This is a genomic window from Micromonospora echinospora, from assembly GCF_900091495.1.
Lineage (GTDB): Bacteria > Actinomycetota > Actinomycetes > Mycobacteriales > Micromonosporaceae > Micromonospora > Micromonospora echinospora.
The window spans coordinates 2,451,163-2,508,833 of record NZ_LT607413.1 but is presented as its reverse complement, the minus strand read 5'-3'; the positions used below and the strand labels follow the sequence as shown (position 1 = coordinate 2,508,833).

General features: G+C 71.6%; 50 protein-coding genes and 1 pseudogene (2 of these 51 only partly in view). 26 read left to right on the top strand and 25 right to left on the bottom strand.

Going from position 1 to position 57,671, the window contains the following annotated elements:
* The 3 genes in view from queC to queD are tightly spaced (each overlapping or abutting the next) and all read left to right on the top strand, a layout consistent with a single transcriptional unit that may run on beyond the window.
* On the top strand, positions 1–127 hold the 3' end of the coding sequence (gene queC, locus GA0070618_RS11450; protein ID WP_088981619.1) for a 7-cyano-7-deazaguanine synthase QueC. Its footprint begins 575 nt before the window's first position; the window shows 127 of its 702 coding nt (coding positions 576–702); its start codon lies beyond the left edge, outside the window; the stop codon is at positions 125–127.
* Complete coding sequence (gene queE / locus GA0070618_RS11445; protein ID WP_088981618.1) at positions 124–771, top strand: 7-carboxy-7-deazaguanine synthase; 648 nt, start codon at positions 124–126, stop codon at positions 769–771. The genes queC and queE overlap by 4 nt, the downstream gene beginning before the upstream one ends.
* Entirely contained in the window at positions 771–1,124 is a 354-nt protein-coding gene (gene queD / locus GA0070618_RS11440; protein ID WP_088981617.1) for a 6-carboxytetrahydropterin synthase QueD, read from the top strand. The genes queE and queD overlap by 1 nt, the downstream gene beginning before the upstream one ends.
* A gap of 78 nt (positions 1,125–1,202) precedes the next feature.
* On the opposite strand, the gene GA0070618_RS11435 is transcribed toward queD, so the two are convergent.
* The 3 genes from GA0070618_RS11435 to rsmI form a co-directional block, all read right to left on the bottom strand.
* Positions 1,203–4,619, bottom strand: coding sequence for an MFS transporter (locus tag GA0070618_RS11435; RefSeq protein WP_088981616.1), 3,417 nt, complete (start codon positions 4,617–4,619; stop codon positions 1,203–1,205).
* Complete coding sequence (locus GA0070618_RS11430; protein ID WP_197701749.1) at positions 4,616–6,553, bottom strand: hypothetical protein; 1,938 nt, start codon at positions 6,551–6,553, stop codon at positions 4,616–4,618. The genes GA0070618_RS11435 and GA0070618_RS11430 overlap by 4 nt, the downstream gene beginning before the upstream one ends.
* Positions 6,554–7,079: 526 nt before the next feature.
* On the bottom strand, positions 7,080–8,018 hold the full coding sequence (rsmI, locus tag GA0070618_RS11425) for a 16S rRNA (cytidine(1402)-2'-O)-methyltransferase (RefSeq protein ID WP_088981615.1): 939 nt from the start codon (positions 8,016–8,018) through the stop codon (positions 7,080–7,082).
* 351 nt (positions 8,019–8,369) lie between these two features.
* Between rsmI and GA0070618_RS11420 the strand changes: the two genes are divergently transcribed.
* A complete protein-coding gene (locus GA0070618_RS11420; RefSeq protein WP_088981614.1) occupies positions 8,370–9,131 on the top strand; it encodes a PIG-L deacetylase family protein in 762 nt (253 codons plus the stop codon).
* Positions 9,128–10,093: a methyltransferase gene (locus tag GA0070618_RS11415; protein ID WP_088981613.1), complete on the top strand. Its 966-nt coding sequence runs from the start codon at positions 9,128–9,130 to the stop codon at positions 10,091–10,093. Before GA0070618_RS11420 ends, GA0070618_RS11415 begins: the two co-directional genes overlap by 4 nt.
* Before the next feature lie 203 nt (positions 10,094–10,296).
* On the opposite strand, the gene GA0070618_RS11410 is transcribed toward GA0070618_RS11415, so the two are convergent.
* The 3 genes from GA0070618_RS11410 to GA0070618_RS11400 form a co-directional block, all read right to left on the bottom strand.
* Positions 10,297–10,830 (bottom strand): PepSY domain-containing protein, encoded by a 534-nt coding sequence (locus tag GA0070618_RS11410; RefSeq protein WP_088981612.1) that lies wholly within the window; start codon positions 10,828–10,830, stop codon positions 10,297–10,299.
* A 115-nt stretch (positions 10,831–10,945) separates the two neighbouring features.
* Positions 10,946–12,262, bottom strand: a complete 1,317-nt coding sequence (locus GA0070618_RS11405) for a sensor histidine kinase (RefSeq protein WP_088981611.1) — start codon at positions 12,260–12,262, stop codon at positions 10,946–10,948.
* Positions 12,259–12,954 carry a response regulator transcription factor gene (locus tag GA0070618_RS11400; RefSeq protein ID WP_088981610.1) on the bottom strand — a complete coding sequence of 232 codons (696 nt, stop codon included), beginning with the start codon at positions 12,952–12,954 and terminating at the stop codon, positions 12,259–12,261. The genes GA0070618_RS11405 and GA0070618_RS11400 overlap by 4 nt, the downstream gene beginning before the upstream one ends.
* Before the next feature lie 102 nt (positions 12,955–13,056).
* Here GA0070618_RS11400 and GA0070618_RS11395 point away from each other — a divergent pair, with 102 nt between their 5' ends.
* The gene (locus GA0070618_RS11395; protein ID WP_088981609.1) at positions 13,057–13,542 is read left to right on the top strand and encodes a septum formation initiator; all 486 of its coding nucleotides are present in this window, start codon (positions 13,057–13,059) and stop codon (positions 13,540–13,542) included.
* A gap of 85 nt (positions 13,543–13,627) precedes the next feature.
* Here GA0070618_RS11395 and GA0070618_RS35510 read toward each other — a convergent pair.
* Positions 13,628–13,714: pseudogene (locus GA0070618_RS35510) on the bottom strand (non-reducing end alpha-L-arabinofuranosidase family hydrolase); the annotation flags it as partial.
* Between the two features lie 127 nt (positions 13,715–13,841).
* Between GA0070618_RS35510 and GA0070618_RS11385 the strand changes: the two are divergent.
* Positions 13,842–14,879, top strand: coding sequence for a hypothetical protein (locus tag GA0070618_RS11385; protein WP_143740445.1), 1,038 nt, complete (start codon positions 13,842–13,844; stop codon positions 14,877–14,879).
* 166 nt (positions 14,880–15,045) lie between these two features.
* Here GA0070618_RS11385 and GA0070618_RS11380 read toward each other — a convergent pair whose 3' ends face one another.
* The 3 genes from GA0070618_RS11380 to GA0070618_RS11370 are packed head-to-tail and all read right to left on the bottom strand — an operon-like array spanning position 15,046 to position 17,430.
* The gene (locus tag GA0070618_RS11380; protein ID WP_088981606.1) at positions 15,046–15,510 is read right to left on the bottom strand and encodes a hypothetical protein; all 465 of its coding nucleotides are present in this window, start codon (positions 15,508–15,510) and stop codon (positions 15,046–15,048) included.
* Positions 15,485–16,141: an RNA polymerase sigma factor gene (locus GA0070618_RS11375; protein WP_088981605.1), complete on the bottom strand. Its 657-nt coding sequence runs from the start codon at positions 16,139–16,141 to the stop codon at positions 15,485–15,487. The genes GA0070618_RS11380 and GA0070618_RS11375 overlap by 26 nt, the downstream gene beginning before the upstream one ends.
* Positions 16,138–17,430, bottom strand: coding sequence for a S8/S53 family peptidase (locus GA0070618_RS11370; protein WP_231931704.1), 1,293 nt, complete (start codon positions 17,428–17,430; stop codon positions 16,138–16,140). Before GA0070618_RS11370 ends, GA0070618_RS11375 begins: the two co-directional genes overlap by 4 nt.
* A gap of 190 nt (positions 17,431–17,620) precedes the next feature.
* On the opposite strand from GA0070618_RS11370, the gene GA0070618_RS35170 reads away from it, so the two are divergent.
* Positions 17,621–20,227 (top strand): CHAT domain-containing protein, encoded by a 2,607-nt coding sequence (locus GA0070618_RS35170; RefSeq protein WP_088981604.1) that lies wholly within the window; start codon positions 17,621–17,623, stop codon positions 20,225–20,227.
* Between the two features lie 88 nt (positions 20,228–20,315).
* Here the strand turns inward: GA0070618_RS35170 and GA0070618_RS11360 are convergent, their stop codons facing one another.
* A complete protein-coding gene (locus GA0070618_RS11360; protein ID WP_088981603.1) occupies positions 20,316–20,819 on the bottom strand; it encodes a hypothetical protein in 504 nt (167 codons plus the stop codon).
* 333 nt (positions 20,820–21,152) lie between these two features.
* On the opposite strand from GA0070618_RS11360, the gene GA0070618_RS11355 reads away from it, so the two are divergent.
* Together GA0070618_RS11355 and GA0070618_RS11350 are read left to right on the top strand one after the other, a co-directional pair.
* Complete coding sequence (locus tag GA0070618_RS11355) at positions 21,153–22,271, top strand: DUF4185 domain-containing protein (protein ID WP_088981602.1); 1,119 nt, start codon at positions 21,153–21,155, stop codon at positions 22,269–22,271.
* A gap of 184 nt (positions 22,272–22,455) precedes the next feature.
* Positions 22,456–22,809: a glycosyltransferase gene (locus tag GA0070618_RS11350; RefSeq protein ID WP_088981601.1), complete on the top strand. Its 354-nt coding sequence runs from the start codon at positions 22,456–22,458 to the stop codon at positions 22,807–22,809.
* A gap of 165 nt (positions 22,810–22,974) precedes the next feature.
* Here GA0070618_RS11350 and GA0070618_RS11345 read toward each other — a convergent pair whose 3' ends face one another.
* Positions 22,975–23,253, bottom strand: a complete 279-nt coding sequence (locus GA0070618_RS11345; RefSeq protein ID WP_157748941.1) for a hypothetical protein — start codon at positions 23,251–23,253, stop codon at positions 22,975–22,977.
* A 310-nt stretch (positions 23,254–23,563) separates the two neighbouring features.
* Between GA0070618_RS11345 and GA0070618_RS11340 the strand changes: the two genes are divergently transcribed.
* The 5 genes from GA0070618_RS11340 to GA0070618_RS11320 are packed head-to-tail and all read left to right on the top strand — an operon-like array spanning position 23,564 to position 30,869.
* Positions 23,564–25,960: a lantibiotic dehydratase gene (locus tag GA0070618_RS11340; protein ID WP_143740444.1), complete on the top strand. Its 2,397-nt coding sequence runs from the start codon at positions 23,564–23,566 to the stop codon at positions 25,958–25,960.
* Positions 25,957–28,296 (top strand): lantibiotic dehydratase, encoded by a 2,340-nt coding sequence (locus GA0070618_RS11335; RefSeq protein ID WP_088981598.1) that lies wholly within the window; start codon positions 25,957–25,959, stop codon positions 28,294–28,296. Before GA0070618_RS11340 ends, GA0070618_RS11335 begins: the two co-directional genes overlap by 4 nt.
* Before the next feature lie 20 nt (positions 28,297–28,316).
* On the top strand, positions 28,317–29,273 hold the full coding sequence (locus GA0070618_RS11330; RefSeq protein WP_197701747.1) for an ABC transporter ATP-binding protein: 957 nt from the start codon (positions 28,317–28,319) through the stop codon (positions 29,271–29,273).
* Positions 29,270–30,097 (top strand): ABC transporter permease, encoded by an 828-nt coding sequence (locus tag GA0070618_RS11325; protein WP_088981597.1) that lies wholly within the window; start codon positions 29,270–29,272, stop codon positions 30,095–30,097. The genes GA0070618_RS11330 and GA0070618_RS11325 overlap by 4 nt, the downstream gene beginning before the upstream one ends.
* Complete coding sequence (locus tag GA0070618_RS11320) at positions 30,084–30,869, top strand: ABC transporter permease (protein WP_088981596.1); 786 nt, start codon at positions 30,084–30,086, stop codon at positions 30,867–30,869. Before GA0070618_RS11325 ends, GA0070618_RS11320 begins: the two co-directional genes overlap by 14 nt.
* Before the next feature lie 30 nt (positions 30,870–30,899).
* Here GA0070618_RS11320 and GA0070618_RS11315 read toward each other — a convergent pair whose 3' ends face one another.
* Entirely contained in the window at positions 30,900–32,207 is a 1,308-nt protein-coding gene (locus GA0070618_RS11315; RefSeq protein WP_157748940.1) for a condensation domain-containing protein, read from the bottom strand.
* A gap of 339 nt (positions 32,208–32,546) precedes the next feature.
* Entirely contained in the window at positions 32,547–32,777 is a 231-nt protein-coding gene (locus tag GA0070618_RS11310) for a phosphopantetheine-binding protein (RefSeq protein ID WP_088981594.1), read from the bottom strand.
* 258 nt (positions 32,778–33,035) lie between these two features.
* Between GA0070618_RS11310 and GA0070618_RS11305 the strand changes: the two genes are divergently transcribed.
* Together GA0070618_RS11305 and GA0070618_RS11300 are read left to right on the top strand one after the other, a co-directional pair.
* Positions 33,036–33,893 (top strand): phytanoyl-CoA dioxygenase family protein, encoded by an 858-nt coding sequence (locus tag GA0070618_RS11305; RefSeq protein ID WP_157748939.1) that lies wholly within the window; start codon positions 33,036–33,038, stop codon positions 33,891–33,893.
* 67 nt (positions 33,894–33,960) lie between these two features.
* A complete protein-coding gene (locus tag GA0070618_RS11300; RefSeq protein ID WP_157748938.1) occupies positions 33,961–34,950 on the top strand; it encodes an NAD-dependent epimerase/dehydratase family protein in 990 nt (329 codons plus the stop codon).
* 51 nt (positions 34,951–35,001) lie between these two features.
* Here GA0070618_RS11300 and GA0070618_RS11295 read toward each other — a convergent pair whose 3' ends face one another.
* The 3 genes from GA0070618_RS11295 to GA0070618_RS11285 all read right to left on the bottom strand — a co-directional run bounded on the left by GA0070618_RS11295 (position 35,002) and on the right by GA0070618_RS11285 (position 38,352).
* A complete protein-coding gene (locus GA0070618_RS11295; RefSeq protein ID WP_157748937.1) occupies positions 35,002–35,835 on the bottom strand; it encodes an SAM-dependent methyltransferase in 834 nt (277 codons plus the stop codon).
* Between the two features lie 59 nt (positions 35,836–35,894).
* Positions 35,895–37,112, bottom strand: a complete 1,218-nt coding sequence (locus GA0070618_RS11290; protein ID WP_088981590.1) for a cytochrome P450 — start codon at positions 37,110–37,112, stop codon at positions 35,895–35,897.
* A 328-nt stretch (positions 37,113–37,440) separates the two neighbouring features.
* On the bottom strand, positions 37,441–38,352 hold the full coding sequence (locus GA0070618_RS11285) for a sulfotransferase domain-containing protein (RefSeq protein ID WP_231931703.1): 912 nt from the start codon (positions 38,350–38,352) through the stop codon (positions 37,441–37,443).
* Positions 38,353–39,326: 974 nt separating this feature from the next.
* Here GA0070618_RS11285 and GA0070618_RS11280 point away from each other — a divergent pair.
* Positions 39,327–41,174, top strand: coding sequence for a hypothetical protein (locus tag GA0070618_RS11280; protein ID WP_088981588.1), 1,848 nt, complete (start codon positions 39,327–39,329; stop codon positions 41,172–41,174).
* Positions 41,175–41,314: 140 nt separating this feature from the next.
* On the opposite strand, the gene GA0070618_RS11275 is transcribed toward GA0070618_RS11280, so the two are convergent.
* Complete coding sequence (locus GA0070618_RS11275; protein WP_088981587.1) at positions 41,315–42,052, bottom strand: SDR family oxidoreductase; 738 nt, start codon at positions 42,050–42,052, stop codon at positions 41,315–41,317.
* Between the two features lie 366 nt (positions 42,053–42,418).
* Between GA0070618_RS11275 and abc-f the strand changes: the two genes are divergently transcribed.
* Positions 42,419–44,056, top strand: a complete 1,638-nt coding sequence (gene abc-f, locus GA0070618_RS11270) for a ribosomal protection-like ABC-F family protein (RefSeq protein ID WP_088981586.1) — start codon at positions 42,419–42,421, stop codon at positions 44,054–44,056.
* 84 nt (positions 44,057–44,140) lie between these two features.
* On the opposite strand, the gene GA0070618_RS11265 is transcribed toward abc-f, so the two are convergent.
* From GA0070618_RS11265 to GA0070618_RS11250, 4 genes are all read right to left on the bottom strand, one after another.
* Positions 44,141–45,175, bottom strand: coding sequence for a hemolysin family protein (locus tag GA0070618_RS11265; RefSeq protein ID WP_088981585.1), 1,035 nt, complete (start codon positions 45,173–45,175; stop codon positions 44,141–44,143).
* Positions 45,172–46,515, bottom strand: a complete 1,344-nt coding sequence (locus GA0070618_RS11260; protein ID WP_088981584.1) for a hemolysin family protein — start codon at positions 46,513–46,515, stop codon at positions 45,172–45,174. The genes GA0070618_RS11265 and GA0070618_RS11260 overlap by 4 nt, the downstream gene beginning before the upstream one ends.
* Before the next feature lie 186 nt (positions 46,516–46,701).
* Positions 46,702–46,902 carry a hypothetical protein gene (locus GA0070618_RS11255; protein ID WP_231931702.1) on the bottom strand — a complete coding sequence of 67 codons (201 nt, stop codon included), beginning with the start codon at positions 46,900–46,902 and terminating at the stop codon, positions 46,702–46,704.
* A gap of 29 nt (positions 46,903–46,931) precedes the next feature.
* A complete protein-coding gene (locus tag GA0070618_RS11250; RefSeq protein WP_088981583.1) occupies positions 46,932–48,239 on the bottom strand; it encodes a hemolysin family protein in 1,308 nt (435 codons plus the stop codon).
* A 126-nt stretch (positions 48,240–48,365) separates the two neighbouring features.
* On the opposite strand from GA0070618_RS11250, the gene GA0070618_RS11245 reads away from it, so the two are divergent.
* Positions 48,366–49,406: a sodium:calcium antiporter gene (locus GA0070618_RS11245; RefSeq protein WP_088981582.1), complete on the top strand. Its 1,041-nt coding sequence runs from the start codon at positions 48,366–48,368 to the stop codon at positions 49,404–49,406.
* 77 nt (positions 49,407–49,483) lie between these two features.
* Here the strand turns inward: GA0070618_RS11245 and GA0070618_RS11240 are convergent, their stop codons facing one another.
* The gene (locus GA0070618_RS11240) at positions 49,484–50,428 is read right to left on the bottom strand and encodes an SDR family oxidoreductase (RefSeq protein ID WP_088981581.1); all 945 of its coding nucleotides are present in this window, start codon (positions 50,426–50,428) and stop codon (positions 49,484–49,486) included.
* 234 nt (positions 50,429–50,662) lie between these two features.
* On the opposite strand from GA0070618_RS11240, the gene GA0070618_RS11235 reads away from it, so the two are divergent.
* Positions 50,663–51,502, top strand: a complete 840-nt coding sequence (locus GA0070618_RS11235; RefSeq protein WP_088981580.1) for a helix-turn-helix transcriptional regulator — start codon at positions 50,663–50,665, stop codon at positions 51,500–51,502.
* 10 nt (positions 51,503–51,512) lie between these two features.
* Here GA0070618_RS11235 and GA0070618_RS35505 read toward each other — a convergent pair whose 3' ends face one another.
* Positions 51,513–51,659: an Atu4866 domain-containing protein gene (locus GA0070618_RS35505; RefSeq protein ID WP_231931701.1), complete on the bottom strand. Its 147-nt coding sequence runs from the start codon at positions 51,657–51,659 to the stop codon at positions 51,513–51,515.
* Between the two features lie 331 nt (positions 51,660–51,990).
* Between GA0070618_RS35505 and GA0070618_RS11225 the strand changes: the two genes are divergently transcribed.
* Genes GA0070618_RS11225 through GA0070618_RS11210 form a run of 4 tightly spaced genes read left to right on the top strand, consistent with a single transcriptional unit; the run spans position 51,991 to position 55,406 of the window.
* Entirely contained in the window at positions 51,991–52,782 is a 792-nt protein-coding gene (locus GA0070618_RS11225) for a class I SAM-dependent methyltransferase (RefSeq protein ID WP_088981579.1), read from the top strand.
* A gap of 55 nt (positions 52,783–52,837) precedes the next feature.
* A complete protein-coding gene (locus tag GA0070618_RS11220) occupies positions 52,838–53,839 on the top strand; it encodes a hypothetical protein (RefSeq protein ID WP_088981578.1) in 1,002 nt (333 codons plus the stop codon).
* Positions 53,836–54,489, top strand: coding sequence for a hypothetical protein (locus GA0070618_RS11215; protein ID WP_088981577.1), 654 nt, complete (start codon positions 53,836–53,838; stop codon positions 54,487–54,489). The genes GA0070618_RS11220 and GA0070618_RS11215 overlap by 4 nt, the downstream gene beginning before the upstream one ends.
* A gap of 14 nt (positions 54,490–54,503) precedes the next feature.
* Positions 54,504–55,406: an inositol monophosphatase family protein gene (locus tag GA0070618_RS11210; protein WP_088981576.1), complete on the top strand. Its 903-nt coding sequence runs from the start codon at positions 54,504–54,506 to the stop codon at positions 55,404–55,406.
* 24 nt (positions 55,407–55,430) lie between these two features.
* Here the strand turns inward: GA0070618_RS11210 and GA0070618_RS11205 are convergent, their stop codons facing one another.
* Positions 55,431–56,663: an ArsB/NhaD family transporter gene (locus GA0070618_RS11205; protein WP_088981575.1), complete on the bottom strand. Its 1,233-nt coding sequence runs from the start codon at positions 56,661–56,663 to the stop codon at positions 55,431–55,433.
* A 105-nt stretch (positions 56,664–56,768) separates the two neighbouring features.
* Between GA0070618_RS11205 and GA0070618_RS11200 the strand changes: the two genes are divergently transcribed.
* Positions 56,769–57,671, top strand: the 5' end (the start) of a protein-coding gene (locus tag GA0070618_RS11200) for a WD40 domain-containing protein (RefSeq protein WP_088981574.1). 4,887 nt of this gene lie beyond the right edge of the window; only the first 903 of its 5,790 coding nucleotides appear in the window; the start codon lies at positions 56,769–56,771; the stop codon falls past the right edge of the window.

The window sequence follows — 57,671 nt, the reverse complement described above, 5'->3', positions numbered from 1 at the left end:
CTGGACGCACAGCTGCTACGACCCGGTCGACGGCCGCGCCTGCGGCAGCTGCGACTCCTGCCTGCTGCGGGGACGGGGTTTCGCCGAACTCGGGCTGACCGACCCCGCCCTGTCCGCCACCGGATGACCGACGTGTACCGCATCAAGGAGATCTTCTACACCCTCCAGGGCGAGGGCACGCACGCCGGCCGGCCCGCCGTCTTCTGCCGCTTCACCAGTTGCAACCTGTGGACCGGGCGGGAGGAGGAGCGGCACCGGGCGATCTGCCGGTTCTGCGACACCGACTTCGTCGGCACCGACGGCCCCGGTGGGGGCCGCTTCGGGACCGCCGCCGAGCTGGCCGCCGCCGTCGCCGCCGCCTGGCAGGGGCAGGCCCACCCACGCAGTCGCCCGTACGTGGTGTGCACCGGCGGCGAGCCGCTGCTGCAACTCGACGAGGCGGCCGTGTCCGCCCTGCACGACGCGGGCTTCGAGGTCGCGGTGGAGACCAACGGCACCCGGCCGGCGCCCCCCGGCATCGACTGGACCTGCGTCAGCCCCAAGGCCGGCGCGGAGGTGGTGCTCACCCGGGGCGACGACCTCAAGCTCGTCTACCCGCAGCCGGGGGCGGAGCCGGCCCGTTTCGAGCACCTCGACTTCACCCACTTCATGCTCCAGCCGATGGACGGCCCGGACCGGGTCGCCAACACCGAGGCCGCCGTGCGGTACTGCCTGGAGCACCCGCAGTGGCGACTGAGCCTGCAGACCCACAAGTACATTGGAATCGCCTGATGGAGATCTTCCGGGAGTTCACCTTCGAGGCCGCCCACCGGCTGCCGAACGTGCCCGAGGGGCACAAGTGCGCCCGGCTGCACGGTCACTCGTACCGGGTGGCCGTGCACGTCAGCGGCGACGTCGACCCGCAGGCCGGCTGGGTGATGGACTTCGGGGACCTCAAGCGGGCGTTCGAGCCGGTGCGGGACCAACTCGACCACCACTACCTCAACGAGGTGCCGGGGCTGGAGAACCCGACCAGCGAGACGCTCGCCCGCTGGATCTGGGACCGGTTGGCCGACCGGCTGCCGCTCTCGGCGGTGTCGGTGCGGGAGACCTGCACCTCCGGCTGCGTGTACCGGGGGGACTGACCCACCGGGCGGTGTTCCGTCCCGCTACGTACGCCGAAGGGCCGGACCACCGTGGTGGCCCGGCCCTCCTGACGGGTGTCACATCCGGGATTCGCTGACCCGGTCCCCCTCGCCGGCCATCGGGGTCTCCCCCTCGGCCGTCGCCATCGGGGCGTCCTGACCCGTCATCGGGGTTGTGGACGCGTCCGCCATCATCATCGGTTCATCCATCTGCTCCGTGCGCAGCTCGGGCGGCAGCGAGTGCAGCGGATGCAGGCCGAGGAGCTGCAGGCGGCCCGGGAACACGTTCAGCCGACCGAAGTCGTCCAACCGGTTGCTGGTCTTGACGATGGACCGGCGGTGCTGCCGGGTCTCCTCCAGGATCTTCTCCCGGGCAACCGGGTCGAGCTGCTCCCCGGTCTGCGGATCGGTGCCCGCCTTGACGTGCCCCGGTTGGGCGAAGTCCGGCTCGCTGACACGCAACCAGGCGGCGGTGTCCTCCCGGATGCTGTCGGCGAGCTGGCGCACGGCCGTCTCGTGGGGGGTCCCCTCGTCCCGGTCCTGCCAGTAGCGGTAGACCCGGGCGGCGTGCCCGATAATGCCGGTCGTGGAGCCCCGGCTGAGCAGGAAACTGCCGTTGCCGAAGGAGTCGCCGGCGACCACGCAGTTCGCCGCGACCAGCGCGTCCCGCCCGATCCGTTCCACGTTGCTGACCAGCTTCGGGGTGGCGAGGCTGAGGGTACGGACGAGTTCCCGGCGCGGGATCTCGGTGAGCAGCGACACCTGGTCGAGGAAGTAGTCCCGGATCAGGTACCGGTGCGCGCCGAAGTACTCGACGGAGTCCCGCCGGGTGCCCGCCGGCACCATGCCGGCCTGGATCGGGTCGAAGGTCCGGTAGTCCGGCACCTCCAGGATCGTCCAGCCGGTCTCACTGAACCCGTCGTGTCCGAGCGTCATCTGCCGGACCCAGTACTCGTTGCCCTGCTTGTCGAACGCGGAGGCGATGCGCTGGCGGGAGTTCGCCGCGACGTTGACGGCGATCAGTCCGACGATGTAGTCGGCCTGCGCCAGGAGCGGACCACGACCGTCCTGGTGGTCGATCATGACGCGGTCCTGGGTGAACCCGAGCCGCTTGGCGTCGGTGCTCTCCACCCCCTCGGCAACCATGATCAGTCCGGGCGTGCCCAGGTCGACCAGTTCGGTGCCCCGGGCCCGGATCCGCCGGTAGGTGCCCTTCTCGTCGATCTCCCGGATCGCCTCGATCCGGACCCGCAGCCGGCCGTCCGCGCCCCGGACGAGGCCGTACTCCTGCGGCGCTTCCCGACGCGTCCAGCGCTGCCAGCCGGTCGGCCGGCTCGGCTCGGCCACCCGGTGGTACGTGAAGAGCCGACAGCGTGGTTCCCGACCGGCGTCGAGGTCCATCCGCTCCATCTCCTCCAGGTACCGGCGGAGCAGGATCAGCAGATCCTCCGCGTTGACCTGGAAGGCGGGGGCCTCGGCGAAGACGTCCTCCATGCTGCGGCCGACGGTCTCCGGCCCGTGCTCCATGGACGGCGCCTGCGGGTGCGTCACGGTGACCGCCCGGTGCGGCTTGCCGTCCACCCATCGGTCGTCGACGAACTCCGCCGTCCGGACGAGCCCACCGACGCACGAGTCGGCCCACCCGTAGAGGATCTCGTCGGTCCGGGCCTCGGCGCCGTCCTCGGCGTCGGTCCGGTAGAAGACCTCGTGCAGGATGAACGGCTTGCCGTCGATCCGGCGGGGGATGCCCTCCTCGCCGTACCGCTCCACCATCATCCGGTCGATGACCGCCAGGTGGTGGTAGATGTCGGCACTGATCTTCCACTGCATCAGCGTGAGGTACGGGTCGCCCCGCAACTCGACGCCGACCGCGCGCCGGCCCATGGCGATCGACCAGAGCATCGCCATCATGTTGGTGCCACCGAGGCCCACCGCGAGGAAGTCCGGATCGGCCGCGCCGGTCGGGTCGACCTGCCGGTTCGGCGACGTCGAGGACGTCTCGTCCAGCGAGTCGGGCGCGGTCTTGGGCACCTCGCTCTCCACCGCGAAGGCGGCGAGCAGCATGGCGGCCACCATCGTGCCGAAGCCGACCAGGAACGCCATCTGGAAGCCGTCGGTCAGGGCCGCCGCCGTCGTCTCGCCCCGGGAGAGGGCGGACTCGGTGACGTTGGCCGCCACCGGGGCCAGCACCGCCAGGCCGATCGCCGAGCCGAGCTGCTGGGTGGTGTTCAGCAGGCCGGACCGGATGCCGCTGTCCTTCAGCGTGGCCTCGGCCAGGGCGATCCGCAGCACCGGAGGTGTCGCGAGCCCGGAACCGGTGCCGATCAGCAGCACGGCCGGCAGCACGTCGATCCAGTAGTTGCCGTCGGCCGGGATCCGGGCGAGCAGCAGCAGTCCGACGGCCATCAGCCCCATCGCGGGGAGGAGCAGCGTCTTGGCGTCCCGCTTGCGGGCCAGCCGGGGGGCGACCTTCAGCGAGCCGACCCCGATCGCGACCGCGGCCGGCACGAACGCGAAGCCCAGCTCCATCACGGTGAAGCCGAGGACGTTCTGCAGGTAGAGCGCGCAGAGGAAGAACATCGCGGTCGGACCGGCGACCATCAGCGCCAGGACGATGTTCGACCAGGCGACGTTCCGCGCGCGGAGCACCTCGCCCGGCACCAGCGGGTTACGGGCCCGCCGCTGCCAGAGGACGAAGCCGGCCATCAGCAGCAGCGCCAGACCGCCGAACAGCGCCGTCCGGGCCCCACCGGCGTCGGCCTGCACGATGGCGTAGACCGTCAGCATCAGCGAACCGACCAGGGCAAGCGCCCCGATCCAGTCGATGCCCGCACCGGCCGAGGCGTCCCGGACGTTGTCCAGCAGCCGGACGGCCGCCACGATGGTGACCAGCCCGATCGGGACGTTGACGAAGAAGATCCAGTGCCAGCTGAGCGACGCGGTCAGCGCCGCGCCGGCGAGCTGGCCGAGCGCGGCTCCCGACGCCGCCACGAAGGCGTAGAAGCCGAGCGCCCGGGCCTGCTCGCGGGGCTTCGGGAACATGGTGACGATCATGCTGAGCACGACCGCGGTGGTGAACGCGCCACCCACACCCTGCACGAACCGGGCCCCGACCAGCACCGCCTGGTCGGTGGCCAGGCCACAGACGACCGAGGCGGCCGTGAACAGACCGAGCCCGCTGAGGAAGACGCGCTTGGTGCCGATCAGGTCGCCGAGCCGGCCGGCGAAGAGCAGCAGCCCGCCGAACGGGATGAGGTAGGCGTTCACCACCCAGGCCAGGTCGGCCTGGGAGAACCCCAGGCCTTCCTGGATGGACGGTAGGGCGACGTACACGGCGGAGCCGTCGACGACGGAGATCAGGACGCCCACGCAGAGCACGATCAGCGCGAGCTGACGCTCCCGCAGGCTGCGCAACGGCTGCGCGGTGTCGCGCAGGACGACCGTCTCTCCCCCGCCGCCGTACGAGTCACCCCGGGGTTGGTTGAGCTTGGTCACGACGCCGAACCGGCCCCGGCAGCGACGGTCTCCCGCATGTCGTCACCCATTCCGGACATGTCGTCGGGCATCATCTGCCGTTCGGCCGGGTGGGTCGTCATGAGCGGCGGCAGTTCGCTGCTGTGCAGCCGGCCACTACGCACCGAGAGTCGCCGCCAGTCCGACGGGTCGAGCGGCACGAGCGAGTGCCGGTGCCGCCGGGTCGCGTCGATCGTGTTCGCCCGCTCGCCGGAGGAACGTCCGGTCTGCTTCTCGATCTCCTTGATCCGCTCCTCACCGAAGTTGATCGGCACGGCCTGGCTGAACTCCTGCGCGCTGACCTGGAGCCAGCCGAGGGTGTCCACCTTGATCTGGTCGGCCAGCTCGCGGATCGCCTGCTGCTGGCTGACCCCCGCGTCGCGGGCCTGCCAGTAGCGGAGCACCCGGGAACTGTGGCCCACCATGCCGGTGATCGCGCCACCGCTGGTCATGAAGTGGCCGTTGCCGAAGGAGTCCCCGGCCACCACGCCGTTCGCGGCGACCAGCGCGTCCGCGCCGATCCGCTCGATCAGGCTGAACAGCTTCGGGCCGTACGGGGCCTGGACCTTCTCCAGATCGGAGACGGGGATCTCGGTGATCAGCGAGACCTGCTCCAGGTAGAACTCGCGCAGCAGCTGCTGGTACGCGTTCAGGTACTCCTTGGACCGCTTCGGCGTGCCCGGCGGGACCAGCCCGGCCAGGATCGGGTCGAAGGTCTTGAAGTCCGGCACCTGGACCAGGATCCACCCCACCTCGGGGTCGTCCTCGTGGCCCACCGCGATCTGGCGGACCCAGTACTCGTTGCCCTCGCGGTCGAACTCGGAGGCGATCCGGCGACGGAGCCGGGCGCCGACGTGCAGTTCGAGGTAGCCCGCGAGGTAGTCGGCCTGGGCCACGACCGCTCCACGGCCGTCGTGGTGGTCGACCGCGACGTCCTCCTGGCGGAAGCCGAGCCGGTCCGCGTCGCTGCTGTCGAAGCCCTGCGCGATCATGAACAGCTCGGGGACGCCCAGGTCGATCAGCGGGGTCCCGGGCTTGCGGATCCGGCGGTACCGGCCCCGGTAGTCGAGTTCCTGGACCTCCTCGATGATGAGGCGCTTGCGCCCGTCCGGGAGGCTGACGAAGCCGTCCTCCTGCCGCATCCACTTGAGGAAGCCGTCACCGTCTCCCTCGTCGCCGACGGCGACCCGGTGCGACAGGAAGAGCCGGACCCGCGGCGTCACGCCGGCGGCGATGTCCATCTCCTCGATCAGCTCGAGGTAGCGGCGCAGCATGATCAGCACCTCGGAGGCGCCGGCCTGGAACGTGGACGGACCGTCGAGGACGGTGACCATGTCCCGGCCGACCTTCTCGGGGTCGTGCTCGGCCGGCGGCTTGGCCGGCTGGAGGACGGTGAGCACCCGCTTCGGCGTGCCGTCCGTCCACCGGTCGTCGATGAACTCGGTGTGGTGGATCAGGCCCGATACGTGCGACTCCTCACCACCGGAGATGATCTCGTCGGCGTACACGTCGCCCGGCTCGGTGACCGCGCTGTAGAAGGTCTCGCGGAGCTTGAAGAGCCGGCCGTCACCCTTGCGGGGGATGCCCTCCTCGCCGTACCGCTCGAGCATGAGCTGGTCGATCAGACCGAGGTGGTGCCAGAAGTCCTCACGGATGTTCCAGTGGACACCGAGCGAGGGGTCACCACGCAGTTCGACGCCGACGCAGCGGCGACCGTTGGCCACCGACCACAGCATCGCCATCATGCTGGTCCCGCCCAGCCCGAGTGCGACGAAGTCGGGATTGTGGATACCCGTCCAGTCGATCTCGGTCTTCGTCCCACGCGATGCCCGGGACCGCTCCGTCGGGTCGAGCGCGCTCGGCGCGCTCCCACGCGACATGCGCTCGACCAGGGAAGCTAATCGCAGATTCTTCATGACCTTTCCTCGACTCTTGAGGTTACGGACAAATACCAAGCAGTCGACCGCCGAATGCGGCGAGAATGGCCGCCATTCGACTAGTTCAATGCTAATTAAACTGTCAAGCGGGTTGCCGCTTGATCAGCCCCAGATCGGGTGCATTCACGGAGGCCTGAACCAACAGTCGCGGATCTACGCGCGTCCTGGCGCGCTGGGCGCGATTGGTGTGGCCGACCCCGGCCGCGTGCACGTCAACAGCCAGCTCGCTCGCCGCTGGCCGGTCGCATCGCTGCCGGTCTATCGCATCGCCACCTAACATCCGAGGCAACACCGGCCTCCGACTTTAACAGCGGGATCGTAGACCGTCCACATGGGCGGCCATGGCCGACCGGTCGGTCCGGAATTGGCGATCTGCCCGGCCGGGATACGCGGACGCGTCGGACACTTCCCCTATTCCCGACGCCTCCGACATTTTCCCAGTTCTATAATGACGGATGGTGACGGCACACAATCGATACGTTACCGCAGTCCCGCCCGGGAGTCGCTATCCGCTCTTCCGGTCACCGGCACGGCCAGCCCCGGCAGACCGCTCCGCAGCGCCCGCGTCCCACTGCTGCACCGCCAGGCGCACCTGCTCGTAGACCCAGTTCCGGGGCAGCCCGGTCACCTCCCGGACCACCTCGCGGACGAGCCGGGAGTCGGCGCCGTGGCGCACCAGCGTCTCGGTGAGCCGGTGGGCCAGCGCGTGCTCCTCGTCCGCGGGCTGGTCACCGGCACCGGCGACGACCACGGTGAACTGCCCCCGGACCACCTCTTCCGCGTCGAGACGGGCGACGAGTTCGGAGAGTGGACCACGGAGGAACTCCTCGTCGTCCTTGGTCAGGTTGCGGGCCAGTGCCGCCGGACGGTCGCCGAGCACCGCGCGGACGTCCTCGAGCATCGCGACGATCCGGTGCGGCGCCTCGAAGAAGACCAGGGTGGCCACGCTCGACCGGAGCGAGGTCAGGGCGGTCCGCCGCGCCGCCTCCTTCCGAGGCAGGAACCCGACATAGTGGAACTGGTGGTTCGGCAGCCCGGAACCGATCAGCGCGGTCACCGAGGCGGTCGCGCCGGGCAGCGGGCGGACCGGCACATCGGCCTCGATGGCCGCCACGACCAGCCGGTAGCCCGGGTCGTTGACCAGCGGCGTACCCGCGTCGGAGACGAGAGCGACGTCCGTGCCCTCCCGGAGCAGCCCGAGCAGCTGCTGGCTGCGCGACTCCTCGTTGTGGTCGTGGTAACTCAGCAGGCGGGTGTCGATCTCCAGGGACTGGAGCAGGCGGCGGGTGTGCCGGGTGTCCTCCGAGGCGACGACACCGACCCGGCCGAGGACCTCGATCGCCCGCAGGGTGATGTCGCCGGGGTGGCCGATCGGGGTGGGCACCAGGTAGAGGGTGCCGACGTCGGCAGCACCCGACCGTCGCGTTCCGTCCGCCTCTGCCACCTGTCACCCTCCGTGCCGTCGGCGCCAACTGTATCGCCAGTCACCGGCCGCCAGCCGCCGGCCTACGGACCATGCGGGGTTTTCCGGGCCCACCGGTCATTTTCCCGGCCCGGGACCGGGCCACGGCGGGTAATCGGAACCGGACGGTACGGACGCGGAATCAGCGGGCCACCCAACCTCGCCATTCCGGCTACACATTGTCACCAATGGAATACTTGACACCCTATCGACGCATACTTAAGATCGAACTCCGTCGGGACCTCCCGATACCTCTTGGCGAATACCGTCCACGACAATTATCCGAAACAGATCCCGTCTTGCTTCCGCCACAATCGCTCGAAAGGGCGTCGAATGCCTGACCAGGATCACTCGACGATAACGGACATCGTCGTTTCGCCACATTTCGACGACGGCGCCCTCTCGCTCGCGTCGGTGCTGCGCGCGGGGCAATCGGTGCTCCTGGTGACCGTCTGCGGTGGAACGCCGACCGAAGGTGACGACGAGTGGGACCGCCTGTGCGGTTTCGAGTCCGGCCCGGCCGCCGCCGTGGGACGCGCGGCGGAGGACCGCGCCGCCGCCGCCCTCGCCGGCAACCGGGTGACCCACCTCCCCGTGCCGGACTCGCCGTACCGGGCCGACTTCCCGTCCGAGACGGTGGTGGCGGCGCTGGCTCCCCTGTTCCGGCCCGGCGTACGGGTCTGGGCCCCGGTCGGCATCGGCGACCACCCGGACCACGTCGGCACCCGGGACGCGGTGCTGACCGCGGCGGCCGGGACCGGCTGCCAGCTGACCTTCTACGCCGACTGTCCGTACGCCTTCGGCTCCGGATGGGATGCCACCGACCGGGAGCGGCCCCCCGCCGACCGGTGGGAACCGCAGCTCGCCGCCCTGGCCCACCTCGTGGACGTGACCAGCCCCCGGATCAGCCGACTGGACGACTCCACGATGCGGTTGAAGATCGCTATGCTTCGCTGTCACGCCTCGCAACTGGCCGGTCTCTCCGTGGACCACCCCCACTTCATGGCCTGGGAGGGGCCGTTGCGCCAGGAGGTCTTCTGGCCGGCGTCCGTCCCGATCCCCAGCCTGGAACCGACTCTCGGGAGTAGCGCATGATCGTCGGAGGCTCGACCATCCAGCCGGAGCGCGTCGACGCGGCGGCACTTCGACAGCTCGGCGACGCCATGCGGAAGGTGGTCGGCTCGGCCGACCCCACCCCGCTCGCCGACCTGCTTTCCGGCACGCCGGTCGACCCGGACGAGCTGACCCGGGAGGTCGGCGTGGACGGCCGGCAGGCGCTGCTCGACAGCGGCATGGCCGTCGACGACGGGACGACCTTCTCCTCGCCGCTGCGTGGCCACCAACTGCACGGCGTCGTGGTGCTCAGCGACCCGGACGTCGAGGAGGAGGTGCAGCACCGTTGGTACGTCGACCCGCTCTGGGAGGCGGACCTGCTGATCCGGCTGATGCTCCGGCGCGGCGGCGCGCGCGCCCTGGACATGGGGTGCGGCTCCGGGGTGCTCTCGCTGGTGCTCGCCGACCGGTACGAGTCGGTCCTCGGGGTGGACGTCAACCCGCGTGCGGTGGCGCTGTCCCGCCTCAACGCCGCCCTCAACGGCCTGACGAACGTCACTTTCCGTGAGGGCGACATGTTCGAACCGGCCGAGGGCCGGTTCTCCCGGATCGTCTTCAACTCGCCGACGAACGAGGAGGGCAACGAGTTCGTCGACCTGCTCGAGGCCGGCGAGCCGATCCTGGAGACGTTCTTCCGCAACGTGCCCCGCAAGCTGGAGTCCGGTGGCATCGTCGAGGTCAACCTCGCCATGAACGACTACCCCGGTGACCCCTTCCGGGAGCGGCTCGCCGACTGGCTCGGGCTGACCGAGAACGGGCTGCGGGTGCAGATCTTCACCTCGCAGCGACGGGCGACCGAGAGCGGGGGCGAGTGGAAGCGGGGCTGGCTGGTGGTCGCCCCCGGCCCGGTGGGGCTCACCGAGGTCGAGTGGCCGTACCACGACCGGTACGAGGAGGACCCGGACGCCCTGCTCGACGGGACCGACCGGCTTCTGCGGGGCTGACCCCTCGGCCCTGCCACAGGTTGGCCCGGTCGGTAGGGGCCCGAAGGACATGCGTATCGGCCCCGCTCCCGTCGAGGGAGGCGGGGCCGATGCGGCTCACCAGGAAGGCGGCGGAGGTCCGGCGACGGGGCACGCCGTCGGAGCCGGGCCGGTCGGCCCGGTCAGTCGGGCCTGGTCAGTCGGGCCTGGTCAGTCGGGCCTGGTCAGTCGTCGTCCCGGTCGTCGTCGTCATCGTCGTCCCGGTCGTCGCGGTCGTCATCGTCGTCGCGGTCGTCGTCATCGTCGTCGTCGACCGGCTCCTTCTCGGCCTTGACCACGCTGCCGTCAGCCCGGTCCACGTCGACCTCGTGCTCGGTCGAGCCGTTGACGATCTCCACGCTCCACACGTCGCGGCCGTGCTCCTTCTCGGCCTCCACCTCGACGACCCGGCCGCCGCCGGCCTTGGCCAACGCGATCTCCTCGGCGCGCTTCCGGTCCACCTTGTCACCGGTTGCTGGGGACGTGGTGCCGGACGGCGAGCTGGGGACGCTGGTCGCCGACGGAGCCGTGGGGGTGACGGTGCCACCGTCCGGGGTGGTCGTCGGGGTGGCCGGCGACGTCGGGGCGGTGGTCGCGGCGGCCAGGGTGGTCCGACCGGCCCGTTGCTCCCCGGCGGCGGCGGTACCGATCGCCACTCCGGTCAGTGCCAGCACCGCCGCACCACCGACGGATGCCATGATCAGGGGCTTGCGCTTCATCTCGACGCACCTTTCCTCGGGTTCTGCCTACGAGGATCGGCCGGAACGGGATAGCGGCGCGCTGTATCGGGGCTAAGGCCCGGTTAAGACCTGTTCCGGCTCACCCGACCGGTGCTCAGGAGCCGGTCGGGGCCGCCGGTGCGGCGAGCCGGAGCAGCACCTCGGCACCGCCGTGCGGGCCGGTCCGCAGTTCCAGCCGTCCGCCACCGGCCTCCGCCGCCCGGCGGGCGATGTCCAGCCCCAGACCGGTCGACCCGGCCGTGCTGGCGCCCCGGCGGACCGTGTCCGGCGGCATACCCGGGCCCTCGTCGGCGACGCTGAGCAGCACCTCCCCACGCGACCCGGCGACCGCTGCGCGCGCCGCCGGAACACCGGCGAGCCGCACGGTGAACGGGGTGCCGTCCGGGGTGTGCGCGAACACGTTGCCGAGCAGCGCGTCGACCGCCGCCGCCAGGTCGTCGGCGGACACCGCGACCGGCAACGGTCCGGACGCCAGTTCCCGGTGGACCGTCCGTCCGGTGTCCTCGGCCAGCACCGACCAGAACTCCACCCGGTCGGCGACCACCGCCGCCGCGTCGCACCCCGTCGGACCGGTCACCGGCCGCTGCCTGCGGGCCTGGCGGATCAGGCCGGTCACGGCCCGTTCCAGACCGTCCACGGCAGCGGTGATCCGGACCGCGTCCTGCGGGTCGCCCAGCGACTCGGCTTCCAGCCGCAATGCGGTCAGCGGGGTACGCAGCCGGTGCGACAGGTCGGCCACCTGCTCGCGTTCCTGGGACAGCAGTTCCTGGATCCGGCCGGCCAGATGGTTGAGCGCGCCGGCCACCTCGCGCAGTTCGGTCGGACCGGCGGGGGTCACCCGGGCGTCCAACTCGGCGTTGGCGAGCCGGTGCGACACCGCGGACAACTCACTGATCGGCCGGACCAGGGTGCGGGCCAGCCGGTCCGCCACCACCAGCCCGATCACCACCAGGAGCACGCCGAGCAGGGCGAGCACCAGCCAGGCGCGGCCCACCCCGGCGGTCAGCTCCGCGCCCGGCACCACAGTGCGGATCACGCCGGTGCCGTCCGGTCGGCCCTGCACCGCGATCACCACCTCGCGTCCCTCCGCCGACTCGGCGGTGAGGCTCTGGCCGCGCGCCGCCAGCTCCACCGCCGGGGTACGCGGCGCCGAGGTGCCGAGCACGGTGCCGTCGGGCAGGAAGACGCTGACGGGCCGGTCGGAGTCGGCGGCGAGCTGCTCGACGGTCAGCCGGATCGTCGCCGGGTCGGCGGTGCCCACCACCGGGACCAGGCTCTGCGCGTCAGCGGTGGCCCGCACGGTGGCCCGGTCCTCGGCGACGGTACGGACCAGCAGCGCGAGCGGCACCAGGAAGGCGACCAGGGTGAGCACGCTGACCGCGGCGGCCAGCAGGGCCAGTCGCGCCCTCACCCGACCTCCTCCGGCGCGGCCAGGCGTACCCCCACCCCTCGGACGGTGTGCAGGTAGCGGGGCTGCTGGGCGTTCTCACCCAGCTTCCGGCGCAGCCACGACAGGTGCACGTCGACGGTCTTGTCCGCGCCGCCGTACGGGATCTGCCACACCTCGGTCAACAGCTCGCGCTTGGTGACCACCTCGCCGGGACGGGCGGCCAGGTGGTGCAGCAGGTCGAACTCGCGTGGGGTCAGTTCGACCGGCGCACCGTCCAGGGTCACCTGGCGGGAGCGCGGGTCGACCCGCAGTCCGCCCACGACCAACGCCGAATCGTCGGCCCCGGCGACCGAGGCGGCACGCCGCAGCACCGCCCGGACCCGCGCGTCGAGCTGGGCGGCGGTGAACGGCTTCACCACGTAGTCGTCCGCTCCCGCGTCGAGGACCCGGACGATCTCGGTCTCGTCGTCCCGCGCGGTCGCCACGATCACCGGCACCGGGCTGACCGCACGCAGCATCCGTAGCAACTCCCGACCGTCGAGATCGGGCAGGCCGAGATCGAGTACGACCAGGTCCGGCCGGTTGTCGAGGGCGTCCCGCAGCCCGTCCATCGCGGTCGAGGCGGCCGCCACGGCGTGGCCCCGGTCCCGCAGTGCCCGGACCAGCGGGGTCCGGATGGTCAGATCGTCCTCGATGAGCAGCAGGCGGGGCACACCAGGCAGGCTAGCCGCCCGGAACGGCACCGGCCCGCTCGTTAACCCTCCCTTATCGTCGTCCGGTGCTCGCCCCAACCCGCGATCGGGGATAGTCGGGGCATGCGCCGTCCGTTCCTCGCCGTCGCCGGGTGGTTGGTCACCGCCGTGCTGGTCACCCTGGTCGGGGTGGCCGCGATCCGCCTGGTCGGGGAGAGCATCGCCGGCACCCCGGGCGGGGTCCGCAGCCAGGAGGAGGTCCGGCGGGCGCTGTCCGCCCCGGAGCCGACCACGCCCGGACCGGTCCCCTCGGTCTCGCCGCCGGGCTCCGAACCGCCGCCGTCGACCGGCCCGTCCGCCCCGCCGCCCACCACCCCCACGGCGGTACGGCGGGTGTTCGCGACCACCGGCGGCAGTGCGGTGGCCGAGTGCGGCCCGGACGGGGCACGGCTGGTCTCCTGGGCACCTGCGCAGAACTACCGGGTCGGCGAGGAGGACCGGGGGCCCGACGACGATGTCGAGGTCAGCTTCGTCGGGCCGTCCGGCGAACACGAACTGAAAATACGCTGCGTCAACGGCGAGCCGGTCGTCGAGAACGACGACGACTAGCGGGGCCTCTCGGATCGGCGTGCCGTGGGGTGGCCCTCGCTGTCCACCCTGGCACGGTCCAGCGCTGCTACGTCAGCAGACCCGGCCGGTAGACCTGGACCGCCTCGAACAGGTTGTTCGTCGTGTCGCTCACGAAGGTCGTGTAAGACGAGCCGACGTTGCCCGGGAAGTCGAAATTTCGCCATCTGACAACACGCCCGGACTCGGTAGGTATTTTTCTTCGTCGATCCGGCTCGGTAAGGGTGTCCGCCCGGACCGGCCCCCGCCGGCCCCGGCACCCCACCACCGGGAGGAAACCCGTGACCACACGTCTGACGCCACGCGTCCGTCGATCCGTCCTCACCCTGGTCACCGGAGCCGCGACGGCGTTGCTGCTCTCGGTCACCTCGGCCACGGCGGCGCCGCTCGACCAGCCGGACGACAGCGGCATCCTCGCCGAACCCGTCGACGTCTACATGAAGGACCACCCGTCGGACTCGGGGATGCAGCCGCACAGCTTCGGCCCGCTCCACGAGAGCCCGGACATCAAGGTTTGCCCCACCGCCGAGGAATGCGCGACGAGTCAGAACCCGATCGTCGGCCAGCGGAACTACATCTTCGTCACGCTCCGCAACCCCGGTCCGTACGGCACCGGCGCGACGGAGACGGGCCGGATCGAGGTCTACCGGAGCACCCCGGGCGGCAGCGCGGCCTGGCGGAGCGACTGGACCCAGATCGGCTGGATGCAGGTGCCTGTCTCCGCGGGCTCGACCACGGTCACCATTCCGTGGGACAACGTGCCCGGCCCCGGGCATTTCTGCCTCGCCACCCGCTGGGTCTCCCCCAACGACCCGATGACCTTCGAGGCTCCGGAGATCAGCGTCTCTGCCCTGCACAACAACAACATCGCCTGGCGTAACGTCGACTCGGTGGAGCTGGTCGCCGGTGGGCAGGCCCAGATCCGGCCGTACAGCATCCGTAACGCGCTGACCTGGGCGAACCGCAATAGCCTGGTGTTCAGCCAGGTCGGAGCGCCGCTGAACACCGCCGGTGGACGGCTCGTCGCCGACCTCGGGCCGACGCTGTACCAGCGCTGGCTCCAGGGAGGCAAGGCCGGCAAGGGCATCCGTGACGTGGGCCGCAACCAGATCGAGATCGTCGAGCCGGGGCAGGCCAGCCTGGACAACCTGATGCTCAACGCGAACGAGAAGCTGGCCCTGTCGCTCAGCTTCACCGCCACCACGGTGACGAAGGAGCCGATCGCGGTGCGGGTGACCCAGTTCGGTCCGAACAGCCTCGGTGCCGAACGGGCCGACCTGGGTGGGGTCCGCTACGACGTGAAGGTGGCCGCCCGGTAAGCCGCAGGGGCGAGGGGGCGGAACGGAGGTCGCGGCCGGGACCCGCGACCTCCGTTCCGGCGTGTCGGGACGGGACTGCTCCGCCTGCTCCGCGCGCGGCGGCGCCTCGGTGGGTCTCCCTGCGCTGATCCGATCCGGGTCAGCGGTGCGGCTGGGCCCGAAGGGATCAGCGCAGGGAGACCCAGGAGGTCCGGACGGCGTACCCGGTGGTGCTGGCGCGGAACTGCACCGGGCCGGACGGTGGCACCCCCATCGAGAAGAAGCCGACCGCGTCCACCGGCGCGTCCTCGTACTGACCGGTCGCGGTCCGGGCGCTGACCCGGCCGGGGCGGGCCGGGGAGAGCTGCCCGACGATGCCCGTGGCGGTCACCTCCAGCTCGACGACCACCGTCCCGCTGCGGAAGGTCAACGTCCGTTCCGCACCGGCGGAACGGGTCAGTCCGGCCGGCTCCCGGTCGCAGGCCGAGTCGAAGGTCAGCTCGGCCAGCGCCAGCTCGGCGTCGACCGTACGCCAGCTGAAGGCCGCCAGCGCGGCGTCCAGGAACTCCTCGGAGACCGGCCCCGGGTCGCGCAGGGCGGCGCCCAGCTCGACCAGCAGCGCGTCGTCACCGGCGGGCGGCCACTGCTCCATCACGTTCACCTCCGGTCCCCTCCGCCCCGCCCGGGGACAGTCGGACGTACGGGGCGAGGGCCGGGCAGTCCCGCAGCCTCGCCAGACAACGGGCCTGCGTCGGCCCGACACTGCCCACCGGCATGCCGAGCCGCTCCCCGATCTCCCGGTAGCTGGCCGGTGGATCCCCGGCCAGCAGGGCGAGCAGTTCCCGACAGCGGGGCGACAGCTGCGCGAACGCGTCCCGCAGGGCCTGCCGGCGCTCGGCCCGCAGCAGGTCCTCGTCCGGGGCGGCCGAATCGACCAGCAGGAAGACCCCGACGTGCCCGTCGACCGAGTCGTCGTACGGGTCGAAGGGTTGGGTACGCCGGCCGAGCCGCAGCAGCCGGTGACACTCCCGCCGGGTGGTGGTGACCAGCCAGGCGGGCAACGCGTGCGAGTCACGCAGTCGGCCCAACTGTTCCACCAGGCGCAGCCAGACGGTCTGGTTCACGTCGGCGGAGTCGGCCCGGTCCAGTCCGTGGCTGCGGATCACCGTCGCCACCAGGGGCGTGTAGCGGCGGACCAGCTCCGCCCAGGCCGACTCGTCCCCGGCCGTGGCGGCGGAGACCAGGGCGGGCGTGCCGCGCCCGGTGTCGTCGGAGGTGTTCATTCGACCAGCACGCCGTAGCCGGGCTGCCAGGTCGGGCCGGCGACGAGGAGCGCTGCGGCGGCCGCCGCGTCCAGCCCGGTGGCCGTCATCAGGGCGGCGATCCGTCCGGAGACGTGCGCGGTGGCGAACGAGGTGCCGATCCAGGTGGCGAAGCCGTGGAACACCTGGGCCGGTTGGCCGGGCAGGTACAGCTCGCCGTCGACGTAGGTGCTGCGCCGGTCGCCCCGGGCGGAGGCGTCCACCCAGGTGCCGCGACCGCTGTAGTCGGCCGGCACCGGACCGGTCGGCCCGGCGCTCGCCGCCGCCACGGCCACCACCGGGTCCAACGCGGCCGGCCAGGATTTCCGGGTGGTGCCGGCGTTGCCCGCGGCGGCGACCACGGCCACCGTGGCGGGCAGCGCGGCGAGGGTGTTCGCCACCGGCAGGGGTGGCTGGTCGTCCTGGGTGAAGTAGCCCAGGGACAGGTTGACCACCGCCACCTCCGGGCGGAGCCGCCGGATCGCGGCGACCAGGCTCTCCTCGTCGCCGATCCCGGTCGGAGCGAGCGCGGCCTCCGGGTCGAGCCGGACGCCCGGGGCGGCCTGCCGGACCACTCCGGCGACGAAGGTGCCGTGTCCACCCTGGAGGGCGAGCTGGGTGCCGCCGAGGTAGAGCGGATCCTCGTCGTCGGCCTCGGGGAGGTAGCTGCCGCCGAGCCACTGCGGGTGGACGGTGCCGGCCCGACGCCAGATGCCCGTGTCGCAGACCCCCACGGTCACCCCGGCGCCCTCACCGATCCGGGCCGGATCGGGGGCCGGCAGGGCGGCGCCGACCCGGGGCGGTCCGCCGGGATTGCCCATGATGTTGCCGAACCCGAGCAGCACGTGGTGCGGCTGCACCAGCGGGACCGGCTGTCCCGGCCACTGTTGGGGGTCGCGCAGCTTCGTCACCACGCCGGGGATGTCGGTCTCCTGCTGGAAGAGCAGCCGGCGCACTCCGCCGAAACCGGTCACCTCGGTCACCTGGTGGCCCCAGCTCCGTAGCCGGTTCAGCACCCGCGTGAGGTCCTGCGGGGCGGCCAGCAACTGCCGGGGACGGTAGAGGAACTCACGACCGACGGTGGTGTGCCGGCGGACGGCCGGATCGGCGGTCACGGCCTCCAGGAACGCCCGCTGGTAGGCCTGGTCGAGGGCGTCCGCGGCCCGGGCCGGACCCGGCCGCCCGAGCGCGCCGAGCGGCACCGCGGCGGCGGCCAGCATGGTCCAGCCCACCAACCGCCGGCGGGAGACCCGACCGGGGGGAAACGGCACGATTCGGTGGTCGGGCGACACCGGACCTCCAGGCGGGTGGAAGATGCGTGGCCGAGGACGGGCGGGGCGGCCGGAAGTGCTCTCCGAGCAGCACGATTATTTCAAAATATTGCCCTGTGTCAATTGTTGATCACGAGCCGGCCGGCCGGTGTCGTTGACCGGAGCGCGTCGTTCGGGGATTCTTCTCCGCATGGCCGACCGCACCGTTCCCGGTGCCGTCGCGGCGCAGGCCGCCCTGGACGCGGTCCAGCGTTACCCGCACGAGGCGATCGCGACCGCCCGGCGGGTGCTCGCCGGCCCGGCGGACGCCGGTGAGCGCTCGACCGCCGAACGTGCCATCGGTCTGGCCCTGCGGGAACTCAACGACCTCCCCGGCGCGCTGCGCCACCTGCGCCGCGCGGTCCGGGTCACCGACGACCCCCGGCTCCGCGCGCTGGCCCGGATGAGCCTCGGGTACGTGCTAGCCAACGCCGGGCGGACCACCGCCGCCCTGCGCGCGGTGACCCTCGCCCTCCCCCTGCTCACCGGAGCCGACGCCGGACGGGCCCGGATGCAACGGGGCGTCGTGCTGCACTACCGGGGTCGGTTCGACGAGGCGGTCCGGGACTACGCCGTGGCCGTGGAGATCGCCCAGCGCGAGGGCGACCTGCTGCTGGAGGCCCGGGCCCGCAACAACCGGGGACTGCTCAACGCCCACCGGGGCTCCGGTCGGGGCCCGGACGACGACCTGCACCGGGCCGCCGCCGCGTTCAGCCGGCTCGGGCTGGACCTGGCCGCCGCCGACGCCCAGTGGAACAGCGGCATCGCCACCGGGCAGCGCGGTGACGTGGCCGGCGCGCTGCGCTGCTTCGCGGCGGTCGACGCCGAGTACCGGCGGCTCGCGGTACCCCGCCCGGCCCTGCTGCTGGACCGGTTCGAACTGCTGCTGTCCGTACCGCTGATCGACGAGGCGGTCGAGGTGGCCGCCACCGCCGTGACCGAGCTGCGCCGCCAGGGAATGGCCTCGGACCTGGCCGAGGCGTTGCTGGCCCGGGCCCGGGCGGCGCTGCTCGCCGGTGATCTCGTGACCGCCACCGAAGCCGCGGCGGCTGCCCGCAGCCGGTTCCGCCGGCAGGGCCGCCGCACCTGGGCCACCTTCGCCCGACACGTCGAGCTGCGGGCCGGGTACGCCCAGGGCGTCCGGTCGCCGGCCCTGCTCGCCGCGATGGTGCGGACCGCCGACCAGCTCGACGCGACCGGCTGGCCCGGCCCGGCGTTGACCACCCGGATCGAGGCCGCCCGGCTCGCCACCGCGCTCGGGCGTACCGGCCGGGCCGCCGGGTTGCTGGCGACGGCTGCGGACTCCCGTCGCCGGGGGACCGCGTCCCGCCGCGCCCAGGGGTGGTACGCGCTGGCCCTGCGGCACCGGCTGGCTCGCGACGAGTCCGGGGCGGCCCGGGCGCTGCGCCGGGGACTGGCGGTGCTGGACGGGCACCGGGCGTCGCTCGGCGCGACGGAACTGCGCGCGCACAGCGGGGCATACGGGCAGGAGCTGGCCGCCGAGGGGCTGGACATCGCCGTCCGGCGGGGCACCGCGACCCGGGTGCTGGCCTGGGCGGAACGGTGGCGGGCCAACGCGTTGCGGATGCGTCCGGTCTCCCCACCGGGAGACCCGGACCTGGCCACCGCCCTGACCGAGCTGCGGATGGTCAGCACGGCGTTGGAGGACGCCCTGCTCACCGGGCACCCGGTGCAGGCGCTGCGGCGCAGCCAGGCCCGGTTGGAGCAGCGCATCCGGGAACTGGCCCGGGGTGTGGACGGCGGGGGCGAACTGCTCCGGCCGCCCGGCGTGCGGGCGCTCGCTCCGGCGCTCGGGGACGCCGTCCTGCTGGAGCTGGTCGCGCACCGGGACCGGTTGCGCGCGGTGCTGGTCCGGGACGGCCGGGCGACCCTGCACGACCTGGGACCGGTCGCCGAGGCGGTACGGGTCGCCCGGCTGCACCGCTTCGGGCTACGCCGGCTGGTCACCACCGGCGACGGTGCGGACGCCCGGGCCGGGGTGGCGCACACTGCCGCCACGCTGGACCGGCAACTGTTCGACCCGGTACGCCGTCGACTCGGGGACCGTCCACTGGTGATCGTCCCGATCGGCGCGCTGCACGCCGTACCGTGGTCGGGTCTGCCGACCTGTGCGGGCCGCGCGGTGACCGTGGCGCCCTCGGCGACGGCCTGGTTGCGGGCCGCCGGCCGGGTCGGGCCGGCCGGGCCGCCGGTGCTGGTGGCCGGGCCCCGGCTACCCGCCGCCGAGGACGAGGTGCGCCAACTCGGCACGGTGTTGCCCGGTTCCCGCCCGCTGACCGGAGCCGCGGCCACCGCCGACGCGGTCACCGACGCGCTGAACGGGGCCGGGCTGGCGCACATCGCCGCGCACGGCCGGTTCCGGGCGGACAATCCGCTCTTCTCGACTCTCGAACTGGCCGACGGGCCGTTGACCGCCTACGAGTTGGAGCGGCTGACCAGCCCGCCCGGGTGCGTGGTGCTCTCGGCGTGCGACTCCGGGCGGGCCGCCGTCCGGCCGGGTGACGAGGTCATGGGCTTCACCGCGGTGCTGCTGGCGCTCGGCACCCGTAGCCTCGTGGCGACCGTCCTGCCGGTGCCCGCCGATCTCACCACCGCGCTGATGCTGGACCTGCACCGGCGGATGCGGGCCGGTGCCGGCCCGGCGGTGGCGCTGGCCGGGGCCCAGCGGGCGTTCGGGACCGGCGAGGGGGCCGCGCACGCCACCGCCGCCGCCTTCGTCTGCTTCGGCGCGGGGTGACCGACGCGGTCGAACCCGCCGGGTGGGTGGACGTGTGGCGCACGACCGGGCCGGCACCGGTGACCGGTGCCGGCCGGCGTACAGCGGATCAGCAGCCGCAGGTGTAGAACAGGATGTCCCAGTGGCTGCCTTCCTTGGTGTAGAGGTTGCCGGAGGGCGCCCGGTACTGGTATCCGAAGCCGGAGATGTACCCGACATAGGTGTAGTGCGCCGAGATGTAGTTCTGGACGCAGGTGGTCAGGCCGATGTCGACCTTGTAGCCGTTCCAGTGGCTGTAGGTGCCGCCGGCGTGGCCGGTCTCGGTGCCGGCGGTGATGGTGATGGCGCAGCCGCTGGCCCGCTTGAACGTGATGATCCCGTCGATGGTCGCCTGACGGATGCCGTCGAAGGAGGTACAGGTCGGGTTGTTCCGGTCGCTGCATCCGCCGCTGGATGTCCAGGAGATCCCGGCGGCGCGCAGCTGCGAGGTCGCGCTGGAGTGGCTGATGGCGAAGGCCGGGCTGGCCAGGCCGAGGGCGGTGGTCACGGCGGCGACGGTGGCGACCAGCAGGGTGAGCAGGCGACGACGTGGACCGGATCGGGTGGGGGACATGGCGCTCCCGTTCGTTCGCGAGGGGGGGTGGAATTCTGCGAGTTGACAAGCCGGCTTGCAGGATTCCTACCAGATATCGATGATGATAACTATGTGGAGATCCCACATGGCGCGGGATCACCCTGTTCGCAGACGTCGACCGGCAGCGGCCGCCGGGTTGTCGACGAGCAGGAAAGCCCCCGAAAGAGGACGCCTTACATTGACATTCGTCATACTCTGGCTCGACACTCGTCCGCAGTCGGCGTTCTCACCGGCACGCTGCGGGCGCCACCGCGCTCCGGCACCCGGAAGACCGTCGGTCGACGAGTCGGTGGCGGACCGGAAGGACGAGTCATGGGAATGAAGCGCCGATCACTGCTCGGCCGGATCGCCGTGGTGGGTGCGGCCGGCGTGGCCGGGTCCGCCCTGACGCTGCCCGGGACGGCCCAGGCCGCCGCCTGGAAGAAACGGCTGACCGGCGCGGACCTGGACACCAACAGCCGCTGGCGGGTGGCCGGCACCGACCTGGGCATCCCGTACGTGCTGGAGAACGGCTCCATCGGCTACCTCTTCGGCGACACCTTCGACACGCCGTGGCCGGAGGGGCCGCCGCTGCCGAACGACTGGCGCTCACCGGTGATGCTGCGCTCGGCCGTCCACCCGGGCGCGGCGGGTGGGGTGGTCTTCGACAGCGCGGCGCGGGTGGCCGGCAACGGCCGGGCCCCGGAGGTGATGCACAACGGCCACAACGGCATCGGCATCGACGGCCTGTGGGAGGTCACCGTCATCCCCAACGACGGCATCAGCTTCCCGGAGACCGGTCGGCAGCTCATCTCGTACATGAGCATCGAGAACTGGAACTCCGCCGGCCCCGCCGGGCCGCACTGGAAGTCGCGGTACGCCGGGATCGCCTACTCCGACAACGGCAACGACTTCATCCGCACGCCGTTGAAGTGGTTCAACACGCCGGACAACAAGGACCCGTTCCAGATGTGGACCATGCAACGCGACGGCGACTGGGTCTACGTCTTCTCGGTGCGGTCGGGACGGCAGGACGGCCCGATGATGCTGCGCCGGGTCCGCTGGGACCGGCTCTTCTACCCCGAGTCGTACGAGGGGTGGGGCTGGAACGGCTCGAACTGGGGCTGGGGCCGGCCGTGCAGCCCGATCCTCAACGGCCGGTTCGGCGAGCCGTCCGTGCGCCGGCTGGCCGACGGCACGTGGGTGATGTCGTACCTGAACTGCGCGACGGGCAACATCGTCACCCGCACCGCCACCGGCCCGGACCAGGCGTGGACGCCGGAGAAGATCCAGGTCACCAGTTGGCAGGAACCGGGGCTGTACGGCGGCTTCATCCACCCCTGGTCCAGCCGGAAGGCCAACGACCTGCACCTGCTGGTCTCCAAGTGGACCCGGACCCCGGACGGCCGCAGCACCGCGTACCACGTCAGCCAGTTCGTCGGCACGGTCTGACCGCCGGACACACCTCCCCCCGGACCCGGCGGCCACTCGTACTGCCGGACCGCCCAGGCCTGCCCGCTGGGACCGCCGGCCAGGACGAGAGCCACCGCAGCAAAGTCATGACATTTTCGCGTTTCGCGATTCCTTCTTTTGGTATTGACTGTTGTAGATGTCACTGACGATGGAAGGACGACAGATGCGCAAGCCTCTCGCCGCGATCGGGATCGCCTCCGCGCTCACCGGCCTGCTGGCCCTCGCCACGCCGGCCAGCGCCGCCCCGGGTGGCACGACCAGTGGGCAGCCGGGCGGGGCCCCGATCACCGCCGCCACCTGCGAATGGGTGGTCACCTGGCCGTCGGCGGGTGTGTACGAGCTGCCGACCCGGATGGATCCGGCGCTGAAGGTCAAGAACTCCGGTGACCGGGTCGGCGGCGGCTACTGCATGGAGCACTACAACACCAGCGAGCTGGAGTGGTACGTGTCCGTGTCGTGCAGCTGCGCCAGCGACGGGATCGGCTGGATGCGCCGCAACGCGCTCCGCCCGGCCTGATCCGGCACGCGGTCCGGCCCCGCCCCTCCCCGGGCACCGGGGCCGGACCGCGCCATGTCCGGGTGCGATGTGTCCGGCGCGAGGCGTTCGGCGCGAGGCGTTCGGCGCGAGGCGTGGAGGCCGGGCGGGCCGGACGACGTCAGGGGCCCCGGTGCGGGCCACGCCTCACCGGGGCGGCATCGGTGCCGGCCCGGCGTCGCCCATCCGCTCCGGGCTCCAGTAGGAGTCGTCCGGGGACGGCAGCCGGGTGCTCGCGCCGAGGTGACCGTCCACGTGGAACCGGCGCACCGGCGCCTCGGGATCCCGGAAACCGGTCCAGTCCAGGCCGACGAGGCCCGGCTCGACGGCGAACCGGCGCAGCATGTGCAGATCCTGCGCGACCAGCGGCCGCAGGCGGATGGGTCCTCCGTGTTTCGCGTCGATGCGTGCAGACCCTACCGGCATCCCCGACCACTGGAGGGCCGCGACCACGGTGGGTGGTCGGAGGATCACGACGGCATCGCCCGCCGGGCCGGACGACTGAGCAAACACTCAGCACGCACGGATGGTCGACGCTCTGGTTCCCCCCTGCTCACCACATGTGTCGACGCACCCCGTCCGGTCTCCTTCGGCCCGCCCGATCCCCTTGGCGGATCTCCATCGACAGGTAAGATCACGCGGGTCGACAGGTCCCCCTCCCCCCGCACCCTGTGGCGATCCGCATCGCTTCGGAAGGGCTGTCCCGATGAGACACGATCCAGCGACAGACGTGGCGATGATTCCCGGATCCACCGCCGCCTCCCGGCGGGCCGTCGAACCGGGTCGCCGGGTGACCCTCCCCTCGGGCCGGTGGGCTGCCTGGAACCAGGTGATCCTGCGGGCGCCGGGCTTCCCCGCCGCCGGGCTGGCCGCGCTCGCCTCCCCCGAGATCGGACGCGCGGCCGACGCCGCGCTCGACGCGCCGGCCGGCGGTGAGCAGGACCAGACGTACCGGGCGGTGTTCCAACGGGAGATCCTCCGCGTGGGGGCCGCGCTCCAGGACGTCGCCCGGAGCGACCGGTTCCGGCTCGCCCTCGGCTGGCAGAACCACCGCGCTCTGGCGACGGCGGTCGAGCCGCTGCTGCGTCGCCGGCTCGGAACCGACCGGCGACACAGCAACCACCGTCAGCACGAGGAGCTGGTGGCCGGCTACTGGCAGCGCTACTGCCTCAAGAACGACACCATCGGGTTCTTCGGCCCGGTGGGCTGGACCCGGCTGGATCCCGACCGGCCCGCCACCACCCTGACCGCCGGGCCGGGCCTGGTCGACCGCTTCGAGGTGTTCTTCGAGTCCTGGGCCATGGACCGCCTGGCGACGGTGATCGCCGCCGAGCCCGGCATGCCGGCCTGGCTGCCCCCGCGCCGGATGCCGTACGTGCGGCTCGACAGCAACACCGCCCGGCTCCCCGGCCGGCCACCGATCCCGCTGACCGACCTGGAGGCGTCGATCCTCCGCCACTGCGACGGGGTGACCCCGGCGGTGGAGCTGGCCGCCGTGGTCCGCGCCGAGGTGCCCGGCCGGCCCGACGACGCCGAGGTGTTCGACACCCTAAACCGGCTGTGCCGGCGACGGCTGGCGAGCTGGAAGCTGGAGCTGCCGCTCACCCCATGGCCGGAGCGCTACCTGGAGCGGGCCCTGCGACGGATCGGCGACCCGGAACTGGCCCGGACCCAGTCCGGACGGCTGGAGCGACTGCTCGCCGCCCGCGAGGCGGTCCGGGCGGCGACCGCCGACGCCGCCCCGGATCGCCTGGTCACCGCGCTGCGCGAGCTGGATCGGAGGTTCGTCGAGGAGACCGGCACCGCCGCCACCCGGCACGAGGGCAAGGCGTACGCGGGCCGCACGCTCGTCTACCACGACGCCCGCCGCGCGGTCGACCTGGTGCTCGGCGCCGAGGTGTTCGACGCGCTGCGCCCCATCGAGCTGCTGCTGACCAGCGCGCGGTGGCTGACCTACAAGGTCGGGCGGGGGGTCACCGAGGTGCTGCGCGGGATCGCCTCGGCCGCGATCGAGCGCGGTGGCGGAACGCTGGACCTCAGCACCTTCTGGTTCGACTGCATGGCCCGGCTGCACCAGGAGTCGGCGCGGGTCGCCGACGGGGTGCAGGCGGAGTTCCAGCGCCGCTGGGACACCCTGCTCGACCACTCGGGGGACCGGGCCACCGTCACGTACGCCGGCTCGGAGCTGGCCGACCGGGTCGCCGAGGTGTTCGCGGCCCCCCGGTCGGGCTGGGGCGGGGCCCGCTACTGCAGCCCGGACGTGATGATCGCCGCGCCCGACCTGGCCGCGCTCAACCGGGGCGAGTTCACCCTGGTCCTCGGCGAGATGCACCTGAGCCTGAACTCCTGCCGACACCACTGCTTCGTCACCCAGCACCCGGCGGCCGAGCAGCTCTTCGACTGCCTCACCGAGGACTTCCCCACGCCCCGCCTGCTGCCGGCGCTGCCGAAGGAGAACGTGGGCCGGCTCTCGGTCCGCACCCACTCGGCGCTGACCCGCGAGGACGACTACGTGGTGGTGCTCGCCCACCACACGGTGGACGCGGCCCGTCCCCGTACCCTCCCGGCGGTCGACCTGACCGTCGAGGTGGAACCGGACCGGGTGGTCGCGGTGCTGCCCGACGGCAGCGCGCGGTTCGACGTGCTCGACCTCTTCTCGGAGATCCTCACCGACGTCGTGCTGGACCGGTTCCGGATCCTGCCCGAACGGGCCCACACTCCCCGGGTCACCGTCGACCGGATGGTGATCGCGCGGGAGACCTGGCGGTTCGACCCGCACGACCTGGCCTTCGCCACCGTCAAGGACGAGGCCGGGCTGTTCCTGGCGGCCCGCCGCTGGTGGCGTTCGACGGGCCTGCCGCAGCGGGTGTTCGTCAAGGTGCCCGGTGAGGACAAGCCGTTCCACGTGGACTTCGACAGCCCCACCTCGGTGCGGATGCTGGCCCGGTCGCTGCGCCGGCTCCGCACCGCCGAGCCGGACGACAAGGCCCTGATCACCGTCAGCGAGATGCTGCCGGACCCGGGCCAGCTCTGGCTGACCGACGCCGACGGCAACCGCTACACCTCGGAACTGCGCATCGCCATGGTCGACCTGACACCGACCGATCCGGTGCCGCCCGGAGCAGTGTCGTGACCGGCGACCGGCCGGAGTCGGCCGAGCCCGACCGCCTGCCGGTCGCCGACGGGCGTCGGGTGTGGTGGACGCACCTCGTCGTCCGCAGTGCCGGCTTCCCGGCCTCCGGGTTGTCGCGGTTGACGCAGCCCGCCCTGGCCGCCGCCGTCGACGCGGCGAACGGCGACACGCCCGCCCGGGGGACGGCTCCGGCCGACGGCGGACTCGACGCCCTGTGGGCGGCGGCCACCCGGCGCGAACGGGTCGCGATCCGGGAGATCGCCGCCGACGAGCGCTTCCGGGCGGCGGTCACCTGGCAGAACCCGGGGGTGCTGGACACCGCGTTCACCCCGCTGCTGGCCCAACCGCTCGACGACGACCGGGCCGCAGCCAAGCGGCGGTCCCGGGAACGGCTGGTGACCAGCTACTGGCAGCGGTACTGCGCCAAGAACGACTCGATCGGCTTCTTCGGACCGGCCGTCTGGGGCCGGCTGTCCGACGACGGCCCGACCGCCGTCCGGTTCCGGCACGGCCCGGCCCTGACCGACCGGCAGTGGACCGACGTGGAGCCCTGGGCGGTCGACCTGCTCGCCCGTGAGCTGAACCGGGACCGCCGCCTGGCGCCCTGGCTGGCCCCTCGCCGGGCACCCGTCCTGTGGTGGGACGGCGCGCAGGCGGCCCTGCCCGGTCGACGACCGGAACCGGTCGACCCGGTGGCCCGTGCCCTGCTCGCGCACTGCGACGGACGACGTACGGCGCACGCGGTGGTCGCCCTGGCCGGCGCGGAGCTGGGCCGCCCGGCGGAGGAGTTGCTCCCGGTCCTGGACGGGCTACGCCGACGGCGCTGGGTGCTGTGGGACGTGGACACCAGTGGCGACCTGGACTCGCTCGACCAGCTCCGCGCCCTGGTCGAGACGATCGACGATCCGGCCGTGCGTGGACCGGCGTCCGACGCCGTGGCCCGCCTCGACCGGGCCCGGCGGGAGATCGACCGGAACGGGGACGCGGACTCGCTCCGGTCCGCGCTCGACCGCGCCGCAGACACCTTCACCACGTTGACCGGCGCCGCGCCGGTCCGGCGGGCCGGTCAGACGTACGGCGGCCGGACGCTGGTCGTGCAGGACTGCCGGCGGGACCTGCGACTCACCGTCGGTACCGACCTGCTCGCCGCGCTCAGCCCGGTCGACCTGCTGCTCCAGGCGGGCAGGTGGCTGAGCTGGCAGGTGCGGACCAGGCTGCTGGAGCGGGTACGCGAACCGTACGAGCGGGTCCGCCAGCGCGGCGGCGGACGTCCGGTCGACCTGGCCTCGCTGTGGCTGGAGTGCATCCCACTGCTCGGTTCCGCGCTCGACGACCTGGTCGAGGAGGTTTCCGCCGAGGCGCGACGGCGCTGGCGGGAGATCCTCGCGTGGCCGACCGGCGCGCGTCGGTTCGACGTCGATCCCGACCTGCTGCGCCCGGAGGTCGAGCGGGTCTTCGTCGCCCCGGCGAGCGGCTGGGGCGAGGGGCGGTACGCCAGCCCCGACTTCATGATCGCCGCGTCCGACGCGGACGCCGTCGTCCGGGGCGATTTCACCCCGGTCCTCGGCGAGCTGCACCTGGGCGTCAACTCGCTGGACTACGCCTACTTCGCCCGGCTGCATCCGCACCGCGACGACCTGCTGCGCGAGGTCGACCTGGACTTCCCCCGGCCACGACTGCTGGTCATGGCCCCGATGGAGGCCGGCGCGAACCTCGTGCCACGGACCCAACGGGCGCTGGTCCGTCCGCAGGACCACCTGGTGGCGCTGACCAGTCGGGTCCCGTTCCCGACCCGGGGACGACCGCTGAACGGCGCCGACCTGACCGTCGCCGAGCAGCCCGACGGTTGGGAGATCCGGGTGCCCGGCGGGGAGCGGTTCGATCTCATGGAGATCTTCGCGCAACCGTTGAAGACCGCGCTGATGGCCCGGGTGTCCTTCTTCCGTGACGAGCACCTGCCCCGGATCAGGTTCGGCCGGCTGGTCGTGGTGCGGGAACAGTGGCGGATCGCCGCCGACGAGCTCACCTTCGCCGCCGTCCGCGACACGCGGGACCGGTACGTCCACGCCCGCCGCTGGTGGCGACGCCGCGACCTGCCCACCCGGGTCTTCGTCAAGTCGCCCCTGGAACGTAAGCCGTTCCACGTCGACGCCGACAGTCCCGCCCTGGTGGAACTGCTCTGCGCCGCGGTGCGCCGGCTGGACACCGACCGTCCCGGTCACCGCCTGACCATCAGCGAGATGCTGCCGGCCACGGACGAGTGTTGGCTCACCGACCAGGGTGGTCAGCGGTACACCGCCGAACTCCGGCTGGTCGCGGTGGACCGGGCCGGCTGACGCCAGTGAAGGAGAAACACGTGGCCCGTCCGGTGGTGGAGGTGTCGGGGCTCTCCCGTACGTTCACGGTCCGCAAGGAGACCGTGAGCGCGTTGCGCGACGTCACGTTCACGCTGCACGAGGGGGAGGTCGTCGGGCTGCTCGGCTCGAACGGCGCGGGGAAGACCACGCTGACCAAGATCCTGAGTGCGCTGCTGCTGCCGACCGGCGGGTCGGCGCGGATCCTCGGCCACGACGTGGTCCGCCATCCCCGGCAGGTGCGCGAGCGGATCGGCGTCATCTTCGGGGGCGAGACGGGGCTCTACGACCGTCTGACCGGCCGGGAGAACATCCGGTTCTTCGCCATGCTCAACGGCGTACGGCGACGGCAGATCACCGAGCGGATCGCGGCGGCGCTCGACGAGGTGGGGCTGACCGGGGCCGCCGATCGACCGGTGGAGACCTACTCCAAGGGCATGCGGCAACGCCTGCACATCGCCATCGGCACCGTGCACCGGCCCCGCGTCCTGCTCCTGGACGAACCGACCATCGGACTCGACCCGATCGAGGCGGAACGGCTGCGTACGGCGATCGGCCGGCTCCGTGACGACGGGGTCTCCGTCCTGCTGACCAGTCACTACCTGCTGGACGTGGAACGGCTGGCGGACCGGGTGCTGGTCCTGGCCGACGGCACCATCAGCGGGAACATGACGACCGGCGAGTTCGCGCGGGCCGCCGGCTACCGGGCGGTGGTGACGGTGCGCGCCCGAGGCAAGGTGCCGTCCGAGCTGACCGACGGCGGTGTCGGCGTGCTGGTCGACGGGATCGTCGAGGACGACGACGTGTGGTCCGCGCGGCTTCGGGTGCAGGACTGGGGACCGACCTCGTTCGCCCACCTCAGCCGGGTGTTGAGCGACGCCGACGTGCTGGACGTCGACGTGGCGCCGGTCCGGCTGGAGGACGTGTACGCGACCCTGGACCTCGGCGGTCGGCGGTGAGCCGGGCCGCCGCCGCGGTCCGGCCGGACGACCACGCCGGGTCCCCCGGGCCGGATCGGGAGTGGCTCTGGGTGCTGTTCTCCTCGCTCCGGTTGCAGACCCGCCTGATGCGGGGCAGCCCGTTCGCCGTGTTGCTGGGGATCGTGCAGCCGGTCGTCCTGCTCGCGGTCACCGTCGGCGCGAACGACCAGCTCACCGCAGAGGCCACCACCCGGTTCACCGTCGGCGTGGTGATGATGGCGTTCTGGGGCGCCACGATCTGGACCGCCGGCGGCATCCTCCAGTTCGAGGTGCACGCCGGCACCCTGCGCGCCAACGTGACCAGCACCCGGTCGCCGCAGGTGATCCTGCTCGGCAAGTGTCTGGGCGCCAGCCTGTACACGCTGCCGATGATCGTGGTGACGACGATCGTCACCGTCGGACTGCTGGGCGCGCCGCTGCGGGCGGAGCGGCCGGGTCTGTTGCTGCTCGGCCTGCTGCTGGTCGCGGTCTCGGGCACCGGGCTGGGGATGCTGCTGTCCTGCCTGTTCCTGCTGACCCGGCACGGCAACCACTGGTCGAGCGCGCTGATGTACCCGATCTACATCCTCGGTGGCTTCATGATCCCCATCGACCTGCTGCCCGAGGGCCTCCGGTGGATCTCGACGGTGGTCAGCCTGCGGTGGGCGACAGACTTCCTCACCGCCGCCGCGGCCGGTCGCTTCGCCGCCGGCTCGCTGGCCGTCATGGTGGCGCTGACCGTCGGCTACTTCGCACTCGGCTGGTACGCGCTCCGGCAGATCATCCGCCGGGCCAAGCGGGAGGCACTCCTTGACCGTCGCTGAGCACCTGGGCCGGTCGGCCGAGACCGTACGGTTCGGCGTACGGGAGTTCTACGCCGAGAACCCGCCGCACATCGTGGTCACCGTCCTGATCCCCCGGGCGGTGCTCCAGGCGCTCTTCATGACGCTGCTCGGCGGCGTGATCGGCGGCCCCGAGTTGCGGGAGTACGCGTTCGTCGGGTCGCTCGCGGTGATCCTGCCGCTCGCCGGGGTGATCGCGGTCGGGGAGATCCCGGGCAACGACAAGTGGAACGGGACCTTCTACCGGGTCCGCAGCGGACGGATGCACCCGTTCGTGATCTTCTTCCTGCGGGCTCTGCCGTACGTCCTGCTCGGCGTCGTCTTCAGCGCGGTGTCCCTGCTCGTGGTCGGCGCGCTCACCGGCATGGGCGGGCTGATCCTGCGGCTCGTCCCGCTCCTGCCCCTGTACGTCCTGATGTCGGTGACCGTGACGGCCGCCGGGCTGGCCGCGGCGGCCTTCGCGGTCGGCCGGCGGGCCGACGTGCTGATCGGCAACCTGCTGTCGTACCTGATCCTGTTCGCCGGGGGGATCCTGGTGCCACCGGGCCGGCTCGCGGTGGCCGATCTGCTCGGTGCCGTGCTGCCGGTCCGGCACGGCCTCCAGGCGGTGCACGCGGCGCTGGCCGGCGAGCCCTGGCTCGGCCACGCGGCGCTGGAGGTCGTGGTGGGCGCGGGCTGGGCGGCGGTGGCCCTGCTGGTGGTGACGCTCCAGGTCCGCCGGGCCCACCGGCACGGTCACGACGACTTCACCTGACCCCGCCGCCGGGCGTGGCCGGGCCCGGCGTCAACGCGACCGGAACAGCTCCGTGTCCAGGTCGGCGTCCGCTCCGGCGATGGCCGTCAGCACCTGTACGTAGCGGTCCACGAACCGGTCCGCCCAGGACTGTTCGTACTCGCTGGGCCAGCAGAGCAGCACCACCGCCAGCTCGTCCTCGCTGGCGTGCACGGACAGCTCGAACGGGAAGGGGGTGTCGAGGACGTCCGCGTCGTCCTCGAACTCCAGCCCCGCCACCTCGTTGTCGCCGTGCAGCCGGTTCATCAGCTGGAAGACCATCATCCGCCGGAACCCGTCGCCGCTGACCCCCAACTCCTCGCGTACGTCGTCGGGGTACTGGTGCAGGTACAGCTCCTGGTGGGCGAAGGCACCGACGAACGTGCGATGGGTGTCGCGGACGAACTGCGCCGCGTCCCGGGTGTCGGGCACCCGGCAACGCAGCGGCACCAGGTGGGCGAACGGCCCGACCGTCTCGTTGACCTCCGGCCGGCCCCGGTTGGCGAACAGCGAGAAGATGGTCAGGTCGTCCTGACCGCTGGCCCGGTGCAGCTCGGCGGCGAACGCGGTGAGCAGGAGCGGGAAGAGCGTGGTGCGGTGCCGCCGGGCGAGGCCGCGCAACCGGCCGGCAAGCTCTCCGGGTAGGTGGCGGGTGACGGCGACCCGTTCCGGCCAGGGCGAGGTCGGGGCGCCCCGGTCGGGCAGCGCCGGCAGGCGGGCCCCGTCCAGTTGCTTCGACCAGTAGTCCCGCATGCGGCGGAGGCCGTCCCCGGTCGACCACTGCCCGGCCCAGGACGTCCAGTCGGAGAACTGCCACGCGACCGCCGGCAGCTCGACCCGTTCACCCGTCCGGCGGCGGTAGAGCGCCTTCAGGTCCCGGGCGATGATCTCGCAGGACCAGTCGTCGGCCAGCAGCGCGTGCAGGTTGAGACGGATCTGGTGGTCGGTGGGCCCGAACCGCTGCACCGTCAGCCACACCGGCGGCCGGCTCGACGGGTCGATGTCGGCGGCCTTGTGGGTGGTCGAGCGGTCCCGCCGGGCCTCCTCGGACAGGTCGAGTTCGGTGAGGTTGACCAGGTCGTACCGGAGCGGTGCCGGCTCGTGGAGACGCTGCCGGAGCGTCCCGTCACGGAACTCGAACGTGGTCCGGAGGATCTCGTGACGGGTCACCAGGTCCTCGACCGCACCGGCCAACGCGTCGAGATCCAGTGCGCCCCGGATCCGGAAGCGGATCGACGAGTCGAGCACCTCCGCGCCGTCGCGCTGGTACGCGGACCACAGTTGACACTGGCCGACGGACGCTTCGATCTCAGAAGTCACGACAGCTCCACTCGCGAAAAGTCCGGGCACCGACGGGGACTGACGCTGCGCCTGAGCATCGGACACTGTCGGTGACCAATCTGCTCGCCCATCCACATCCGGGTCTCGCCACGAATCGTAGCCGGTTGACGTCCACTGTTGAAGGTCACCAGGACGATACCCAGCGACTTCCAGGCTGCGCGGCTGCGGTGCACCCGCGCCGGCCGATGCCTGTCGGCAACGCTGCCGACTGCGCGCCGCACCGCCAACCACTACGGAACGTCACACCTGACGGAGATCCACTGCCGGCCCGTCCGTCAGCAGCCCGACGCTGTGGCAGGCGGGCACGCCCGCGGCTCGTCAGGCCGACAGCGAGGAAAGCGCCTCGGCGAGTTCCTCGGCCGTCGGGTAGATGAACATCTGGGCGATCGGCACCGCCACACCGGTCTGCTGGTTGATCATGGCAGCCGCGTCGACCGCGGCGGTCGAGTCGCCGCCGCTCTCGAAGAAGTCGTCCTCTGCGGACATCGACGGGTTCTTCAGCACGACCCGGAAGACGGCCAGGATCTGGTCGCTGAGCTGAGCAGTCATGTCCGGATCCTAGCGTTGAGCTGTGCATATGAACGCAACTCACCTATTGCCGAATCAGTTTGATCGACTACCGTACCTGCACGGAGCGCCCCACCGCACCAGACGGTGAAGCCGGCCTCCGGCGGCCGTGATCCTCTCCGGCCCCGGTCGATCCCGCCCACGCGACTGAGGCCCCGACGGACGCCACCGACAACCCCTACAGTCACCGTCAACACCGACGGCGACTCGGCACAACCACGCGAAATGTGGGGAGAAGTCATGTCATCAGGTCATCACTCGATCTTCGTCGAACCACACCGGTCGGCGGACGGTGCGCGACGGCTGACCGAGGACCAACTCGACCACGCGCGGAACCTGCTGCGGGTCGAGGGGGCAGTGATCCTGCCGGGAATCGTGCCGGCGGAACTGGTGGCGCGGCTCCGCGACACGATGCTGGCGGATCTCGCCCGGCGCGAGCATCCACTGCCCACCAACTTCGTCACCGGTCACATCCAGCAGGACCCGCCGCCGGTGCCCGAGCTGCTCTTCCCCGAGGTCCTGCTGAACGAGTCGGTCTACCGGGTGACCACCGCCCTGCTCGGCCCGGACGCCAAGAACGCGGTCTACAGCGGCAACATCAACCTGCCGGGCAGTCTGGAGCAGCCGGTGCACCTCGACGAGGGGCACCTCTGGCCCGGGCCGACCGAGCACCCCCCGTACGCGCTGGAGGTCGACATCCCGTTGGTCGACTTCACCGCGCACAACGGCAGCACCGAGTACTGGCTCGGCACCCACCAGCTCAACCCGGAGGGCTGGTACGACGACTCGGGCCGGGTCGAGACGGCCGCACTGGAGCAGCGCCGCGCGGTCCGGCCGCCCCAGCAGTTCGCCATTCCCGCCGGGTCGGCGGTCATCCGGGACGCCCGGTTGTGGCACCGGGGCACGGTCAACCACTCCTCCTCGCCCCGCCCGATGGTGGCCATGACCCACTACTGCGACTGGTTCGAGACACCGCCGATCGTCCTGCCGAGCGCGGTACGGCCGTGGATCGAGTCCTCGCCGTACCGGACGAGTGCGACGTTCACCGACGAGCCGATCGACCACTTGACGTCGGAGCATGCCTTCGCGATCCAATGAGCGCAGATCGCCCGGCGGTCGGACCCGGCCAGCGGGTGACCGGGCGGATGCGGAAAGGGAGTCACTGGTGAAGACATTGGTCGTCGGGGGAACCGGCACGGTCGGGCCGGGGGTGGTCCGTGGACTGGTCGACGCCGGACACGACGTGGTGGTCGCCCACCGGGGCGAGACCGTCGCCGAACTGCCCGTCGGCGTGTCGGTCGCCCGGGTCGACCGGCACCTCGACGGGGCGCTGGCGGAGCTGGTGTCGACCGTACGCCCGGATGCGGTGGTGGATCTGACCTGCGACGACGCGGACGACGGCCGGCTCACCGTGGCCGCCTGCCGGGGAGTCGACCGGCTGCTGGTCGTCTCCTCCGTCAACGCTGCCGGCGGCCCGCTGCCGACGCCGGTGCACGAGCGGGTGACACCCGCCCCGGTGTCCGACTACGGTCGCGACAAGCTCGGCCTGGAGCAGGCCGTCCGGGACAGCTGGGCGACCGGGGACTCCCGCGCGCTCGTGGTCCGGCTCGGACCGGTGTACCGACCGGGCAGCGGGCTCGACGGTCAGCTCGCCGAGGACACGTACTGGCTCGGGCAGGCGCTGGCCGGTGAGCCGGCGGTCCTGGCCGACGAGGGCGAGCGGTACTGGAACCTGCTGCACGCCGAGGACGCCGGACGCGCCTTCGCCGCCCTCCTGGCCAACCCGGCCGCCGAGCGGGAACTGGTGCTGGTCGCGTCCCGCCGCCCGATCCGCTGGCGTGACCTGTACCGGACCGTCCACTCCGGGCTCGGCCTGTCGACGCGGACCGTGTCCGCCCCGGCCCAGTGGCTCGTCGAACAGCTCAGCGACGACGAGTGGCTCCAGGAGACGTCCCTGTGGGACCAGGTCTACGACCTGAGCCTGCTGGACCGGCTGGCCCCGGACTACCAGGAGCTCGCCGGCGACAAGGACCTGGTGGCGACGGCCGCGTGGCTGGTCGACCAGGGCGAGACCGGGGACCCGGAGCTGATCGCGGAGATCTCCGGCCTCGGCCGGACGTGGGCGGCCCGCGACGGGTCGCCGACGGACGCGTAGCCGCCCGTTCCCCGGGCGGTCCCATCGGGTCCGCCCGGGGCCGGCGGGTCGTCAGTCGGTCGGACCCTCGGTCGGGCCGGGCTTGCGGCCGACGGCGACGTAGAAGGTGAGGATGCCACCCGGGGCGATGGCGACGGTGTCGTCGTGCGGACGCCAGTCGGGATACTCCACGACGCCCGGCTCGACCAGTTCGTACCCGTCGAACAGGGCGACGATCTCGTCGCGCGACCTCGGGGTCAGCTCCGCGCCCACCTCGGTGTTGTACTTGTCCTGCATCTGGGCCATGTCCGGAATCGCCGTCGACCACGAACTGTGGGAGAGCACCAGGAAGCTCCCCGGCGCCGTGGCGTCCCGCAGCCGACCGACGATCCCGCCGGGCTGGGCGCTGTCCGGGATGTAGTGCAGCAATCCCAGCAGGAGGACACCGACCGGTTCACTCAGATCGATCAGGGCACGCAGGGCCGGGTCGGACAGGATCTTGTCCGGGTCGCGGACGTCGGCCTGGATCACCGCCACCCGGTCGTTGCCGGCGAGGATCTCGCGGCTGTGCGCGACGGCCACCGGATCGACGTCCACGTAGACCACCCGGGCGTCGGGCGCCGCGTTCTGGGCGACCTCGTGGGTGTTGTTGAAGGTGGGGATGCCCGAGCCGATGTCGACGAACTGCCGGACGCCCTGCGCCACCAGAAGGCGGACGGCCCGGACCAGGAACTCCCGGTTGGCCCTGACCAGTTGGGGGAACTGCGGCTCGGTGGTGAGCATGAACTCGCCGAGCTGGCGGTCCGCGGCGACGTTGTGGCTGCCGCCGAGGAAGTAGTCGTACACCCGGGCGATGCTCGGTTGGTGGAGATCGACGCCCTCGGGCGCCCAGTTCGGTCGGTCCACGCACGCCTCCTGTGGGTCTGTGCCGTTCGACGGTTGGTCGGGGTGTTCTTCGAAGCGGGTCAGCCGAAGCGGAGGGGAAGCATCTCGGGGCCGTAGATCCCGATGGGGGGCCGCCAGGTGACGGGGCCGGCGATCGACGGAGGCCCCAGGCGCCGGGCGAGCACGAGCAGCGCCTCGCCGAGTTCGGCACGGGCCAGTGCGGCCCCCAGACAGGTGTGCGGTCCCCCGCCGAACTGGAGTGGAGGGGTCTGCCGGGGGACCGTGATGTCGAAGGAGTCGGGGTTCCGGTACGCCCGGGGGTCCCGGTGGGTCGCGGGCGTCATGACGATCACCGTCTCGCCCTTCGTGATGTGCAGGCCGTGGTAGTCGAAGTCCTCCTCGGCCCACCGCAGGACGGTCCGCGCCGACGGGGACCAGCGCATCACCTCCTCCACCGCCTGCGCCGCCAGCTCGGGTCGCCGACCCAGCAGCCGCCACTGATCGGGGTGTTGGGAGAACGTCACCATGGCGTTGGCGAGCTGGTGACGTGTCGCGTCGTGGGCGGCGAACATCAGGGTCACGATCAGGTTGAGGACCTCGTCCCTGCTCACCCGGCCCTCGTCCCGTTGGGCGGCCAGCAGGGCGGAGATGAGGTCGTTGCCCGGCTCGGCCGACTTCCGGTCCATCAGGGCACCGACGTAGTCGTACAGGCCGACGACGGCGGCCTCGACCCGCGCCGGAACGTCACCGCCGTGCGCGAAGCTGAGGACCAGGCCGATGTCCATCGTCCAGTTCTTGAACGTGGCGTAGTCCTCGCCGGGCACGCCGAGGAGCTGGCACATCGCCGCGAGGGGCAGCGGGTTGCCGAAGTCGTCGACGAACTCGCACACGTCCACCGACTCGATGTGGTCGGTCAGGCGCTCGGCCTGTGCCCGGATGAAGGGCCGCAGATCATTGATCATGCGTACGGTGAACGCCTTCGTGACCAGGCTGCGCAGCCGACGGTGCTCCTCCCCGTCGAAGGTGACGATCATCGAGACGTACCAGTCGTAGACCGGCCCCTCGGTGATGCCCTGCATGTCGATCAGACGAGTGCCGCCGTGGCCGAGTCTCGGGTCACGCAGAAGCTCCTGTCCCTCGGCGTACCGCAGCACGACGGGACCCACCGGGCTTTCCGCGTACCAGCTTTTCGCCTGTGCCGACGCCACGGCGGAGGAATTGAAGTCGAAGTTCGGGTCGGCGATATCGAGGAAGGGCACGTCGTCGGTTACCGGCTCTGGGCTTGCGGTCGATGTCATGCTTCACTCCCGTGGAGCAGGATCCCGCTCCGGCGCATCCGGCCGCGCCGGAAGACTAATGACAGGGAGTATGCCACGGCGCCACTCCGGATGGGAGCGCTTCATCGCATCTGGCGACACATTTATTCGACTGCCCAGAATAGGCGGTCAGCGGGATTCCCAGCGCCCGTGAATGGGTGCGGACAAAAAGACCATCGGGGCCACCTGAATCGCGGTTCAGCACGGATCATTCGCCGGCCCGGACCGATCAGAAAGGGAACGTCGCCATTCGGGTGAATGGACCATTCGGGGCGAGGCGCGCCTCGACCTTCCTGGTGGGCGCGGACTGTCAGCGATCGGTGACCGGATCGGCCGGACGACGTACGTGATCGTTCGCGGGCGCACCGCCCGCACGCCCGGTCGACCCGAAGCCCAACCAGCCCGTGTGGAGCCATTCGGCGAGATCGGGAGGCGCGAGTTCCGCCAGACGGTCCTGGTAGCGCCGGACGTCGGACGGACCCAGCAGCGCGCGCCACTGCCCACTGGTGCCGGAATGGAAGAACTCGCGGTTGCTGCGCCAGAGCTTTGCGCTGACGCCGGGCGCCAGCTCGTCGGCACGCTCCCGCATGCGCGCGAAGGTGGCCGCGGCGGCGAGCTCCTCGACCCGCCGGTCGCTGACGTCGACCGCCAGCACGGTGGCCAGACGTCGGAGCTGGCCCGGCAGATCCGTCAGGAGATCGTTGTAGTGGAACAGCGCCACCCCCGGCTCGTGCCGCCGCTCCCAGAACGTCCGCACGTGGTGGACCAGGTTGGCCAGGGTCACGCCCGGGCCGGTCGGGTCGTCGACGAACTCCCCGTCCGCCCACAGCCAGAACCGTTCGAGCGGGTCGGCCGGCGGAGCCGGGACCTTCCGCGGGTCGATGCCGGCCCTGGCAGCCTCGGCGACCCTGACCGCAGGATTGATGTTGGCGCTGGCCGCGTCGAAGGACATCGCGACATCGCGCGGATCCCGGCCCTGACCGACATAGGTGACCCGCTCGTCGAAGGGAAGTCCGTCGAGCGGGGTGTGGGTCTTGATGAAGCGACGGTGCTGTTGGGCTTCGAGCGTCGCAAAGGTGACGGCGAGGTCGTGGTTCACGGCATCGAGCCACGGGGAGATCTCGGTCAGCGGCCCGGGGAACTCGGGCGATTCGAAGATCAGCAGAGCGCACAGCATCTGCATCCAACTCGTCCCGCATTTCGGCGGCGTGCTGATCACCACGTCACCGTCCCGCAGCGGGAAACCCGCCCACCGAGCACTGTCGGACACCCTGGTTCGGTACCGTCGGACCTCCGCCATAGCCACAGACCCTTCCGCGCCGTCGACCCGACCCGCCTTTTCCAGCCTCGCAGTCTAGCAAGTCACCAGCCCGGGAATGGGGATCTTGAATACGCGACGCCGATGCGAACTGATCCATTGCTGGGAGTTTTCGCGAATCGTGGAACGTCCCGGCCGACGCACGCCGCCAACCCTTCCGAGAGGTGCCACAAAGGTGGCCGCTGGCCGTTTTCATCACCCTGTTCGCATTGGTCCGATCGGTCGTTGACCGCACGACCCTCGCGCACACGACGGCTCGATCGCCTCGCGCGGCGCGCGCTCCGTCTCGGTCGTACCCGCCGGACCGGCCGGCGGACGTTCGGGAACCTCACCGGCGCACGGTTCCACGACGCCGCCGGACCGGTGACGATCTCGGCGCACGGTTCCACGCCGCCGCCAAACCGGTGACGATCTCGGCGCACCCGCCGGCAGTGGGACCGCCGGCAGCGGGACGTCCGGCAGTGGGACCGCTGGCGGTTGCGTCGACGGCGACCGGTGGCAGCGGGCCGGTCGGGCCCTGCTGCCCGACGGACGGAAGTCGCACCGCGAACGGCGCCGGACCCAACCTCACTGATATCGCGCAAACCCGCAGTCATCAGCGAACAGGACCGCTTTTCACCTTATCGGCGGCCACCGTCGACGCATCCACAGTGGATTGCTGACAGGAGTTTCGGGCGCTAGTACGCTGTGGACACTTGAGATCGACATCAAGCTATTCAGCCCAGTCGTCCGCCGTGCGACCGCCTGCCCCGTGACGGGCGGCGCTCGCGGGTGCCCACACACCGACGTCCGTGATCCCGTCACGGCGCACGGACCACCGGGCCGATGCACGTCGATATATCGGCGCGGGCGCACCGCGTCGAAAGAGAGGGAAAAGGATGCACCGGGTCAGAAAGTCTCGCTGGCGGCTCCTGTCCGCCGTCGTCGTTCTCGGGGTCCTGCCGGCTCTTGCCGCCACCCCGTCCGCGGCGGCGGGACTGTTGCCGTCCACGCCCCCGACCTTCCAGCACGAACTGCTCGCCAAGGCCACCCCCGACGAGTGCTTCGACGGGATCGGCCAGCCCTACCCGGCCGGCCCCCCGTGCGCGCAGGGCCAGGCCAAGGTCAACCAGGCCTACGTGTGGTCGCTCGCCCGGGCAAACAACCGCCTCTGGTTCGGCACCGGGGCGAACGTCAACTGCATCGTCGGCGGTACGACCCTCTCCCGGCCGAACCCCCGGCTCAACGACGACTACGTGTGCGAGTACGCCGAGAGCCAGGTCGTGAGGCAGAACCCGACCATGCCGACCAACGTCGGCGACCACCGCCATCCCCGGGCCTACGTCTACGACCAGTCCTCCCGAGTACTGACCGAGAAGACGGACGACATCAAGAACGCCTCCGCCGACGACACCTCCCGGCTGCGGCGGACCCTGGGGCTGCGGGCCGGCGCGACGCACCAGGGAGTCGTCATCCTGGCCGGGCCCGCCCTCGGGCAGTCGGTCAACATGTTCGCGTTCGACACGGCGACCGGGCAGTACCTCGGCTCGACGAGCTTCGCCAAGTACGGCAACATCCGCAACTTCGTGGTCGCCGACAACGTGCTCTACGCCGGTGTGGGGGTCGGCGCGAACGGCCGCGAGGGCGGGTACGTCCTGCGGTGGGCCGGGGACCGCACGAACCCGTTCAACTTCGTCGAGGTCGGGCAACTGGCCGCCCAGGTGGCCGACCTGGCCGTGCACGAGGGGCGGATCTTCGTCAGCACCTGGTCGGCGGCGAGCGGTGGTGCCCTCGCCGCCGGTTCGACGGCCCGTGGTTCCGGCCTGATCGGAAACCTCACCGGGTCGCTGCTCGGCCTCGTCGGCATCAAGCCGGTCGAGGAGGCGGATCCCGGAGTCGCCGGGGTGTGGATGAGCCCACCGCTGGCAGAGGGAGAGCCCGGCCTGACGGCGGGCGACACCGGACGCTGGAAGCTGGTGTGGAGCGCGTCCTCCTACGAGCCGGACCCGATCATCGCCGGCACGTACGGCCTCGGTGCCCTCATGTCGTACGACGGGTACCTCTACTGGGGCACGATGCACGTCCCGATGAAGTCGACGAGCAAGGTCGCCGAGGTGTACCCGCCGGGGGACGAGGTCGAGGCGCGGGCGCTGTTGGAGAACTCCCAGCGCGCGGTGAGCATCTTCCGGGGCAAGCGGTTCGGCACCCTCCTCGAAGACGTGGACCTGCTCTACGGCGAGGCGAAACTGCCGGCGTACGACGCGACCGCGAACAACGGCGCGGGCGCCTGGGAGTACGTCTCCACCGGACACCGCGCGCTCCACGGCCGCATCGGCTTCGGCAACATCTACACCAACTACACCTGGACCATGGAGGTGGCCGGCGGACGACTGTTCATCGGCACCATGGACTGGAGTTACCTCGCGAAGGACCTGCTGCCCGACGCCGCGGCGCAGATGGGCTTCCGCGACGCGGCCAAGGGGCTCAGCAGCGAACTGGATCCGATCGTGATCGACCCGGCGCTCTACGGCGGCGATCTGTGGATGTACGAGTCGAGCCTGCGGCCCGCCACGGCGGTGGACACCAAGGGGCTGGGCAACCACCTGAACTACGGCTTCCGCACGATGCTTCCGGACGGTGCGAACCTGTACCTCGGTACGGCCAACCCGATGAACCTGCGGACCGACCCGACCGACGGCGTCCCGGAGGGCGGTTGGGAGTTGCTCAAGCTGACTCCGGCAGGCTGAGCGACCACCCTGCCTGACGGGGCGCTCGCCGACCCCTCGGTTCCTGCGCCCCTGGAGGCGGCAGCCGGGTGACGGACGACGTCATCCGGCTGCCGCCGCACGGTGGCCGGCGACGACCTGCGCAGGCGCGGAACGAATCGTCAGGCGGCGGCCCCGTTGACGTACAACACCTGGCCGTTGATCCAGCGGGCGGCCGGGCTGGCGAGGAAGGCCACCAGGTCGGCGGTTTCGGTGGGGTCGCCGAGCCGGTTCATCGGCGACATCGCCGCCATCCGGGCAATGGTCTGCTCGTCCTTGCCCCTGAGGAAGAGGGCGGTGGCGGTGGCGCCGGGTGCGACAGCATTCACGGTGACGTCGCGTTCCCCCAACTCACGGGCCAGGATCAGGGTGATCGCGTCCACTGCGGCCTTGCTCGCCGCATAGGCGGCGTAGCCGGGCAGGGACAGCCGGGGCGTCGTGCTGGAGATGTTGATGATCGCGCCCCCGGGCCGGACCCGGCGGGCCGCCTGTTGGTCGACCACGAAGGTCCCGCGGATGTTCGTACGGTGCACCCGGTCCAGATCCGCGAGGTCCAGCTCGGCCATGGGGGCATGGACCACGATCCCGGCCGAGTTCACCACGACGTCGATCCCGCCGTACGTCCGCTCCGCGGTGTCGAAGAGCCTGGCCACCGCGAACTCGTCGGCGACGTCGGCCTGCACCGCGATGGCGTTCCCACCGGCGGCGACGATCTCGGCCACCGTCTGCTCCGCCTCGACCTTGCTGGTGGCGAAGTTCAGCACCACCGCGTAGCCGTCCACCGCCAACCGCTTGACGACCTGGCGGCCGATGCCCTGGGAGCCTCCGGTGACGATCGCGACACGCTGCGGGACGGCCATGATGAGCTCTCCTTGATCCTGACCCCGTCGCGGTGAAGGTGCTCCAGCGAGCGGATTAGATCAAAGAAAGAGGCCGACGGCTGCCCCCAGCTGCCCGTTCGGCACAGTCGGACCGCCGGATCAGCCCTGTCGGCGGATGGGCTCGCACGGTACCGGCGGATCCGGACGGTTGCTAGGCTGGCAGGGCGGCGGAGACCGCAACGAGGAAACCAGGGAGCAGATCACATGGTGACGGGGGACGACGACATCTCGGGGTGAGCGGCCCCACCGCCCGCCGGCCGGTGCCGGGGCGGCCTGTCTCGTCATGCTCCTGTCTGCCCGACCGGGGCGCCTGTCGCGTTCCCGGCTTCTCCCCGAGGTCTTTCCATGTCCGACGCCTGCGTCATCTGCACGAACCTGTCCTTTTCCTGGCCGGACGACACCCCGGTCTTCTCCGACCTCTCCTTCACCGTGCCGCCGGGCCGCACCGGTCTGGTGGCGCCGAACGGTGCCGGCAAGACCACCCTGCTCCGCCTGATCGCCGGCAACCTCACCCCGACCGGGGGCGCCGTGACGGTCGACGGCGTGCTCGGCTACCTACCGCAGAACCTTCCCCTCGCCGGTGACCTGACCGTCGCCGAGGTGCTCGGTGTCGACGCGACACTCGCGGCGCTGCGGGCCATCGAGGCGGGCGACGCGGCGGAGGAACACTTCACCGCCGTCGGGGACGACTGGGACGTCGAGGAGCGCAGCCGGGCCGAACTCGACCGGCTCGGCCTCGGTGACGTGACCTTGGAGCGACGCCTGCACACGCTCAGCGGCGGGCAGGTGGTCTCCCTCGGCCTGGCGGCCCAACTGCTCAAGCGTCCGGACGTGCTGCTGCTGGACGAGCCGACCAACAACCTCGACATCGACGCCCGGCACCGGCTGTACGCGGTACTGGCGGACTGGCCCGGGTGCCTGCTGCTGGTCAGCCACGACCGGCTCCTGCTGGACCGGATGGACCGGATCGCCGAACTCGACCGTGGCGAGGTGCACCTGTTCGGCGGGAACTTCACCGCGTACGAGGAAGCGGCGCGGACGGCACGCGAAGCGGCCGAGCGCACCGTACGCAGCGCCGAGCAGGAGGTGAAGCGGGAGAAGCGGGAGATGCAACAGGCCCGGGAGCGGGCCGACCGGCGGGCCAGCAACGCCGCCCGCAACCTCGGCAACGCGGGCCTGGCCCGGATCGTCGCCGGCGGGCTCAAGCGCAGCGCCCAGGAGTCGGCCGGCCGGGCACGGCAGGCCCACGCCAACCGGGTCAGCGAGGCCCAGAGCCGGCTCGACGAAGCCAGCCGGTCGCTGCGCGACGAGCAGGTTCTCACCCTGGAGCTGCCCGACACCACCGTTCCCGCCGGACGCACCGTCGTGGCGGCGGAACGGATGCAGCTCCATCACGGCGGCCGGCCGGTCTTCGCCGACGACGGTGTCGACCTGACCATCCGGGGTCCGGAACGGATCGCGCTGACCGGGCCCAACGGCGCCGGCAAGTCCACCCTGCTACGGCTGCTGCACGGTGATCTCGAACCGGACGCCGGGCAGGTACGCCGCGCCGAGGGCCGCGTCGCCTACCTCTCCCAGCGCCTGGACCTGCTGGATCCGGACCGGACGGTCGCGGAGAACTTCACCGCGTACGCCCCCGACCGGCCGGAGGCCGAGCGGATGAACCTGCTGGCCCGCTTCCTGTTCCGCGGCGCCCGGGCGCACCTCCCGGTCGGCGCGCTCTCCGGTGGCGAACGGCTGCGCGCCACTCTCGCCTGCGTCCTCTACGCGCAGCCGGCGCCTCATCTGCTGCTGCTCGACGAGCCCACGAACAACCTCGACCTGGTCAGCGTGGGCCAATTGGAGAGCGCCCTCACCGCGTACCGGGGTGCGTCCGTGGTGGTCAGCCACGACGAACGGTTCCTCGCCGACATCGGCGTGCAGCGGTGGCTGCGCCTCGACGGCGGCCGACTACGCGAGATCCCCGCGCCTGACGGCGCGTGACCACCGACGAGAGCGACCCCACGGCGTCACCGTGGCCTGTTCCGGAGGCCGGGCAGCCTCCGGAACAGGCCACGGGACCCGTCGTCAGCGGGTGGTCGCGTCCTGTACCTCGCCGACGAGTTCCTCGATGATGTCCTCAAGGAAGATGACGCCGGTCACCTCTGCCCGCTCGTCGAGGACCTGGGCGATGTGGGTACCGCTCCTACGGAGCGTCGCCAGGGCGTCTTCGAGCTCGCTGCTGCGGGGTACGGCAGCGAGCTTGCGGACGCGTCTGCCCGGAACGGCAGCGGTGTAGGCGTTGCCGGTCAGGTCCATGACGTCCTTGATGTGCAGGTACCCGCTGGGTCCACCGTTGTCGGTGAGCAGGTAGCGGGAGTATCCGTGCACGGCTACCGCCTGCTGGATCTCCGCCGGAGTCACGGACATCGGTAGAACGACCAGGTTCCCGAGGGGGACCTCCACGTCGCCGACGGTCTTCGCGGTGAACTCGAAGGCTGCGGTCAGCGTCCCCGAACCGTCGACGAGCACGCCCTCACGGGTCGACTGCTTCACGATGGTCGCCACCTCGTCCAGGTTGTAGGTGCTGGTGGCCTCGTCCTTGGGCGTCACCCGGAAGAGTCGGAGGATGCCGTTGGCGACCCCGTTCAGGCTCCAGATGATCGGCTTGAAGATTCGGGCGACGAACACCAGCGGCGGGGCGAGGACGAGTGCCGCCCGGGTCGGCACGGAGAACGAGATGTTCTTCGGGACCATCTCGCCGAACACCACGTGCAGGAAGGTGACCAGCACGAGCGCGACGGCGAAGGCGAGAACGGTGACCGCCTCGGGTGAGAGCGGAGTGTTGGCGAGCGGGATCTCCAGCAGGTGGTGGATGGCCGGCTCGGAGACGTTCAGGATGAGCAGCGAACAGACGGTGATGCCGAGCTGACTGGTCGCCAGCATCAGGGTGGCGTGCTCCATGGCCCAGAGCGTCGTCTTGGCGGCCCGGCTTCCGGCCAGGGCCTTGGGCTCGATCTGGGAGCGCCGCGCGGAGATCACCGCGAACTCCGCGCCCACGAAGAACGCGTTGACCACCAGCAGGACGACGAGCCAGACGATGCCGGGCAGGTACTCGCTCATCGGATCTTCTCTCCCGTACGGCCCGCGTTGTGCCCGACCTCGGCCGGCGTCCCCGTGGGGAGGAACCTCAGTCGGTCGACCTGAACACCGTGGAGGTGCTCCACGCGCAGGACCCCGCCCTCGATGGCCACCTCGTCGCCGACCTCGGGGAACCGGTTGAGGCGAGCGGTGACGAAGCCGGCCACCGTGTCGTAGTCGTCGTCCTCCGGGACCGTGATCCTGGTCCGTTCGAACAGTTCGTCGGGGCGGAGCGAGGCGTCGAACACGATCGACTCGCCGCGCCGCAGCACGACGGTGCGGGCGCGGTCGTGTTCGTCCTCCAGGTCACCGATGATCTCCTCGACCAGGTCCTCGAGGGTGACGATGCCGGCGGTGCCGCCGTGCTCGTCGTAGACGACCGCGAACTGGAGTCCCCCACTCCGCAGGGCGGGCAGCAGCCCGTCGAGGTCCATCGTCTCGGGTACCCGCAGCGGCTCGACCATCAGGTCACGGGCGCGGACGCCGTCCCGTTCGGCGGCCGGGACGGCGAAGGCGTGCTTGACGTGCAGCACCCCGATGAGGTCGTCGATGTCCCGGCCGATGACCGGGAATCGCGACAGACCGGTGGTCACGGACCGGGAGATGATCTCGCTGGCGGTCGTGGTGGCGTCGACTGCCGTCATCCGGACCCGAGGGGTCATGACGTCCGAGGCGTCCCGGTCGGAGAAGCGCAGCGTGCGGTCCAGCAGTGTCGCGTGTTCCGGGTCGAGCACACCGGCTCGGGCGGAGTGCCGCAGCAGCGCGCTCAGTTCCTCGGCGGTTCGTGCGGCGGACAACTCCTCCTTCGGTTCGATGCCGAAGGCACGGATCACCGCGTTGGCGGTGTTGTTGAAGAGCACGATCACGGGTTTCAGGACGGTGGTGAACAGTGCCTGGAACGGCACCACGACCTTCGCCGTCTGGCGGGGTACCGCAAGCGCGAAGTTCTTCGGCACGAGTTCACCGATCACCATGGAGAAGAGCGTCGCCAGGAGGATGCCGACGACCGCTCCGACCGCAGGAACCGCCGTTTCCGGCACACCGGCCGCCCCGAGCGGGTCGGCGAGCAGCGCGCTGACCGCCGGCTCGAAGGTGTACCCGGTGAGCAGGGTGGTCAGGGAGATACCGAGCTGGGCGCTCGACAGATGCGTCGACGTGATCTTCAACGCCGCGATCGTCGGGCCCAGCCGGCGCTCACCACGTGCCTGGCGTGCCTCGAGGTCACCCCGGTCGAGGTTGACCAGGGCGAACTCGGAGGCGACGAAGAGACCGGTGCCGAAGGTGAGCAGCAGCCCGATCCCCAGCAGGATCCACTCGTTCATCGATCAGCCCCTGCCGCTTGGGCCGCTACTGCGGCGGCCTCGACGATCAGGGGCCAGGGACTATGGGAAGGAAGATCGTTCATAAGACGCCCGAGGTTAGCCCGCCGGGCTGGGAACAAGCTGTGCAGCACCGTCCGCGATCCGGTGACCGTCGCGTGGGCCGATCGGAGACTTCGGCCGGGCTGCTCAGCCCTCCTCGTCGCCGCCCTCGTCGTCGCCGAAGGAGTCGAAGACCTCGTCGGCGACCATGCCGCCGGCGAAGCCAAGGGCCGCGCCACCGACCACGCCGGCGGCGACCGCGCCCACGCCGGGTGGGGCGTAGCCGTGGCCGGCGTGCAGGCTCTGGTAGCCGTCCAGGGCGTCGCGGCGGGAAACCAACAACGCCACCTGACGAGAAGCTGAGTACGGTCGGACGGTCAGGTAAGCCTGTCCTCGTCGGCCTCGTGATCCTGCGTGGGCGGGACACGCAGGCGTACGCCGGTGATGGCCCGGCCCGTCACCTCCACCACCTCGGCCGTCAGACGGGGCAGCTCCACCACCTCACCCGGCGTCCTCGGGATGTGGCCGAGCTGCGCCAGGACCAGCCCCGCCACCGTCGTGTAGTCGCCCGGCTCAAGGGTGTCCTCGTCGAGGTCGATGCCCACGTCCGGCAGGTCGTGCAGCGGAAAACCACCCGGTAGCAGCAGCGAACCGTCCGTGTCCCGGACGGCGGACTGCACGTCCCGGTCGGTCTCGTCGTAGATCTCGCCGACGATCTCCTCGACCAGGTCCTCCATCGTGACGATCCCGTCGATCGCCCCCCGCTCGTCCACGACGAGGGCGAACTGCTGCCGCTGCGAACGCATCTCCCGGATCGCCTCGGTCACCCGCAACGTCTCCGGCAGGTACAGCGGCGGACTGGCGTGCTCGACGACCGGGCCGTCCTGGTCGAGCAGGTCCCGCATGTGCACCACTCCGAGCGTGTCGTCCAGGCCGCCACGGCCCACCACCGGGGCCCGGGTCTGCCCCGACCGGCCGAGCTCCCGCAGCGCCTGCGGCGCGGAGAGCGACGCCGACAGGGTGACCACGTCCCGGCGAGGGACGAGGATCTCCCGCAGGATCCGCTCGGCAACCTCGAACGCCCCTGAAATGATCATCCGGTGCTCGGGGGTGAGGTTTCGCTGCGCGGCGACCATGTCCCGCAGTTCCTCGGTGGTGACCTCCTCCCGCCGGGCGCCGGGGTCACCGCCGGTCAGCCGGACCACGGCGTCGCTGGCCTTGCTCAGCAGCCACACCGCCGGACGGGAGAACGCCGACAACGCGTCCAGCGGACGGGCGACCAGCAGTGCCCAGCCCTCCGCGCGCTGCATCGCGATCCGCTTCGGCGCCAGCTCGCCGAAGACCAGGGTGACGAAGGTCAGCAGGATCGTCACGATCACGATCGCCACCGGCTCCGCCGCCGATCCCAGGAACCCCAGCGGGCCCACGAGGGGTGCCGCGAGGGACACCGCCGCAGCCGCCGAGGCGAGGAAACCCGCCAGCGTGATGCCGATCTGGATGGTGGCCAGGAACCGGTTCGGGTCCCGGGCCAGCTTCGCCAGCACCCGGCCGCCCCGGGAGGTCCGCTCCAGGCGCTGGAGCTGGCTTTCCCGCAGCGACACCAGCGCCATCTCACTGCCCGCGAAGACTGCGTTCACCAGGACCAGTACGAGCACCAGCGTGACCTGCACGCCATAGCCGCCCACGGCTTGTTCGACGCCTCCCTTTCCCGGACCCTCCGGAAGCACCAACGGTAGCGACTGACGCGCCACCGCCACGGCGAGGCCGAGGAAAGCTGGCATAAATGGTGTCATTCCGGGAACAGGCGGCAGGTGCCGGACCTTACGGCCCTGCCCTGGCCCCTGCCCTGGAGCATCGGCGTGTTCGTCGCCGCCGGAGCAATCACCGTCGCAGGCAGCATCCGCCTGGCAGGACTCGGTGACGCCCTCGCCGACCGCACCGGGTGGGGCGAGGCCCTGTTCGGCGTGCTGTTCTTCGGGGTCGTCACGGGCCTGTCCGGCATCGTCATGACCATCGTCGCAGCCGGTAGCGGCGAGGCGGGCCTGGCCTACGGCAACGCCGTCGGCGGGATCGCCGCGCAGACCACCGCCGTCGCCGTGGCCGACGCCTTCCACCGGCGCGCCAACCTCGAACACGCCGCCGCGTCGCTGTCGAACCTGCTGTCCGGAACCCTGCTCATCGCTCTCCTCGCCCTCGCCCTGCTCGCCAGCTACACCCCCGAGACCACCGTCGCCGGTGTCAACCCCATGTCAGGCGTCCTCGTCGCCGCGTACCTGGGCGGGCTCACGCTGATCCGCCGTGCCGGCGCGCAACCCATGTGGCAGGCCATCGCCACCGACGAGACCCGACCCGACATCCCGCACACCGACAGCCCGCTCAACCAGCGTCCACTGCCCTGGCTGTGGACCCAGTTCGCGATCGTCGGCGCCACCGTCGCCGGGGGCGGGTGGCTCGTCGCCCGCGCCGCCGAGAGCCTCGTCGAGGTCACCGGGCTTACTGCGGGATTCGTCGGCGGCGTGCTCATGGGAATCGTCAACGCCCTGCCCGAAACCGTCACCGCCATCGCCGCGGTGCGCCGCGGCGCCGTCACCCTCGCCATCGCCGCCGTGATCGGCGGGAACCTCCTCGACGTGCTCACCCTCGTCGCCGGCGACATCGCCTACCGCCACGGGTCGATCTACCACACCGCCGGCAGTGACGAGTTGCTGGCGACCACCACCAGCCTGTTCATGACCGCCACCCTGCTCGGCGGGCTGCTCATCCGGCAGACGTGCGGCTGGGGCCGCCTCGGCTTCGAAGGCGTCCTGCTCCTGGCCAGCTACGCCGCCATGACCGCCGTCCTCGCCCTGTAGCGACAACGCCGCCCCCTCACGCCCGGTTCGTGAGGGTGCTCAGGTGGCTCCTCATGTGGTGGTCGGGCGACCGATGGTCAGGCCTCGACGAAAGCGGTCCCGGTGAGCCGCTCGGAGACCTGCCAGACGCGCTGGGCCTCGTCGGTGCTGCGCAGTGGCGGGTACATCCGCTGCTCGGAGGGCGGGCCGCCAAGGTTGCCGGGGCCGCTGGGCCCGTAGAGGACGCCCGCCTTGGCGCTGGGGTCGGTCGCGGCCACGAGCGCGGGCAGCTTCGCGCTCTCGACGGTGCCGAGCAGGATGCCGCGAGCGGACAGGGCCCGGATCAGGCGGATCTGGGGGACGTCCTGGCTGCGGCCGAGCTCGGGGCGGGCGGCCAGGAGGCTGGTGGGGGCCACCCCGGGGTGGGAGAGGTTGCTGGTGATGCCCCAACCGTGCGCCTTGCTACGGCGGTCCAGTTCCAGGCCGAACAGCCCGAACGCGATCTTCGACTGGCTGTAGGCACGCATGCCGTCGTACGAGCGGTCCCAGTTCAGGTCGTCCCAGTTGATCCGGCCACGACGCGCGGCGATGCTGACCTGCGAGGTCACCCGGGCACCGCCGGCGCGCAGCAGCGGGAGGAGCCGGGCGACCAGCGCGAAGTGGCCGAGGTGGTTGGTGCCGAACTGCAGCTCGAACCCGTCGGCCGTGGTCTGCCGGTTCGGCGGTCGCATCACGCCCGCGTTGTTGATCAGAATGTGGATCGGGTGGCCCTCCTCGCGCAGGGCGTCGCCCAGGGCCGCGACCGACTCCAGCGAGGACAGGTCGAGGCTGCGCAACGAGATCTTCGCCCCGGGGGCGACCTGCCGGATGGTGGTGACCGCGGCCTCGCCCTTGCGCGGATTGCGGACGGGCAGGATCACCTCGGCGCCGGCCGCGGCCAGTCGTGCGGCGATCCCCAAGCCCATCCCGTCGCTCGCGCCGGTGACGACGGCGCGCTTCCCGGACAGGTCGGGGACGATGATGTCGATCGATTTACGTGGCACTGGCTCTGCTCCCTCTACTGGTGGTTCGGGTTGTCGTGGATCCGCCGTCGAGCCCGGTCGAGCTCGTGCCCCGCGGTCACGTCATCGATCGTCGGCCGAAAACCGAGCGGTAACCACGGCCTGCCGATCCCAGGCTCACCAGGTCACCCCTTCGGCAGATGGGGGGATCGGCGGGCCGTGGCTACCTCTTCCCGCGGGCGATACAAACGAGGCAATACTCGAAGGGGGAGCGTTGTGATCGATCGCACCGGGCTGGCGGAGTTCCTCCGCAATCGGCGTGAGGCACTGCAACCAGAGGACGTCGGCCTGCCGCGTGGGCAGCGCCGCCGGACGAACGGGCTACGCCGCGAGGAAGTCGCCTCGTTGTGCCACATGTCGGCCGACTACTACTCCCGGCTCGAGCGGGAACGCGGCCCGCAGCCGTCGCACCGGATGCTCGCCGCGATCGCCCAGGGCCTGCACCTGTCGATCGACGAGCGCGACCACCTGTTCCGTCTCGCCGGCCACAACCCGCCTCCCAGGGGCGTCTCCAACGACCACATCAGTCCCGGTCTGCTGCGGGTGCTCGACCGTCTGGACGACACCCCCGCCGAGATCGTCACCGAACTGGGCGAGACCCTGCGGCAGTCCCCGATGGGCGTCGCGCTCACCGGGGACACGACGCGGTACGCCGGACCGGCCCGTAGTGCGGGGTACCGGTGGTTCACCGACCCCGCCGCCCGGAGGCTCTACGCGCCCGAGGAGCATGCGTTCCTGACCCGGATGTACGCCTCGGGGCTGCGCGAACTGGTCACCCTCCGGGGCCCTGACTCCCGGGCAGCGCGCCTGGCCGAGCTGCTGTTGGCCCGTAGTGAGGAGTTCCGGCGGGTGTGGGACGACCACGAGATCGGGATACGTCCGCACGAGGTCAAGCACTTCGTCCACCCCGAGGTCGGCGCGCTGGAGCTGAACTGCCAGCGGCTGGTGGACCCCGGCCAGGCCCACTCGCTGCTGGTCTACACCGCCGTACCCGGCAGCGAGAGCTACGAGAAACTACAGATGCTGTCCGTCATCGGCCCGCAGACGCTTCGCTGAGACCCATCCGCTACCCCTGCGTGGCAACGGCCCGCCGGTGGGCCGCGCTGCCCTCGCGATAGAACAGGTAGCCGCCGTGGTGCAGGACATCGCCTTCGAAGCGGCCGTCGGCGGTGAACCCGCTGTCGTCCCAGTAGTCGATGTGGTCGCCGGTCACCTCGTACCGGCCGGTGTAGGCACTGTCCCGTTGGCCGCGCGCCTCGTCGTACCGCCGTTGGCCAGCAGTTCCTGCCGCACCGGTGCCGTCGGCGCCGTCGCGCGGCCAGGAGGCGGCGACCGGCAGATGAGCCTGGCGCGGTCACCACGCTGACCGGTGCCGGGCGCCGGCGCTGGTGCCGGGCGCCGGCGCCGGACCGGGTCGCACCGGCTCCCCGCCGTCGCGCCGGCGGGAGCGGGCCCGTCGGGGCGGTCACGCCGGGCGACACCGGATGGTGCGAGGCTGGAGGCGGTCGCCGTCGCCGGAGGCGGCGCCCGCAGCGGAGGGTGCGATGGCCGAGCCACCGACCGGGGCCTCGTCGGGCAGCGCGCAGGCGCACGGCCGGCGCGCCAACCGGCATAGCTACCACGACGGCGTCCAGGTCAACGGGTACGTCGACGACCCGTACCACCGGATCCGCCGGGCGGTCGCGGCCCGACTGATGGTCGACGACGTCCTCGGCGGAGGGCCGGTGCTGGAACTGGGCTGCGGCCCGCGCAGCATGGTCGACCCGGCGGAGTTGCCTGTGCCGCTCGTGGTGGCGGACATGGCCGAGGCGGCGTTAAGTGCGGCCCGCCAGGCCACCGCCGGTCGGGCGCTGCCGGTCTGTCTGGACGCCACCCGCGGCCTGCCGTTTCGCGCCGGCAGCTTCGCCGGGCTGCTGACCGGTGAGCTGATCGAGCACGTCTACGACCCGGTGGCGCTGCTGCGGGAGTGTCACCGGGTCCTCGCCCCGGGTGGGCTGCTGGTGCTCACCACCCCGAACCTGGCGACCGTCCAGGACCGGCTGGCGTTCCTCGCCGGCCGCGCGCCCCGCCAGGTGGATCCGCTGCACCCGTACCTCTGGTTGCACATCCGGCCGTTCACCGCGTCGCTGCTGAGGCGGGTGCTGCGCCGGGCCGGCTTCGCACCGCTGGCGCTGCGTTCCAACCACGTCGGGTGGCGGCTGCCCGGCGGGCGCTGGATCACCTCCCGGCTGCTTGCCCGGGTCGCGCCCGCGCTCGGCGGGTCGCTGATCTGCGCCGCCCGGCGACTGGGCGAACCACCGTCGCCCCAGGACACGGAACTCCGCGACAACCTGTGATCATGACATTGACAAAGGGCTATCATGGAGGTTCCGTCGTCGACCGGGGGATGTCATGGCCGCCCTCTTCGCCTGGGTCGTCAAGAATCTCGACGCGTTCATCGGGCTGATCCTGGCCCTGACCGTCGCGGTCCTCGGGCTCAACAACGGCGTCAGCCAGGACGTGGTGAACAGCGCCATCCTGCTCGTCCTCGGCCTGCTCGCCCAGGCGCTGCTGCGCGACCGGCTGCGCCGGGAGACCGCCGAGCGCGAGGTGCGGCAGGTGGTCCGGGACACCCGCGACCGGCTCGCCGAACTGGTGCCGCAGATGCAGGAGATCATCGGCCCGGAGGGGGCGCTGAACCGGGCCCGGGAGGCGATCGACAGCGTCTCCATGGTCCGCGTCCTGCACGGCAGCGAGGTCGGGCAGGCCCTGGCCGAGGCCCGCCGGCACACCGATCGGTGGAACTTCAAGGGCGGCACCGGCACCTACACCCGGGCGGTCACCCTGCCCGAGTGCCTGGAGCACGCCCGTCGGCGTAACGCCACCCTGCACTTCGCCATCGAGATCATCGACCCGACCGACGAGGAGGTCTGCGAGCGGTACGCACGGTTCCGGCGCAGCCTCGCCCCGGACGCGCCAGGCGAGCGGTGGACCGTCGACCGCACCCGCAAGGAGTCCTACGCGACCGTGCTGGCCGCCTGCTGGCACCGGCAGCGCTCCGGGCTGCTCACCATCGACGTCCGGGTCTCCGCGCAGATGACCACCTTCCGCTACGACCTCTCCTCTAGCTGCGTCATCATCACGCAGGAGAATCCGCAGACCCCGGCGTTGAGGATCGACCGCAAGGAGCTCTACTACAACCGCTACAACATCGAGATGCAGTACAGCCGTGAGCAGAGCCGACAGGTGCCGATCGAGGCTGCTGGGCAGGTCAGGCTCGACGACGAGCCCTCCGTGGAGCAGGTCCGCCGGCTGTTCGCCGCGCTCGGGCTGCCACTACCCCGGTCCTTCGGCGACCGCGAGGTCGCCGACATCGTGAGCCGGGCCATCCAGGCGAGGAACCCGTACGCATGATGAGCTACGCCGACCTCGAACGCGAGATCGACCGGGGTACCCGGCCGGAGCTGCTCCGCGACTGGGTACTGGACGTCCTCGACGACATCGCCGAGCGGCGGCGGCCGTTGCTGGCCGTACGGCACCCGCTCGGCTTCACCTGTCTGCCGGTGAGCCGCACCGGCCCCGACGGGATCTGCGTACACGCCTGGCCGGCCGAGCCACCGGCCGTCCAGCCGACCACATCGACCATGCACTCGCACAGCTGGGACCTGCTCAGTCACGTACTGCACGGGCGGGTCCGCAACGAGTTGATCGAGGTGACCGAGGCACCCGCCGACCCCGCCTGGCGGGTGTACGAGGTGCACAGCCGGGGCGACGTCGACGAGATGGCGGCCACCGATCGGCTGGTGACGGCGGCGACCGCCACCGTGGAGACGCACTCGGCCGGCAACTCGTACGCGCTGCGCGCCGGTGGCTTCCACACCTCCGAGGTGGACCCGGGGCAGCCGGCGGTGACCGTGGCGCTCGGCCGGGCCACGCCCGGCTTGTGCGACCTGAGCCTCGGCGCGGTGAACGGGCGCAGCCACCGGATACGCCGGGACCGCTGCGACAGCACGGAGACAGCTCGGATGGCGCGGCAGATCGCTCGACTGGTGGCACGGGGCTGAGGGCTGGAGGAGGCATGGACGTGGAGCCGGGCAGATGCGGGCCAGACCTACGTGACGCACACCGGTTCGCGGTGGAGGCCGCCCAGGCCGCCGGGCGGCTGTTGCGTCCCGGCACCCGGGGCGAGCTGCACGCCTGGACCAAGAACGACTCCGGCGACCTGGTCACCGACCTGGACCTGGCCGCCGAACGGCTGATCGTCGACCGGATCCGGGCCCGCTGGCCGGAGCACGGCGTGATCGCCGAGGAGGGCGGCGAGTACGCCACCGCCGACTCCTGGACGTGGCTGGTGGACCCGCTCGACGGCACCAACAACGTGGCGATCGGACTGCCCGCGTACGTGGTCGGGATCGCGCTCTGCGACCGCGGCTCGCCGGTGCTCGGGGTGGTGCACGACCCGGTCGCCGGCCGTACCTGGTCGGCCGTCCGCGGCCAGGGCGCTTTCGTGCACGTCGACGGCCCGGCCGGCCAGCCGCTGCGCACGCCGCACCGGCCGGTGCCGGCCGCGCCGGTGCTGGCCTGGACCCAGGGATACGAGGTACGCCGGGACGACAGCACCGCCCGCGCCCTCAAGGTGGTCCTCGACTCCACCGCCCGGCGCGTGCTGCAACTGTGGGCGCCGCTGCTGTCCTGGGTGATGCTGGCCCGGGGCGACATCGACGGCATTGTCGGCTACCGCCCGGAGGCGGTCGACCTGCCGGCCGGGATGCTGCTGGCTGCCGAGGCCGGCATGGTGGTCCGGGCCTTCGACGGTGGCTGCTTCGACGACCGGTACGGGTGTCCGGCCGACCGGCGCAGCTTCGTCGCCGGCCCGCCGGAGACGATCGACCGGCTGGTCAAGCTGGTGACCGCGGCCCAGTGGATCGAGCCGCAGGTCCGCCACTTCACGCCGATCAGCCTGACCACCGTCGGTTGGTGAACGCCGGCGGTGGACGCTGGCCGGTCAGGTCGACGGGGTGACCAGCAGGGCGGCGACGCTGGCGATGGTGCCCAGGGCGGCGAGGACGGTGCTGGTGGCCACGAACCGACCCAGCGGGACCGTGACTCCGGCGGCCCGGCAGCGCTCGTACCAGATCAGCGTGGCCAGTGACGCCCACGGGGTGGCGAGCGGGCCGACGTTGGTGCCCACCAGCAGGGCCAGCAACTGGGTGTGGTGGTCAGCGGCGATGACCGCCTCCCCGGCCACGTACGCGGGCAGGTTGTTGACCACGTTGGCGAAGAGCGCGCCAACCGCACCGGCCCGCAGAGCTCCCTCGGCACCCGGGTCGCTGCCGATCAACGCGCCCATCACGGTGTCCAGCCCGTACCGGCCGATGGTCTGCACCACCAGGAACAGCCCGGTGACGAAGACCAGCAACCGCCAGGGGATCAGCTGGAGTCTCAGGCTGCCCCGGGCGCGGACCGCGAAGCCGGTGACCAGGATCGCGGCGGCCACTCCGGAGGCGAGCCCGATCTCGACCCCGGCGAGGATCCCGGCGACGAACAGCAGGCAGGCCACGAGCGCGGTGCGGTAGAGCACGGGGTCGGGCGGCACGTGTGGCGGCGGTGGCACGAACGGGTCGGCGTCGGCCCGCGCCGGCCGCCAGTACCACCACCAGAGCAGCAGCATGGTGATCGCGATGGCGACCAGTTGCGGCCACCACATCCGGCCCGCCCACGGCACCGGGGCCAGCCCGATCCGGTCGCTGGCCAGGATGTTGGTCAGGTTGGAGACGGGCAGCAGCAGGCTCGCCGTGTTGGCCAGCCAGACCGTGGTCATCGCCAGCGGGATCGGCGGCACGCCGAGCTTGCGGGCCAGGGCGATCATCACCGGGGTGAGCAGGACAGCGGTGGTGTCCAGGTTGAGCGCGATCGTGGTCACCGAGGCGAACCCGACGCACAGCCAGAACAGCGCGGCGAAGTTGCCTCGCGCGACGATCGCCACCCGGGCGGCGAGCGCGTCGAAGACCCCGGCCACCGCGGTCAGCTCGGCCAGCACCACCACGGTGCCGAGGAAGATCAGGATCGGCAGGATCCGGTGTACGGTGGCCTCGGCGTCCGCGCGGGGGAGGAGTCCGCTGAGGACGCAGAGGACGCCGCCGGCGAACAGCCCGAGCGCGATCCAGTCCAGGACGTGAAGCCGGCCCCAGCGGGATCGGTCCGGTGCGTCCGACGGTGGCTCGCCGGTGGTCTCCACAAGGCACGATCCTCGCACACGGCTGCTTCGTCGACCGGGCCGGACGCGACGGGGCCGACAGCCCAGGGTGGCGACGGATTGACGGTGGGTGGCCATAATGGCCAGGTGGCTGTAGGCGTGCAACCGACCCGGTCCGACCGCCCGATCGACTTCTTCATCAGCTACTCGCCCGCCGACGAGCGCTGGGCGACGTGGCTGGCGTGGGAGTTCGAGGCCGCCGGCTACCGCACCATGCTCCAGGCGTGGGACTTCGTGGCCGGCACCAACTTCATCGACTTCATGGATCGAGGGGTCCGGGAAGCCGCGGTCGTGGTGGCCGTGCTGTCCGAACGCTACCTGCACTCCACGTACGGCAAGCTCGAGTGGCAGGCCGCGCTGCGCGCCGACCCGGACGGCACCGGCAACAAGCTGGTCACCGTCCGGGTGGAGGACTGCCCGATCGACGGCCTGCTCGCCACCATCACGTACGTCGACCTGGTCGGGGTAACCGACCCCGACCAGGCGCGTTCCCGGGTGCTGGACCGGATCCGGGAAGCACTCGACGGCCGCGCGAAGCCCGTCCGGCAACCTGCCTTCCCGCACCATCCGGCCGACCCGGCCGGGGTGCTCTCCGCGCCCGTCGTCGGCCCGCCCGCGCCGCGCCGGGCCCGCCGTACGCCGATCAACCCGCCGCCGTTCCCGCCCGCCTCGGCGGCCGTGCCGACCGCGCGGACGGCGCTGACCGTGCTCCAGGTGGCCGGACCGCGGTTCGGTCGGGGCGTGATCGAGCCGGGTGCCCCGGTCACCCCCGGAGAGCTCCAGGAACATCTGATGGGTGACCTCACCCTGCTGATGAACGACGGGGTTCCCCGACCCGACCTGCTGGTGGTGGCGGGGAACCTGACCGAGTCCGGCAGTCCCCGCGAGTTCTCCGACGCGCTGAGTTTCCTCACCGGGCTGCGGGTGCTGCTCGGGTTGGAGCCGCACCGTCTGGTCGTGGTGCCCGGCCCGCGCGACGTGACCATGGCC

Bases quoted from the DNA above. Each gene is read 5' to 3' on its own strand.
- GA0070618_RS11265 (WP_088981585.1), bottom strand. From the start codon at position 45,175: ATGAGCGAGTACCTGCCCGGCATCGTCTGGCTCGTCGTCCTGCTGGTG.
- GA0070618_RS11375 (WP_088981605.1), bottom strand. From the start codon at position 16,141: ATGAACACCTCCGACGACACCGGGCGCGGCACGCCCGCCCTGGTCTCC.
- GA0070618_RS11410 (WP_088981612.1), bottom strand. From the start codon at position 10,830: ATGAAGCGCAAGCCCCTGATCATGGCATCCGTCGGTGGTGCGGCGGTG.
- queE (WP_088981618.1), top strand. From the start codon at position 124: ATGACCGACGTGTACCGCATCAAGGAGATCTTCTACACCCTCCAGGGC.
- GA0070618_RS11420 (WP_088981614.1), top strand. From the start codon at position 8,370: ATGCCTGACCAGGATCACTCGACGATAACGGACATCGTCGTTTCGCCA.
- abc-f (WP_088981586.1), top strand. From the start codon at position 42,419: ATGTCCGACGCCTGCGTCATCTGCACGAACCTGTCCTTTTCCTGGCCG.
- GA0070618_RS11430 (WP_197701749.1), bottom strand. From the start codon at position 6,553: ATGAAGAATCTGCGATTAGCTTCCCTGGTCGAGCGCATGTCGCGTGGG.
- GA0070618_RS11395 (WP_088981609.1), top strand. From the start codon at position 13,057: ATGCGCCGTCCGTTCCTCGCCGTCGCCGGGTGGTTGGTCACCGCCGTG.
- GA0070618_RS11210 (WP_088981576.1), top strand. From the start codon at position 54,504: ATGGACGTGGAGCCGGGCAGATGCGGGCCAGACCTACGTGACGCACAC.
- GA0070618_RS11280 (WP_088981588.1), top strand. From the start codon at position 39,327: ATGCACCGGGTCAGAAAGTCTCGCTGGCGGCTCCTGTCCGCCGTCGTC.
- GA0070618_RS11355 (WP_088981602.1), top strand. From the start codon at position 21,153: ATGGGAATGAAGCGCCGATCACTGCTCGGCCGGATCGCCGTGGTGGGT.
- GA0070618_RS11275 (WP_088981587.1), bottom strand. From the start codon at position 42,052: ATGGCCGTCCCGCAGCGTGTCGCGATCGTCACCGGAGGCTCCCAGGGC.
- GA0070618_RS11220 (WP_088981578.1), top strand. From the start codon at position 52,838: ATGGCCGCCCTCTTCGCCTGGGTCGTCAAGAATCTCGACGCGTTCATC.
- GA0070618_RS11350 (WP_088981601.1), top strand. From the start codon at position 22,456: ATGCGCAAGCCTCTCGCCGCGATCGGGATCGCCTCCGCGCTCACCGGC.
- GA0070618_RS11215 (WP_088981577.1), top strand. From the start codon at position 53,836: ATGATGAGCTACGCCGACCTCGAACGCGAGATCGACCGGGGTACCCGG.
- GA0070618_RS11340 (WP_143740444.1), top strand. From the start codon at position 23,564: ATGATTCCCGGATCCACCGCCGCCTCCCGGCGGGCCGTCGAACCGGGT.
- GA0070618_RS11415 (WP_088981613.1), top strand. From the start codon at position 9,128: ATGATCGTCGGAGGCTCGACCATCCAGCCGGAGCGCGTCGACGCGGCG.
- queD (WP_088981617.1), top strand. From the start codon at position 771: ATGGAGATCTTCCGGGAGTTCACCTTCGAGGCCGCCCACCGGCTGCCG.
- GA0070618_RS11260 (WP_088981584.1), bottom strand. From the start codon at position 46,515: ATGAACGAGTGGATCCTGCTGGGGATCGGGCTGCTGCTCACCTTCGGC.
- GA0070618_RS11310 (WP_088981594.1), bottom strand. From the start codon at position 32,777: ATGACTGCTCAGCTCAGCGACCAGATCCTGGCCGTCTTCCGGGTCGTG.
- GA0070618_RS11305 (WP_157748939.1), top strand. From the start codon at position 33,036: ATGTCATCAGGTCATCACTCGATCTTCGTCGAACCACACCGGTCGGCG.
- GA0070618_RS11225 (WP_088981579.1), top strand. From the start codon at position 51,991: ATGGCCGAGCCACCGACCGGGGCCTCGTCGGGCAGCGCGCAGGCGCAC.
- GA0070618_RS11345 (WP_157748941.1), bottom strand. From the start codon at position 23,253: ATGCCGGTAGGGTCTGCACGCATCGACGCGAAACACGGAGGACCCATC.
- GA0070618_RS35170 (WP_088981604.1), top strand. From the start codon at position 17,621: ATGGCCGACCGCACCGTTCCCGGTGCCGTCGCGGCGCAGGCCGCCCTG.
- GA0070618_RS11290 (WP_088981590.1), bottom strand. From the start codon at position 37,112: ATGACATCGACCGCAAGCCCAGAGCCGGTAACCGACGACGTGCCCTTC.
- GA0070618_RS11380 (WP_088981606.1), bottom strand. From the start codon at position 15,510: ATGGAGCAGTGGCCGCCCGCCGGTGACGACGCGCTGCTGGTCGAGCTG.
- GA0070618_RS11360 (WP_088981603.1), bottom strand. From the start codon at position 20,819: ATGTCCCCCACCCGATCCGGTCCACGTCGTCGCCTGCTCACCCTGCTG.